Annotated in this window: 49 protein-coding genes (2 of these 49 cut by a window edge); 20 read left to right on the top strand and 29 right to left on the bottom strand. The window is 54.3% G+C overall.

Going from position 1 to position 57,671, the window contains the following annotated elements:
• On the top strand, positions 1–1,605 hold the 3' portion of the coding sequence (locus tag SBL51_RS15595) for a hypothetical protein (protein WP_317932000.1). The gene continues 186 nt to the left of window position 1, outside the view; 1,605 of the gene's 1,791 nt are visible here — the last part of the coding sequence; its start codon lies beyond the left edge, outside the window; it ends in the stop codon at positions 1,603–1,605.
• An 88-nt stretch (positions 1,606–1,693) separates the two neighbouring features.
• Here the strand turns inward: SBL51_RS15595 and SBL51_RS15600 are convergent, their stop codons facing one another.
• From SBL51_RS15600 to SBL51_RS15615, 4 genes are all read right to left on the bottom strand, one after another.
• Positions 1,694–3,832, bottom strand: coding sequence for an Ig-like domain-containing protein (locus SBL51_RS15600; protein ID WP_317932078.1), 2,139 nt, complete (start codon positions 3,830–3,832; stop codon positions 1,694–1,696).
• A 438-nt stretch (positions 3,833–4,270) separates the two neighbouring features.
• Positions 4,271–4,495 carry a tautomerase family protein gene (locus tag SBL51_RS15605; RefSeq protein WP_317932001.1) on the bottom strand — a complete coding sequence of 75 codons (225 nt, stop codon included), beginning with the start codon at positions 4,493–4,495 and terminating at the stop codon, positions 4,271–4,273.
• A gap of 96 nt (positions 4,496–4,591) precedes the next feature.
• Positions 4,592–4,819, bottom strand: a complete 228-nt coding sequence (locus SBL51_RS15610; protein WP_317932002.1) for a tautomerase family protein — start codon at positions 4,817–4,819, stop codon at positions 4,592–4,594.
• Between the two features lie 124 nt (positions 4,820–4,943).
• Entirely contained in the window at positions 4,944–5,168 is a 225-nt protein-coding gene (locus tag SBL51_RS15615) for a tautomerase family protein (RefSeq protein ID WP_317932003.1), read from the bottom strand.
• A gap of 202 nt (positions 5,169–5,370) precedes the next feature.
• Between SBL51_RS15615 and SBL51_RS15620 the strand changes: the two genes are divergently transcribed.
• From SBL51_RS15620 to SBL51_RS15635, 4 genes are all read left to right on the top strand, one after another.
• Positions 5,371–6,060 (top strand): helix-turn-helix domain-containing protein, encoded by a 690-nt coding sequence (locus SBL51_RS15620; protein ID WP_317932004.1) that lies wholly within the window; start codon positions 5,371–5,373, stop codon positions 6,058–6,060.
• Positions 6,061–6,644: 584 nt separating this feature from the next.
• On the top strand, positions 6,645–8,243 hold the full coding sequence (locus SBL51_RS15625) for a hypothetical protein (RefSeq protein ID WP_317932006.1): 1,599 nt from the start codon (positions 6,645–6,647) through the stop codon (positions 8,241–8,243).
• Positions 8,244–8,311: 68 nt separating this feature from the next.
• Complete coding sequence (locus tag SBL51_RS15630; protein ID WP_317932007.1) at positions 8,312–9,403, top strand: alpha/beta hydrolase; 1,092 nt, start codon at positions 8,312–8,314, stop codon at positions 9,401–9,403.
• A gap of 288 nt (positions 9,404–9,691) precedes the next feature.
• Positions 9,692–11,815: a molybdopterin-dependent oxidoreductase gene (locus SBL51_RS15635; RefSeq protein ID WP_317932008.1), complete on the top strand. Its 2,124-nt coding sequence runs from the start codon at positions 9,692–9,694 to the stop codon at positions 11,813–11,815.
• Positions 11,816–12,305: 490 nt separating this feature from the next.
• On the opposite strand, the gene SBL51_RS15640 is transcribed toward SBL51_RS15635, so the two are convergent.
• Complete coding sequence (locus SBL51_RS15640; RefSeq protein WP_317932010.1) at positions 12,306–12,431, bottom strand: hypothetical protein; 126 nt, start codon at positions 12,429–12,431, stop codon at positions 12,306–12,308.
• A gap of 745 nt (positions 12,432–13,176) precedes the next feature.
• Here SBL51_RS15640 and SBL51_RS15645 point away from each other — a divergent pair.
• The 3 genes from SBL51_RS15645 (at position 13,177) to SBL51_RS15655 (ending at position 15,859) form a co-directional block, all read left to right on the top strand.
• Positions 13,177–13,968 (top strand): response regulator transcription factor, encoded by a 792-nt coding sequence (locus SBL51_RS15645; RefSeq protein ID WP_317932013.1) that lies wholly within the window; start codon positions 13,177–13,179, stop codon positions 13,966–13,968.
• Positions 13,969–14,299: 331 nt separating this feature from the next.
• Positions 14,300–15,277 carry a hypothetical protein gene (locus SBL51_RS15650; protein WP_317932014.1) on the top strand — a complete coding sequence of 326 codons (978 nt, stop codon included), beginning with the start codon at positions 14,300–14,302 and terminating at the stop codon, positions 15,275–15,277.
• Between the two features lie 84 nt (positions 15,278–15,361).
• Positions 15,362–15,859 carry a hypothetical protein gene (locus SBL51_RS15655; protein ID WP_317932015.1) on the top strand — a complete coding sequence of 166 codons (498 nt, stop codon included), beginning with the start codon at positions 15,362–15,364 and terminating at the stop codon, positions 15,857–15,859.
• Between the two features lie 74 nt (positions 15,860–15,933).
• On the opposite strand, the gene SBL51_RS15660 is transcribed toward SBL51_RS15655, so the two are convergent.
• The 6 genes from SBL51_RS15660 to SBL51_RS15685 form a co-directional block, all read right to left on the bottom strand.
• Positions 15,934–16,731 (bottom strand): SDR family NAD(P)-dependent oxidoreductase, encoded by a 798-nt coding sequence (locus SBL51_RS15660; RefSeq protein ID WP_317932016.1) that lies wholly within the window; start codon positions 16,729–16,731, stop codon positions 15,934–15,936.
• Entirely contained in the window at positions 16,728–18,068 is a 1,341-nt protein-coding gene (locus tag SBL51_RS15665; protein WP_317932018.1) for an aromatic ring-hydroxylating dioxygenase subunit alpha, read from the bottom strand. Before SBL51_RS15665 ends, SBL51_RS15660 begins: the two co-directional genes overlap by 4 nt.
• Before the next feature lie 114 nt (positions 18,069–18,182).
• The gene (locus SBL51_RS15670; protein ID WP_317932019.1) at positions 18,183–20,414 is read right to left on the bottom strand and encodes a TonB-dependent receptor; all 2,232 of its coding nucleotides are present in this window, start codon (positions 20,412–20,414) and stop codon (positions 18,183–18,185) included.
• A gap of 185 nt (positions 20,415–20,599) precedes the next feature.
• Entirely contained in the window at positions 20,600–22,324 is a 1,725-nt protein-coding gene (locus SBL51_RS15675; protein WP_317932021.1) for an N-acyl-D-amino-acid deacylase family protein, read from the bottom strand.
• 179 nt (positions 22,325–22,503) lie between these two features.
• On the bottom strand, positions 22,504–23,478 hold the full coding sequence (locus tag SBL51_RS15680) for a TauD/TfdA family dioxygenase (protein WP_317932024.1): 975 nt from the start codon (positions 23,476–23,478) through the stop codon (positions 22,504–22,506).
• A 336-nt stretch (positions 23,479–23,814) separates the two neighbouring features.
• Complete coding sequence (locus SBL51_RS15685; RefSeq protein ID WP_317932026.1) at positions 23,815–24,948, bottom strand: helix-turn-helix transcriptional regulator; 1,134 nt, start codon at positions 24,946–24,948, stop codon at positions 23,815–23,817.
• Positions 24,949–25,466: 518 nt separating this feature from the next.
• Here SBL51_RS15685 and SBL51_RS15690 point away from each other — a divergent pair.
• The 3 genes from SBL51_RS15690 to SBL51_RS15700 all read left to right on the top strand — a co-directional run bounded on the left by SBL51_RS15690 (position 25,467) and on the right by SBL51_RS15700 (position 30,227).
• The gene (locus SBL51_RS15690; RefSeq protein WP_317932028.1) at positions 25,467–27,398 is read left to right on the top strand and encodes an NAD(P)/FAD-dependent oxidoreductase; all 1,932 of its coding nucleotides are present in this window, start codon (positions 25,467–25,469) and stop codon (positions 27,396–27,398) included.
• 86 nt (positions 27,399–27,484) lie between these two features.
• Positions 27,485–28,894, top strand: coding sequence for an aromatic ring-hydroxylating dioxygenase subunit alpha (locus SBL51_RS15695; protein WP_317932029.1), 1,410 nt, complete (start codon positions 27,485–27,487; stop codon positions 28,892–28,894).
• Between the two features lie 460 nt (positions 28,895–29,354).
• Positions 29,355–30,227, top strand: coding sequence for an SDR family oxidoreductase (locus tag SBL51_RS15700; RefSeq protein ID WP_317932030.1), 873 nt, complete (start codon positions 29,355–29,357; stop codon positions 30,225–30,227).
• Between the two features lie 244 nt (positions 30,228–30,471).
• Here SBL51_RS15700 and SBL51_RS15705 read toward each other — a convergent pair whose 3' ends face one another.
• The gene (locus SBL51_RS15705) at positions 30,472–32,187 is read right to left on the bottom strand and encodes a di-heme oxidoredictase family protein (RefSeq protein WP_317932031.1); all 1,716 of its coding nucleotides are present in this window, start codon (positions 32,185–32,187) and stop codon (positions 30,472–30,474) included.
• 946 nt (positions 32,188–33,133) lie between these two features.
• Between SBL51_RS15705 and SBL51_RS15710 the strand changes: the two genes are divergently transcribed.
• The gene (locus SBL51_RS15710; RefSeq protein WP_317932032.1) at positions 33,134–33,643 is read left to right on the top strand and encodes a hypothetical protein; all 510 of its coding nucleotides are present in this window, start codon (positions 33,134–33,136) and stop codon (positions 33,641–33,643) included.
• Between the two features lie 1,025 nt (positions 33,644–34,668).
• Here the strand turns inward: SBL51_RS15710 and SBL51_RS15715 are convergent.
• From SBL51_RS15715 to SBL51_RS15745, 7 genes are all read right to left on the bottom strand, one after another.
• A complete protein-coding gene (locus SBL51_RS15715) occupies positions 34,669–35,082 on the bottom strand; it encodes a hypothetical protein (RefSeq protein ID WP_317932033.1) in 414 nt (137 codons plus the stop codon).
• Positions 35,079–35,606 carry a hypothetical protein gene (locus tag SBL51_RS15720; RefSeq protein WP_317932034.1) on the bottom strand — a complete coding sequence of 176 codons (528 nt, stop codon included), beginning with the start codon at positions 35,604–35,606 and terminating at the stop codon, positions 35,079–35,081. The genes SBL51_RS15715 and SBL51_RS15720 overlap by 4 nt, the downstream gene beginning before the upstream one ends.
• Positions 35,607–35,625: 19 nt before the next feature.
• Positions 35,626–36,030: an outer membrane protein assembly factor BamE gene (gene bamE, locus SBL51_RS15725; protein ID WP_317932035.1), complete on the bottom strand. Its 405-nt coding sequence runs from the start codon at positions 36,028–36,030 to the stop codon at positions 35,626–35,628.
• Positions 36,031–36,779: 749 nt separating this feature from the next.
• Positions 36,780–37,556: a hypothetical protein gene (locus SBL51_RS15730; RefSeq protein WP_317932036.1), complete on the bottom strand. Its 777-nt coding sequence runs from the start codon at positions 37,554–37,556 to the stop codon at positions 36,780–36,782.
• An 85-nt stretch (positions 37,557–37,641) separates the two neighbouring features.
• Positions 37,642–38,418 (bottom strand): hypothetical protein, encoded by a 777-nt coding sequence (locus SBL51_RS15735; RefSeq protein WP_317932037.1) that lies wholly within the window; start codon positions 38,416–38,418, stop codon positions 37,642–37,644.
• Between the two features lie 700 nt (positions 38,419–39,118).
• Complete coding sequence (locus SBL51_RS15740; RefSeq protein WP_317932038.1) at positions 39,119–40,714, bottom strand: isocitrate lyase; 1,596 nt, start codon at positions 40,712–40,714, stop codon at positions 39,119–39,121.
• Between the two features lie 117 nt (positions 40,715–40,831).
• Positions 40,832–43,018, bottom strand: a complete 2,187-nt coding sequence (locus SBL51_RS15745; protein WP_317932039.1) for a malate synthase G — start codon at positions 43,016–43,018, stop codon at positions 40,832–40,834.
• Positions 43,019–43,161: 143 nt separating this feature from the next.
• Between SBL51_RS15745 and SBL51_RS15750 the strand changes: the two genes are divergently transcribed.
• From SBL51_RS15750 to SBL51_RS15760, 3 genes are all read left to right on the top strand, one after another.
• Positions 43,162–44,676, top strand: coding sequence for a DUF3612 domain-containing protein (locus tag SBL51_RS15750; protein WP_317932040.1), 1,515 nt, complete (start codon positions 43,162–43,164; stop codon positions 44,674–44,676).
• A 1,249-nt stretch (positions 44,677–45,925) separates the two neighbouring features.
• A complete protein-coding gene (locus SBL51_RS15755) occupies positions 45,926–46,678 on the top strand; it encodes a peptidase (RefSeq protein WP_317932041.1) in 753 nt (250 codons plus the stop codon).
• Between the two features lie 103 nt (positions 46,679–46,781).
• On the top strand, positions 46,782–47,201 hold the full coding sequence (locus tag SBL51_RS15760; protein ID WP_317932042.1) for a group II truncated hemoglobin: 420 nt from the start codon (positions 46,782–46,784) through the stop codon (positions 47,199–47,201).
• Between the two features lie 128 nt (positions 47,202–47,329).
• On the opposite strand, the gene SBL51_RS15765 is transcribed toward SBL51_RS15760, so the two are convergent.
• Entirely contained in the window at positions 47,330–47,551 is a 222-nt protein-coding gene (locus SBL51_RS15765) for a hypothetical protein (protein WP_317932043.1), read from the bottom strand.
• Between the two features lie 306 nt (positions 47,552–47,857).
• Between SBL51_RS15765 and SBL51_RS15770 the strand changes: the two genes are divergently transcribed.
• From SBL51_RS15770 to SBL51_RS15780, 3 genes are all read left to right on the top strand, one after another.
• Positions 47,858–48,163, top strand: coding sequence for a BolA family protein (locus SBL51_RS15770; protein ID WP_317932044.1), 306 nt, complete (start codon positions 47,858–47,860; stop codon positions 48,161–48,163).
• A 160-nt stretch (positions 48,164–48,323) separates the two neighbouring features.
• The gene (locus SBL51_RS15775) at positions 48,324–49,271 is read left to right on the top strand and encodes a rhodanese-related sulfurtransferase (protein WP_411860491.1); all 948 of its coding nucleotides are present in this window, start codon (positions 48,324–48,326) and stop codon (positions 49,269–49,271) included.
• Between the two features lie 255 nt (positions 49,272–49,526).
• Positions 49,527–49,847, top strand: coding sequence for a hypothetical protein (locus SBL51_RS15780; RefSeq protein ID WP_317932045.1), 321 nt, complete (start codon positions 49,527–49,529; stop codon positions 49,845–49,847).
• Positions 49,848–49,934: 87 nt separating this feature from the next.
• Here the strand turns inward: SBL51_RS15780 and SBL51_RS15785 are convergent, their stop codons facing one another.
• The 3 genes from SBL51_RS15785 to SBL51_RS15795 are packed head-to-tail and all read right to left on the bottom strand — an operon-like array spanning position 49,935 to position 51,439.
• Positions 49,935–50,519, bottom strand: coding sequence for a DUF4202 domain-containing protein (locus SBL51_RS15785; protein WP_317932046.1), 585 nt, complete (start codon positions 50,517–50,519; stop codon positions 49,935–49,937).
• The gene (cobB, locus tag SBL51_RS15790; RefSeq protein WP_317932047.1) at positions 50,516–51,241 is read right to left on the bottom strand and encodes a Sir2 family NAD+-dependent deacetylase; all 726 of its coding nucleotides are present in this window, start codon (positions 51,239–51,241) and stop codon (positions 50,516–50,518) included. The genes SBL51_RS15785 and cobB overlap by 4 nt, the downstream gene beginning before the upstream one ends.
• A 30-nt stretch (positions 51,242–51,271) precedes the next feature.
• Positions 51,272–51,439, bottom strand: a complete 168-nt coding sequence (locus SBL51_RS15795; RefSeq protein WP_317932048.1) for a hypothetical protein — start codon at positions 51,437–51,439, stop codon at positions 51,272–51,274.
• Positions 51,440–51,576: 137 nt separating this feature from the next.
• On the opposite strand from SBL51_RS15795, the gene SBL51_RS15800 reads away from it, so the two are divergent.
• Entirely contained in the window at positions 51,577–52,602 is a 1,026-nt protein-coding gene (locus tag SBL51_RS15800; protein WP_317932079.1) for a DUF484 family protein, read from the top strand.
• On the opposite strand, the gene SBL51_RS15805 is transcribed toward SBL51_RS15800, so the two are convergent.
• From SBL51_RS15805 to SBL51_RS15830, 6 genes are all read right to left on the bottom strand, one after another.
• Positions 52,577–53,353, bottom strand: coding sequence for a glutaminyl-peptide cyclotransferase (locus SBL51_RS15805; RefSeq protein ID WP_317932049.1), 777 nt, complete (start codon positions 53,351–53,353; stop codon positions 52,577–52,579). The genes SBL51_RS15800 and SBL51_RS15805 overlap by 26 nt on opposite strands.
• A 206-nt stretch (positions 53,354–53,559) precedes the next feature.
• Positions 53,560–53,889 (bottom strand): late competence development ComFB family protein, encoded by a 330-nt coding sequence (locus SBL51_RS15810; protein WP_317932050.1) that lies wholly within the window; start codon positions 53,887–53,889, stop codon positions 53,560–53,562.
• A 68-nt stretch (positions 53,890–53,957) separates the two neighbouring features.
• Positions 53,958–56,003 (bottom strand): bifunctional tRNA (5-methylaminomethyl-2-thiouridine)(34)-methyltransferase MnmD/FAD-dependent 5-carboxymethylaminomethyl-2-thiouridine(34) oxidoreductase MnmC, encoded by a 2,046-nt coding sequence (gene mnmC / locus SBL51_RS15815; protein ID WP_317932051.1) that lies wholly within the window; start codon positions 56,001–56,003, stop codon positions 53,958–53,960.
• Entirely contained in the window at positions 56,000–56,515 is a 516-nt protein-coding gene (fldB, locus tag SBL51_RS15820; protein ID WP_317932052.1) for a flavodoxin FldB, read from the bottom strand. Before fldB ends, mnmC begins: the two co-directional genes overlap by 4 nt.
• A gap of 20 nt (positions 56,516–56,535) precedes the next feature.
• The gene (trmL, locus tag SBL51_RS15825) at positions 56,536–57,000 is read right to left on the bottom strand and encodes a tRNA (uridine(34)/cytosine(34)/5-carboxymethylaminomethyluridine(34)-2'-O)-methyltransferase TrmL (protein ID WP_317932053.1); all 465 of its coding nucleotides are present in this window, start codon (positions 56,998–57,000) and stop codon (positions 56,536–56,538) included.
• Positions 57,001–57,079: 79 nt separating this feature from the next.
• Positions 57,080–57,610 carry a glycine cleavage system protein R gene (locus SBL51_RS15830; RefSeq protein WP_317932054.1) on the bottom strand — a complete coding sequence of 177 codons (531 nt, stop codon included), beginning with the start codon at positions 57,608–57,610 and terminating at the stop codon, positions 57,080–57,082.
• A 53-nt stretch (positions 57,611–57,663) separates the two neighbouring features.
• Here SBL51_RS15830 and SBL51_RS15835 point away from each other — a divergent pair, with 53 nt between their 5' ends.
• On the top strand, positions 57,664–57,671 hold the 5' end (the start) of the coding sequence (locus SBL51_RS15835; RefSeq protein WP_317932055.1) for a YheU family protein. It continues 214 nt past the right edge of the window; 8 of the gene's 222 nt are visible here — the first part of the coding sequence; it begins with the start codon at positions 57,664–57,666; its stop codon lies off the right edge, out of view.

Genomic DNA, 57,671 nt, shown 5'->3' on the forward strand with positions numbered 1-57,671 from the left:
TCGGCAGTTACCGACACCACACTGCTCAACACCAATTTAAAAAATAACGATGCCGCCTATATTCCCGCGCAGTGCTACACCAAAACCACCGCCGACAATGGCGAGGTGCATAACCCTTGTTTTGCCTGTCATACCAACTCCGATGTGCCCAACTACATTAATGATCTCGATTTCCAGATGGTGGCCGATTTTCGCCCCACTACGGTAACCAATAAATGGTCCAACCTGTTTAAAGATCGCACCGACGAAGTGGCGGCCATGAGCGATACCGCTATTCAGGCGTGGGTGCGCAAGTCCAACTATTTTGCCGACGATGGCGGGCTGCTGTTGGCCAACAAATTGGCCGAGGTGCCGGCCAACTGGGATTTTAATGGCGACGGCCAATGGGACGGCTATGTGCCGGACCTCTATTTTAATTTCGACGACCAGGGTTTTGATAAAACCCCTAATGGTGACGATAGCGGCTGGCGGGCTTTTGCCTATACCCCTTTTCTGGGCACCTTCTGGCCCACCAACGGCAGCACCGACGACGTTTTGATTCGCTTGCCGGCGGCCATGCGGGAAGATAACGACGGCCACTACAGCCGCACGGTGTATCAACTGAATCTGGCCATTGTTGAGGCTGTGGTTACCAAATCCGATGTGGTGATTGCGGTAACCGATGAGAGCCTCTACGACGTTGATCTCAATGCCAACGGTCGTATCGACCAGGCCGATAAAATCGTTTACGCCTGGCAGCCTTCGGCGGGGCGTTTTATGTCTTACGTGGGCCGCGCCAAAGCGCTGCAAGTGGCCGGTGAGTTGCATATGGCCGGTGGCCTCTACCCGGAGGGGACGGAATTTATTCACACGGTGCGCTATATCGATGTGAGCAACGAAGGTGAAATCAGCCTGGCGCCGCGTATGAAAGAGCTGCGCTACAGCCGCAAACACAGCTGGAATACCTACGGCCAGTTAAACAATGCCGCCCTTACCGAAATTCGCGAGGGCGATCAGTGGCCTGAGCGTTTGCGCAATATTAAAGGCAACCCGGAGATCGGTGTGGTTAATGGCCAGGGTTGGTTGTATCAGGGCTTTATTGAAGATCAACAGGGTGAGCTGCGGCCGCAAAGTTATGAAGAGAGCGTTAACTGTGTGGGTTGCCACTCCGGTATTGGCGTTACCGCCGACAGCAGCTTTGCCTTCCCGCGCAAGCTGGCCCACGATCAGTTCCAGGGTGGCTGGTTCCACTGGTCACAAAAGGGGTTAACCGGCATCCCCGAGCCCCAGTGGCGCGACGGCACCTGGGAGTACACGGAATACCTGCGTCAAAATCGCAGTGGCAATGAGTTCCGTAATAACAGTGAAGTGACCAGCCGCTTCTTTACCGGCAGCGGTGAACTCAATGCCGAAGCCATCGAACAGCTGCACAGCGATATCGCCACGCTGATTCTGCCGTCAGCGGAACGGGCCTGGCAGCTCAATAAAGCCTACAAGGTGATCGTCGATGAGCAGAGCTTTATCTATGGTCGCGATGCCCATATCGAGCCCCTGGACAATGTCTGGCAGGAAGCGCCCGCCGGGGAGGTCACCGGTGTGGTGGAGCCGGTGGTGCGCGCCTGGTAAGTTCCGCTTTACTGGCTGCCTTTACACAAAGCCGCTGAGCGATTGGTCAGCGGTTTTTTATTGATCGATTTTGGCGGCGTGGTTGCGGTTACTCGCTAAAGATAAAGCCAGTGTCCTGCAACCCGCCCGGTTCCTGCCCGCCCCAGAGAATAAAGCGGTTATCGGCCCAAGTGGCGGCGGCTTCACGGCGCGCGGCCGGCCCGCCCAAACTGGCCACCGCCCGCCACTCGTCGCTAATCGGGTCGTAAAAATAGCCGCCGCGGCTGTTATCCCCCCAGACAAACATCTCCGTGCCGGTCCAGGCTGTGTGCAGTACGCCCGCGCCCAAGTAGGGTTCGCAGCCGTTGGTACTCGCCCGCCATTGATTGGTGATTGGGTTGTAGAGCCGCAGGCTCGGTTGGTTGATGGGAAAGCCGTTGCTGTCGAGACTTGCGGCCTGGCCGCCATTGAAGAGAATCATCTCCGTGCCGCTCCAGACGGCGGCCAGCTCGCCACTGCCGGCCACAGCCACCGCGGGCAGTGGCTGCCATGTGTCGGTGGCTGGATTATAGCGGGCGCCGTCGATGAGCAGGGTGGTGCCTGGCCCCTGGCTGCCACCCCAGACAATCAATTCGCTGCCGCTCCAGGCGAAGGCCATGTTGTAACGGGGGCTGGGGGCGTTATCGGTGGTGATGGCGATCCAGCTGTCGCTGGCCGGATTGTAGCGGCCACCCGTGTTAAGGGGTTGGCCGCTGTTGTTCTCGCCACCCCAGATCAGCATCTCACTGCCGGTCCACACCGCCAGATGCCTGCGGCGGGCGCTGGGTGCGCCGAGGTTGGTGACCGGCTGCCAGCTGTCTGTGCCCAGGTCGTAGCGGGCACCGTTGTTACTGCGGCCGCCCCAAACGATCATCTCGCCATTGGCTAAAATCGCCGTGTGTTCGTTAAAGGCTGTAACGCCTTCGGTGTTGGTTGCCTGCCAGTTGTCGCTTTGCGGATTGTAGCGACCGCCGGTATCGGTCTCGACAAATTGGCCGATGCTCTGCAGCCAGCCATAACCGCCAAATACAATGAATTCACTGCCACTCCATAGCGCGCTGTGGCCGCGCCGTTCAAAGGGGGCATTGCTGGTGCTGGTCTGCGACCAGGCGCCAACCCCCACCGCTGCAGAGGTGGTAAAGCCCCAGGTAAAATCGTCGCCCAGGGGGTTGCCAGCCAGGTCACTAATGGCGGCGGCCAGCTTGGCGGTGTAGTCACTGCTGCTGGTCAGCTCCAGCTGCGGCGCCAGCTTGGCGGTGGTGCCGTCGTAGCTCACCTCGGCGGCCACCGTCAAGCCATCGCTATCGCGCAGCGTAAAGCGGTTAGTGTCGATCGACTCCGGGTCCATCGCCTCATTAAAGCGGGCGAAAATGGTACTGCCGACGGCCGCGCAGTCGGAGCCGGGTGCGGGGCTCACCTCACTCACCTCCGGTGGCGTGACATCGGGATTGGCGGCGGTGGTAAAGCGCCAACTAACCTCCTCCCCCAATGGATTACCGCCATAAGCATCCTCCACCAGACCGCTGATGGTTGCCTGGTATTCGGTGGCGTAGCTCAGCTCGAACTGTGGATCAAAACTCCAGCGAAAGGTGTTGCTGTCATAGCTGTGAAAGCCGTTAACGTCGGCGCCGGTAGCGACTTCGGTGAGGGTAAAGCGCTCGGCGCTTAGACTGGCGGAGGCCATGGCTTCGCTGAACTGCACGGCGAGGGTGCGGTAGATTGGGAAATCGCTGGCGCCGATAGCGGGAGTGCGGCTGGCAATCTCCGGTGGCAGCCGGTCTTCATTGCGGGTCACCACCACCGTGGCCGTGCCGCTGTTGCCAATGCTGTCTGAGATGGTGATTTTGATCTCGTTGCGGCCGATTTGCAGGTCGATAGCACCGTAGGCGATGCCCCAGGCAGAGCCCCACTGCAGGCCGAGAAAAGTATTCTGGCAAAAGGAGGCGACCCCTTGGGAGCCACTCTGGCCGGTGGAGATATTGCGCCAGGTCATACTCAAGCGGGACGGAAATACCGTTTTACAGTCGACCCCTTTGGGTGAGGTAAACGCCGTGCCGGAGATGGCCAGCGAGGGTTGGATGGTGGTGTAGCTGCCATCGCCAACAATGGGTTCGCGGATATCGACAAAAGCGAGCAGGTCGCCATCACCACCGTCGCCACCGCCACCGCCTCCGCCACCACCGCAGGCGCCGAGCACAAGGCATAACACTAGAAGCAATACCGCTCTCACCGTGCCCCCTTTTTTATTGCTAAATATTCGTGGTTGGGCTATTGCGGTTCGACGCCGGCGCTGTTACCACCAGGCCGTTGAAATTAATGCCACAGGCATAGGCGGCAGTCAACGTCTTAACCATTGCGTTTATGACTTTTGGGGCTTGGAACCAGCACTATTGGTAATAAAGCAATCGCTGATAATACTATTGGTGATTGAGCTGCGGATGAAAAATTCACAGAGTCGTGTTGCCTTACGCGTGAGCCGGGCAGGGACGATGAGTGAAACACTATTTTTAATTAGTTCGATAACCAATAAATATCGGCAGCAGTGTGTTCGGTTGCTCGCCTAAAAATTAACGGGCGGGTAGTAGGGTGACTGCCCGCCCGTTGACAAAGGGTGACTGCTTATTAACGGTCCCTGTCAAAGCTTAGGTTAGGCTGCATTGCCTTTTTGAATGGTGTGCACCATCTCTGCAGTCAGGGCATTACCGCCGATACCCCACTGGCCCTCGGGCACCTCTTCAATTTTCACCCAGGTCACACCGCGCATGGCTTCGCCCTCAATGGCCACCATAGTGTCGGTGAGCTTGGTGATCATCTCGGCTTTCTCTTTTTTGCTGAATACATTTTCGATAACGTGAACAGTAACTAATGGCATGGTTTTATCCTCTTATTGTCTGTTTTTGGGGCAGCTTGGTTGTGGCCTGCCCCAAATCTTATGGTGATGGTGGTTCGGCCTTTTGCGGTTGCTACGTTACGCCGCTGTCTGGCCTTTCTGGATGGCGTGCACCATCTCTGCGGTTAGGGCGTTGCCGCCAATACCCCACTGGCCTTCGGGCACCTCTTCAATTTTTACCCAGGTCACCCCACGCATGGCTTCGCCTTCAATGGCCACCATGGTGTCGGTGAGTTTAGTGATCATCTCCGCTTTCTCGGCTTTGCTGAAAACGTTTTCGATAACGTGAACGGTAACTAATGGCATTGTCTTGTCCTCTTATTGTTTGTTCTTTGGGGCGGCTTGGCTGTGGACTGCCCCAAAATTGGTTATGGTGGCTGTTGAGTTAGTTGGTTGAATTAATGGTTTATATTCTGGTCGGGTGAGGCGGTTAAGCTGCCTGGCCATCTTGAATGGCGTGCACCATCCGTGCGGTCAAGGCCGTGCCGCCAATGCCCCACTGGCCTTCGGGCACCTCTTCAATTTTTACCCAGGTCACCCCGCGCATGGCTTCGCCCTCAATGGCCACCATGGTGTCGGTCAGTTTGGTGATCATCTCCACCTTCTCTTCCTGGCTGAAAACATTTTCGATTACGTGAACGGTAATTAATGGCATGGTCTTATCCTCTTTAATTAATGGCTAAATCTGCTTGGGTTTGTTGATTCATTGGACTGCTGTTTTTGGCTCGGCAGTAGTCGCTGTCGATGTGGTCATAGTAGGGGGCGGGGAGTATTCACAATACTGCGGATGCTGTAGCATCCAACTACACATTCTGTAGTTACGCACTACTCAATCTGTATCGCCAATGGAGGCTGTTATGGAATACGGTCAATTTTGCCCCATCTCGAAGTCGCTGGAGCTGCTCGGTGAGCGCTGGACGCTGCTGATTTTGCGTGAGCTGCACATGGGGGCCACCCGCTTTAGTGAGCTGCAACGGGGCCTCTCGCTGATCTCACCCACTATTCTCACCAAGCGCCTGAACGAACTGTGCGATGCCGAGCTGGTGCTGCGCCGCAAAATTTCCGGCCAGCGCGGTTTTGAGTACCACCTGACGGTGGCCGGCAAAGAGACCCTGCCCATGATTCTGGCCATTGGCGAGTGGGGTATGCGCTGGGCACGGGGCAGCCTGCGTGAGACCGACCTCGATATCGAACTGCTTATGCTTTATCTGCAGCGCAGCATCAACACCGACTCCCTGCCCGGGGATGAGTCGGTCATTAAATTTGTGTTTACCGACCAAAAAGTATTGAAGGATTGGTGGCTGCTGGTGCACGGCTGCAATGTCGATATCTGCCTGGACGACCCGGGCAAAGAGGTGGACGTCTACCTCTCCACCGACCTGCGCACCATGGTCGAGTGCTGGATGGGCGACCGCTCCTATAAATCGGCGGTGAAAGAGAACCGCATGAAACTGGTCGGACCCAAAGCTTTAACACGGGATATTCAACTCTGGATTAAAGACTCCCTGTTTGCTGGCATCCGGCCGGCCAGTGAGATAAGTGTTTAAGCTTGTGGGTTTCGTGGTGGAGGGAAGTGGCTGCGTGCTGTAGCCTCACCAAGAATGGAGGATGGAAGGTTGTTTGGATGTTTTCTCCTAAATTAATGCTATTAGTTTTGTCTGAATTAATTACTTTTTTGGAAAGTTTACATTTCTATCCCGTTAGTTAACAAACCTTAACAAAAAGTCTTCTCAAAATTTTTCATTGTCCATTTTATTTGTAGTACTTTTACTTCCTGGTCAGTAAAGCTCGGTTGCGCTTATTAGTGCTCTGCGTTCCCGACCATTTCTAGAGTCTTTTTGGCCATAGGGAAATGGGGCTTGGTATATCTATTTGTCCCATAGGGAATTGCTGCAATGTCTAACCCACTCCAGCTACTTTCCTGTTTGGTTTAAACTCAGTCGAAAATAATTTCCCGGCCATCTATAGGGCTGAATGCAGAACCAACTATTGCACACCAGGGGGCCACTGTCTGAGTTCCGTGAAAGTGGCACTTACATAATATCTATATTGATATTCGCCTAAGCGATTTGTCTTAGCGCGGAAAAATTAAATATCGGTAGGATAGCAGTCTATTAAGGGATTATGGATTATGCAGGTTCGGAAAATTTTCGCTCATTTAGTGTTGTTTTTTTCGCCACTTTTTTCCTTTTATGTGGCAGGCGCAGTAGCTCCTGATGATGACAATATTTTCAGTGACCTCACCAAAGTCAAGCTGGTCTCTACTGCAACCGACCTGTCCTCAATATCCACTGATGCAATATTAATCGCAGATATTCTCCATTTTTGTGGCAGCGGCCGCTTGCCAGAATTAACCTTAAGTTGGCAGGAGGTAGGTAGTGTCTCGGCCACAAAGGTTGAAGCCATTGGTGCCTGCTTTAAGCAGTTGGCAGATCTTTTCGAATCGATTAGTGAAAACTATAAAGATAACGAAAACTTTAAAGCAAACTATGCGGTGCTAAAAAATCTGGCCGCCGAGTCAGATTCGAAAGCCGTTAGCGCCATGCCAATCGTTATCAAATCAATCGCTGGCGAAAGTGAACAGATTACCTCCCAGGTAGGGGTTTACACTATTGATTTATCGACACGATTTCAAGTCTCGCAGGGCGCGGAAGGTAACGCGCCCACCACCGACGGAAGTGTGGTCTATTCTGTAACGGGCTGTAACAGCAAAACAGAGGCTCTTGCAGAAGAGTCTGCAGCACCGGCCACCAAGGCGGATATTGGCCTGCTGGCTAATCGACTGGCAGAGATCAATCAATTTCAAGGGGTATTAACCTGCGAACTTAACGACAAAAGCGGCGAGCTCGCTGTTATGCCTATTGCCAAAGGGGCTGGAGAGGTGGTGTTGGTGGCGAGGGCGGAGTATCGAAGCAGTAAAGGGGCTGTGTTGGCAAAATCAAAACCATTGCCGATCACCATTGCGGTTAAAAGTAGTAGCAGTGTGTTCAACTGTGATGCCTGGAGTTGCCAATACGGAGCCAACTTTCTTCTGGGTGTAGAAGGGGCAACTATTGAGGATGTAAAAAGTGATTCGATTTTACGTTATGAGTTCTCCTCTTATTCCATTCTAAGTAAAAAGTGGTTTCATATATTTGGTCGTATCTATCAGACCTCCACCGTAGAGTATTTTGCGAAGTCGATGGAAGCGGTGGCCACGAGTGATAACGCTGGAACGCCTGTGGTAGCGGCCAATGATATTGATTGTAGTACACCTTCAGATGAGGAAGTCTGGCTGGCTGCCTGTGATAAGAAGGTGACCAGTGCCATAAGTGGTGAATTGGGTACGGCTTTTTTTCTTATGCGTTCCACGCAGGATCACGGTGTTAGCTGGTCGCACTCTTCCACGGATATTCAAAATGGAGATCTGTTGGCTGGGCCAACTTTTCAATTTAACGTAATGAAATCCGAGCGCCAGGAGAGTGAGTTTGAAGAGAGCTATTACACCGGTTTAAGGTTTGCCTACTCTCGCGTGCAATACTTCGACATATTGTATGGCAAGAATGAGGAGCTTTCTGGGCGCCGCTGGAAGTTAAAAGGCCAAGCACCTGTTTATAACAATAATTTTGTGGCCGGTGTTGAGATTGATGTGGCAGCCGATAACGAATACAAGAAAAAGTACGGCGATGGCTCGGACAGTATCAAGTTTTATGTCACTTATGTAGTGGACTTTGGAAATTTTATTAAGTGATAAGCCGTTGCCAGGTGGGGCGGCTGCACATAATCGTGTGGCTTAATTAAAATATGAAGGAGTAAATTGTGTATATTGTTACCAATAGAGCCATCAAAGAGAAAGGAAAAAGCCTGAAATCCGTTTTTCTGGATCACCCCAATCAAAAAGGCCCAAAAGAGTTACGCTTGGTCTCGGTGGTTAGAGAAGATGGTAGATGGAAGGTCGATGTTATTGATGATGAAATAGCCCGGACTGATGTTGAAGCTTTAAACCGGCAGTACAATTTAAACCTCGATTTAAATAAAAAATACTTCGGTAGTTTACGAGTGGCTTGTGAATTATTCGATATGGCCGTTAACGAAGGAAAATCGGTACTCTTTTTTCTGCATGGTTTTAACAACGATATTACCGATATCGTTAAAACAGCTCATGAGTTAGAAAAACTCTATAATGTGATCGTTATTCCCTTCTCCTGGCCAGCGAATGGAGGCGGTCCAATCTCCGGGACTCTTGCGTATCTGGAAGATAAAAGTGATGCCCGTGTCTCAGTTGATGCTTTCAATCGCTTTATTGGCCGGATTAAAGATTTCCATGCAATGCTCACCGAAGGGGTACGCCAGGAAACGTTAGCTGTGGCCAATGCCAGGCATCCCGATAGTCCGGAAATGGCCGGTGTACTCTATGCGCGACTCATTTCTGATGCCTGCGTGGTTAAGCTCTCACTCTTGTGTCACAGCATGGGCAATTACCTCTTTAAACGAACCTTAAGCACGTCCGAAACTAATGCCGATGATCTGATTTTCGATAATATCTGCCTGGTGGCGGCTGATACTAATCGTGAGAAACACGAAGATTGGGTGGAAAAGCTGGATGTTAATGGTTCGGTCTATATTGTTATTAACGAAAATGACTATGCTTTAAAGGCAAGCCGCATAAAGCCCGGTAAACAGCAAAAGGTCCGGCTTGGTCACTCTACAAAACGTTTGAATGCCGAAAATGCCACCTACATTGATGTCACCGACGCGAGCCATGTTGGCAATGAGCATGCTTATTTTAAAGGCGACTCGGTAGAAGAAAATAACGCCTTAAGGGAGTTGTTTCTCTACATGTTCAATGGTGGTTCGGTGGAACACATGCTGGAATACCGTTCGAGCAATAATACCCACGTTCTCAGGTAAGTTGCCAGGGTTTACCCGTTTGGATATGGGTAAGCCCCCGCTGTAAGCTGTTTTTCTCTTATTGCCAAGCCCAATTCAATTCTTTCCGCTACCGTGACCATTTTCTATAGCTACGAATGATCAGTAACAATGGCACAAATGATCATTGATCTCTGTGGATACTTGCCCTGCAATAGATGCCTGTCAGTCAGGCCTGCTCGGTGCGCGCAATGCAAAAGCCGCTGCATGAACAAGTAGCCACTCACAACCAGCCATGAATAATCAGACCAATAATGAAGGGGCGCCATCATGTCGGATTCCGTAACCAGCCACTACCGGGCCTGCCATCTGTGTGAGGCGATCTGCGGCCTGGAGATAACCACCCAGGGCCGCGAGATACTCGCCATTCGCGGCGATAAAGCCGACCCGTTCAGCCGCGGCCATATCTGCCCCAAGGCCACCGCCCTGCAAGACCTGCACACCGACAACGACCGCCTACGCCAGCCGGTAAAGCGGGTGGCCAATGGCTGGCAGACGGTAAGCTGGGAGGAGGCGATCGCATTAGCGGGGGAGTGGCTGGGCTCGATTCAGCGCCAACACGGCAACGACGCCGTGGCCCTTTACGCCGGCAACCCCAGTGTGCACAACTACGGCACCATGACCCACGGCGGGTTGATCCGCAAAGCGCTGAAAACCCGCAACTGCTACTCGGCCACCTCGCTCGATCAGCTACCCCATCAACTGCTCTCCCTTGCTCTCTATGGCCACCAGGCGTTAATCCCTGTTCCCGACATCGACCGCAGCCGCTTGATGGTGATTATTGGCGGCAACCCGCTCGCCTCCAACGGCAGCATGATGACCGTACCGGATGTGACCAAGCGCTTGAAGGCGATTCAGAGCCGCGGTGGCCGGCTGGTGGTGATCGACCCGCGCCGCACTGAAACCGCCGAGATTGCCGACCACCACCACTTTATTCGCCCGGGCAGTGATGGCTTTTTGCTGTTGGCCATTATTCACACCATCCTGGCCGAGGAGTGGCAGCGCCTGGGCCATTTGTCGGAGATCGTCGATGGTGTGGATGCGGTGCGCATTGCGGTGGCCCCCTTTACCCCAGCGCGGGCGGCTGCGGCCACCGGTATTGCCGAGGCCACCATTCGCAGCCTGGCCCAGGCCCTGGCGGAGACCGACGGCGCCGTCTGCTACGGCCGCATGGGGGTCTCCACCCAGGCCTTTGGCAGCCTCTGCCAATGGGCCATTCAGGTGATCAACATTCTGATTGGTGCCCTCGACAGCGAAGGCGGCGCCCTGTTCTGCTCGCCCGCCTTTGGCCATATCAGCCGCGGCGCCAGGGGGGCGGGCCACTTTAACCGCTGGCAGAGCCGGGTAAGCGGCCTGCCCGAGTACGACGGCGAGTTCCCAAGTGTGGTGCTGGCCGAGGAGATGCTCACGGAAGGCCCCGGCCAGGTGCGCGGCCTGTTGACCATTGCCGGCAACCCGGTGCTCTCCGCCCCCGATGGCCAGGGGTTGGATCGCGCCCTGGCCGGCCTGGAGTACATGGTGGCCATCGACTTCTACATCAACGAAACCACCCGCCACGCCCAGGTGATCCTGCCCCCCACCGGCCCGCTGGAGCACGACCACTACGATATCGCCTTCCACCGCCTGGCGGTGCGCAATACCGCCCGCTACAACCAGCCGGTATTCGAGCCCCCAGCCGGTAGCCGCCACGACTGGCAGATTCTCAATGAGCTCTCTATAGCCCTGGCCGGTGCCAAAGGCGAGCCACTGAAACCTCTGCCGGCCCCGGCCAAACTGCTCGACCAGGGGCTGCAGTATGGTCTTTACGGTGCTGCCAGCGATGCCCCCCAGGCGCTCTCCCTGGCGCGCCTGCAGGAGTATCCCCACGGCCTGGACCTGGGCCCGTTGCAGCCGGGGCTGGCCGAGCGGCTGTGCACCGACAATGGCCGCATACAGCTGGCGGTGGACTTTATTCTGGCCGATATCCCCCGGCTCAATAGCGCCACCACCACGTTGGCCGGCGACCAGCTGCTGCTCATTGGCCGGCGCCATGTGCGCAGCAACAACTCCTGGCTGCACAACGCTCATCGCCTGGTGAAGGGCAAACCCCGCTGGCAACTGCTGATGCATCCGGATGACCTTGCCCAGCGCCAGCTGGCCGACGGCAGCCAGGTGCGCATTGAATCGCGGGTGGGGGCGGTGCAGACCACCGTCGTCGCCAGCGATGAAGTGATGCCCGGCGTGGTGAGCCTGCCCCACGGCTGGGGCCATCAACGAGGCGGAGTGCAGTTGGCTGTGGCCAGCCAGCAGGGCGGCGTCAGCTGTAACGACCTCACCGACCCCAGCCTGTTCGATGCCGTCAGCGGCAACGCAGCGCTGAATGGTGTGCCGGTGCGGGTGATGGCGGTGGGCTAGGGACGCAGCAGTGACTTAAAATAGGGAGGATGGCTTCAAGGTAATTCCTGACCGGCTTTTTTGTGCTCAGCTTTTTTAATGGCGGTGTGGTTACCGAACGGCGGAAAAGATTAAACGGTTGCTGCGCTATTGGCCTTTCACAGCACCTCAAACTGAGGAGCTAGCCTGCTTTGGTGGGCATTATCGCAAGGTGTTGGCCTCCCCGATGCCAATAACCATCACAAGCTCAACAGAGGTGCTAAATTAGTGTTAACAGGCCCTAGTGTCATTGATCAATTTTACTGACGGTTAAGGGGTGATCATTAGTAAACTGGCAAAGTGCACCGCTCTCGGCTGCAAGTATTGGGGTGTTCCAAGTAACTTGTTAAAAATATTAGAACCCGTGTAATGGCGGTGTTTAGTCTAGAGGGTAAAAATCGCGTATTCGCAATACGAAAAAACCCGATAATGGTTATTACCGGGTTTAGATCCTCTGAATTCAACTGACCTTTTAAGCGGCTTTTTTCAGTTTCTTCTTCAGCGTTTTGATTTTGCTCTCATGCTTGGCAACCTTGCTCTTACGTGCTTTGAGCTCTTTTTTCAGACTTACTACTTTTTTTGAACTCTTTTTAGCCATATTCATTCTCATTAATCATTGTGAGTGAGTTTTAGTGAAGCGCTGATTCAGCTACTGAAATAGCCGAACAATCCCGGCCTTTACGCTAAAGCCGGCTTAGCACAACGAATTACAAAGTATATACAAGTGATAGTGGTCTGGCTATGGCGGCGGGTAAGTTGATTTCGTCACATGCTGCCTCGTTTAATTGAAATCAAGCAAAAACCCCTGTTTTAGGCACTTTAGGGCCAGAACAGTTGAAATCGTGCTCACTATTGGTCAATAAGGATGGGCCTTCCTTTTAGAGGTGTAAGCTGCGGGTAGCGTCTCCGTCCGATAACGCCTGCCAGGCCTACACCCAGCAGAGCCGCCGCCGCGAAAACACATGTATGGGTGAGTGTTATTAAGTAGGGTTCAGCCCCTCTTATGGCTATAAACGGAGCGACTCATGGTTTTGGGGCAAAAAATTCAATTTTTTTTGTGGCGGTGGGTTTGTTGATATTTTCCGGTCTGAAGTGGGTTAGCTGCGACCGACCTTGGCCCACCTATAAACTTGTAATTTCAAATTTATCCCCTAATATCGAGAGGTTGCTACCGGAAGCCCCCCCAACTCTCAATCATCCATCCGTTGTACTGTTGACGATTTAGATTTTCTGAGTTGTGTTTTAATCTGCACGTGGGGCTGTTTCAGGCGGTTAAAATAATAATTCTAAATCTTATCGGGTCTGCGGGTAGTGGCAGTGGGCATCGGTTATGGGTGTTATCCATGTCACTGCATCAACGGAAATTCCGCTACGAAGCTGCCGCTTTAAATCCATTTGAATGGGGGACGATTGCCACCCACACCGGCACCCTCCAAGACGCACTCGGTGAAATTGAAGAGCGCGTTAACTCACTGGTGAGCACTCAGTCTGTGGTAATTAAAAGCGTCCCCTGGCAACGCAATGTAGATGGTTTGCAGTTGCATGATATCGCGGGCTGTATGGGGGGGGCCTTAACCCATGACGAGTGGGAGCAGATGCTGCTGCGGGACATCAACCCGCGCTATTCGGCCTCGCTTAAATTTCTGGTGGAGGGGCGGGTACCTGCCTTTATCTACGAGACCAGCAGCTTCTTTAACCATTTTGATAAGAACGAAAAAGCCTTGGCGAGAAAGTGCTTTTCACAGGGGTTACACGGCTTCCTCTGCATGCAAACTTGCAGCAATTCGGAAAATGCCTATTTAATGATCGTCAGTGCCGAGGCTAGCCGCGGTGCCATTGAGCAGTTTGAGAAAACGCACGCTCCGAAGTTGCAGCTGGCCTATTCTCATTTTTGTGAAGGATTGCAAATTCGCAACCTGGTAGAGGCCAATAAAACGAAACCCATTCTTTCGCCCAGAGAGCGTGACTGCCTGGCCTGCTTATCGGCGGGTTTAACCACCAAACAGATTGGCCGGCAGCTCAATCTTTCGGATGCCACCGTTAATGAATATATTACTTCCGCCAAACGCAAGCTGGGCGCGAAAACACGTAGCCAGGCCTGTGCCCGGGCCGTGCAGATTGCTGGGCCTTTCTAACTAAGCCGCTGCACGCCAGGGAGCTGTTTTGGATCTGATTTAAGTGAGCCGGGGTTGCGCCTGGCAAATGAGTGTGATCGCCCTTCGTCAATTAATGACTCTACGGTTAAAACTCAGTGACACGGCAGTAGTTACTAATATTGAAATTCATAATAAAGCCAACCTTTATTGGCCGCTAACAGCTATAAAAAGCGACTTTTACGCTTCCAAACAGCCCCTTTCCCCTCAAATGTCAGGGATTTCTCTCCCTAAGCCATTTGCATAGCATGTGCTTACCGCCGTTGTGGCGGACACACTGCACCCACTGCATAAAAATAATAAGGAGAGCAATATGCAAAAACTTGCCTGTTTTTGTCTTGCCGCTGGATTGACTGTTGTTTCACACTCGACGTTTGCCCAAGAGATGCAGCCCGACCCAATCCTCACCGTTGGCGATTTCAATGGTGATGGCACTGTGGATTACCAGGATTACTCCAAATGCGTTACCGCCACCTGGAAAAATAAGTACATCGCCTTTTTTGACCTGAATGCAGACGGCACTTTTGACGGAGATGATTGTGACCAAGCCTGGGATGAGCGCGGCCAGGCAAGTACCGTTGTTGACCAGGAGATGGCCGAACTCTATGGCCGTCTTGGCCACCTGCAAAGCGTGGATCAAAGTTATTTGGAGTCAACTCTGTGGGGCCAGTTCGGCCCGGCATTGGCGGGCCACGGGCAACACTGGATTCGTCAGCTTATCTCGATGGGGGCCTATCAACCGGGCGGTACTGCCAACTATCAGCAGCCGCACGGCGCTAACCTGTGGACGGATCGCGACGAGGTGGCTGCGCTCTGGTGGGGCCAGGCCGCCACGCCACTGTTCAACGACCCCGATTCTCCCACCGGCCTCAGCACACTGGATTGGCCCGATGGCACCGCCTGGCAAGATGAGCGACCACAAGCCTTTGCCGATGAACCACCGAAGTTCACCTCCAGTGAACATGAAAACTGGCACACCCACGGGGGCATGTGTTTGGTGACCGACCCGGATACCGGCGAGTGGTATGCGCAACAGCTGCTCTCCTACAACGAGTGCCAGGCACTGCCCAATGCCGAACCGCAATTAGCGGGCTTTGATGGTTTGGAACCCATCTATATCAACCCTTATGTCAATGTTTGGATGATTCATATGTGGCTGTTTACACTTAATCCTCACGGGTTTTTCGGTAACACCAACCCCAATGTAGACCCGGGGGCACTGGATGAAGATGAGATCAACGGCGGCCGTCCGGTGCCTATGTGGTTCATGATGCACCATATGGGTCACTAAATTGGTGGCGGGTTTGTAGTTCGAGGGGCGCTCGGCAGTTGGCCTGGTGGTGAACTGTCGAGCGCCTGTTCAGAGGAGTTAAAGATGCACTACCGATCTTTTCTATTTGTGTTGTTAGCCTTTTTGATTGTAGCGCCCGCTGCCAGCGCTACTGAGGCTAACCCCGGACCATTCACAAATTATTCGGCGGTTGAAGCCAACATAATTTCGGTCTATCGGGCTTTTGTTGCTGCCTTACCCCAGGCTGAAAGCGTAGACGATGTACGCTCCTATCTCAGCGACGATTCACCACTATTAAAAAATCGTGGCGATGCCCGTGTAAAAGCTAGCGGCGATGCCCGCGCCCAGCAAGCCTTTACTCAATACCAGGCTCTGCTGGCGGGCTTTGCCGAGCAATCCCTGGCGGTTGAACAGCAGGATAACCGGGCTGAGCTCATTGCCCGAGGTCAGGCGCCGGTCACCAGTGCACAGGTTCGCAATTATCTGCAAACCGCTACGGCGGTCTACCGGGTGAGTTTTATTCGCGATAGCGAGCAGTGGAAGATCAGCAATACGCGCTATAACGTCTATTTCAGTGATTAAAATTTGATGACTGGGTGGGGAGAAGCCGTACGATAAAAGTCTGCCGCACGGGCTCTACTTATTAAACGATTCACCTAACCCACGATCGATGCGCCACCATCCACCACAATAGATTGGCCATTAATAAACGTCGCTGCCGGCGAGACTAAAAACAGTACGGTATTGGCGACATCTTCGGGTTGGCCAATACGGCCGGAGGGGGTGCGTTGGGCGAATTGATCGTACATATCGGCCAGGGCGCTGGTCCCCTCGGTCGCGACAATTCCGGGTAGCACCGCGTTGACCCGAATACTGCGGCCCGACAGATCGACCGCGGCCGAGCGGGTTAGGGCATTGACCGCCGCCTTGGATGAACAGTAGTGGGCAATGCCGGGGCTGGTCGGCCGCAAGGAGACGTTGGACGATATGTTGATGATAGCCCCACCGGCCGGCATCACTTTCGCCGCTGCACTCAGATAGCCAAAGGTGGCCATCAAATTGAGCTGTAAGGTTGCTTGAAACAGTTCCGTGTCGAGATCCGGAATGGCTTGCCCGCGGGGGTAGATGCCTGCGTTATTAACCAAAATATCCACCCGTTGATAAGGGCGCAACGCCACCTGTAATACCTCGTCAATACTTGCCGGGTCGCTCACATCTGCCACCACCGTGGCGATTTCACCACCGGCCTGGCGGATGATCGACTCGGTTGCAGCGAGTGCATCGGCGTCGCGGTCAACCGCGGTAACCACCGCGCCGGCTTGTGCCAATGTTTTCACAATCGCACGGCCAATGCCCGCGCCGGCACCGGTAACAATCGCGGACTTGCCGGTTAGGTTTAATAGATCAGCCGTGGCAGCCGTTGCCGAGCCGGTAGCAGCTTCCTGGCCGATCATGCGTCACATTCCTTTGGCCCACCAGAACCCATATATTTCGCTAATGAGCGTTGGAAGTTGATAATCGAGGCCTCCCAATAGGGATTGGGTCTTAACACCAGACCGTCGGTTTTCAACCCCTTTTGCACATTGGGCATATTGCCAAAATCCTGGGCTAACAGCAGACCCCAGCGCTCTTCTGTGAACTCAACCTCATGTTCAATTTCGGGCTTGGGCTCTTCGCCTTTCGGGTAACGCTCCAGGGCAAATACTTCGAACAGACAGCTGTCTGGGTCAGTGCCATCCGGGCGTGCCCGGAAGCCCAAACAGAAGGTCACATTGGGCAGGATGATGGTATTGGGGAAGACATTCCAGTTGATGCCCCCTTCAATTAATTTTTCACGATCAATCTCGGGCCAGCTAACACCGCGCTCTGCGTCAATTTGATGGGCGATCTCCATCAGCTTGGTGCTAACCTCGGTGGGACTGGCGCTCTCGGGTAATACATCAAAGAGTTTTTCGGCGGCGGCAATAAAGGAGTCGGTGGTATTGGCGTTGCATACCTCCTTCTGTTGTTTAACGGCACCGAGGGCGGCGGCGCGCAGGTCCATCCCCTCTTTGCTATTGACCGAGGTGCCGATGCCACCGCCGCCGGCTTGAGCCTGGCCAATATTACTGTGCAATCCAACGGCGCGACTCCAGATGCGGGCATTGCCGTAACGCGACAACATGGGGTGGGTGGTGGCGGCGTGGTAACCTTCGTTGAACGCCTCAACGGCTACCTTCCAGTTGCACGCTACCTTGGCGGCTTTGCGCCATTTATAGCGCATGCCACCAATATCGAATTGATCCAGATAGTAGGGCACTTTATCCAGAAATTCCTGCAGGGGCTCGCATTCGTTATTGAGGTTAACGAATATAAATCCGCCCCAGCGATCGACATTAACCGGCATCAGACGCACGTCGTCGGTATTAAAGCCCTCGCCAAAACTTTCCTGATCGTAAATTTTGGCGATCTCACCGTTTAGATGCCACTGCCAACCGTGGTACTTACAGTGAAAGCGTTGCGTCGAGCCACAGCCCTCGGTCAATTCCCGGCCGCGATGCAGACAGGCATTGCGGTAGGCGGAGATCTCATCCTTGCCCGAGCGTACAATGATGATTGACTGATCATGAATCTGGTAGGTGAAATAATTGCCCGGGTTGGGTATCTCTTCCTCGCGGCAGGCGACCTGCCAGACTTTCTTCCAAAGTCGATCTTTTTCCGCCCGCGCGTACTCCTCAGAGATATAGGGCTCAGCTGAGAGTGTTACGCTGACGCTATTGTGTTGTTCGCTAATCGGTGGTTTTGAGTTCACTGCTGTACCCTCGTTTATATATCCACTTTGGCAAATAAAAGTATTTAATGTTAATTGATCGCATTGGCGGTTAAGCCGTTATTGCACTGCTTACTTTAATTCGTTGTTGGAGAACTAAAGGTTGTAATCTATGCGCAAACCAAATGTTCTCGGAGGGCCGTAGGAGACACCACTGGCGAAGGGGGTCTCCAATAGACTTTGTAGCACTGCCTCATCACTTAAATTACGTCCCCACAAAGAGAGCCGCAAATTGGGCAGCTTTGCTGGCGTAAAGGCGAGCTCGGCATCCCAAAGGGTGTAAGAGTCTTGTGCGATGGCGCCAGAGAGTTCCAGGTTGTAACCGTCGTTATAGTAGGCCGACGTGTACAGGTTGAAAGATCCGATATTCGTTTCCCTCTGATAATTGGCATTGATAAACCCGGTAAATTCCGGCGATCGAATCAAGTCGTAACCACTTGCGTCAAAATCGACGAGCACGTTGCCACCCTGTTGCGGCCGCCACTCGTTGGCGGTAGCTCCAGGAAATTCGTCGTAGGTGGCATCGAGATAGGTGAAGCCCGCCGCCAGTGAAAGTGCTTTCAAAGGTTTCCAGGTGGCATTAAATTCCAGGCCGGAAATGGAGGCCTTGGCGGCGTTGTCGGTGACGTAATTGGGGGCTTCGTAGCGGGCAACCTGCAGGTCGGTGTAGTCGTAGTAGAACAGGGCAGTGCTTACATCCAAGCCTTTAGTAACCTTACCCTTGTAGCCCACCTCAAACGAAGAGAGCTGCTCTGGGTCCACCGGGTGTTCATCGGCCGCAGCCACGTTCAGGAAGCCACTCTTAAAGCCTTCACCGTAGCTGGCGTAGATATTGGAGGTGTCGTTCAGGGCATAGGTAATGGTGAAGCGCGGTGTAAACTGATTAAACGAGGCGGTATTAAAAGGCGAAGCGACAATCTCAGATGAGCGTGGATCTGGCCAGTTGGAGTAGACATCCTGCTCTTCATTACTGTAGCGACCACCGGCCACCAATTTTACGCGCTCGCCCAGGTCGTAGGAGAGTTCCAGGTAGGCGGCGTAAATGGTTTTATCGATATAGCCGTAGGTATACTGCACCGGCGTCATCAGCGCGTCTGCCTCGGAGAAGGCTGGCGCCGGCAGTGGGTTAAAGGCGACGCTAAAGGTATTGGGCAGGTACTCCTCGCGGCCATCCAGGTAGAACAGGCCACTGGTAAACTGCCAATTACCATCCAGGTCGGAGACAAAGTTGAGCTCCTGCACGACAAAATCCTGATCCAGATCCACTGTCACATCGGCCAGATGGAAGAAGGTGTAGTCGACATCGACATCCATATCGATGGTGGCGTCGGTGTAGGAGGTGGTGCTGCTCAGGGTACCCATTGGCAATTGAAAATTGGCCCGCAGACTCGCGCCCCGGGTTTTAAAATCGGTATCGACCGGGCGACTGGTGGCGGTCTCAAACTCATCCGGAGTGGGCACTGGGTAGCCGGCAGGCAGTGCGGCGGCGGCCAGGTAGCCGATCGAGCGATTATCGTAGGCGACGCCACTGTAGGGGCTGCTGTCCTTGCGCTCCGACTGAAAGGCGGAAAAGAGTAGCGAAATGTCGTCGGTTGGTGCCCACAGTAATTTACCGCGCAGCACGGTGGAGCGCAGGCCTTTATCCTCACCACCATAGACCAGGTCGTCGCGCAGGCCATCTCGATCCTGGCTGGAGGCGGCGATGCTGATTGCCACACTGTCGGAGACCGGCGTGGCAAAATAGCCGTTCAGGCTGGCGTCGTTGTAGTTGCCGTAACTGGCACTGAAGCGGCCAAACTGTTCATCCAGGCTGGGGGCAAAGGTATCAATAATAATCGCGCCGCCGGTCGCGTTCTGGCCATAGAGTGTGCCCTGTGGCCCCTTCAATACCTGCACCTGGGAGGCATCGGGCAGATCCATCAACTGGCCGGGTTGGGATGGCATATAGACGCCGTCTAAATAAAACGCCACATTGGAGCTGTCACCGGCACTGGAACCCTGGGACGATACCCCGCGAATGGCCGGCTGTAAAAAGCCGCCATTGAAGGTTAGTTCCAGGCCTGGTGTCACCCGTTCCAAATCTGCGGTTGAATTGATGCCAGAGCTGATCAAATCCTCCGCCGACAGGGCTGTAATCGAGATGGGTACGTCGACCAGACGTTCTTCCCGCCGTTGTGCGGTAACCACAATTTCCTCCATATCCAGCACGCCAGACAAATTTTGACTGTCTGTCTCTGCTGCTACGCTCTCCTGGCCGCTGGCCAGGGTGCTGTAGGCGGCAGCGATACTCGCCGCCAGCCATAGATTGAGTTTGGGTTTAACTGACATAATTCACCTCGGCGCTCTTCAATTATTATGTTTATGAATTTTTATCTAACTTCTTTCGTGGCCTGGTAAGCAAAAATTAGCAACGAATAGCTGTTATGGTTTCGGCTTTCATAAGTGGACTATCGTGTTCACTAAACACAAATTGCCACTCCAATTTAGCGAAGCCGGCGTTCAATTTATTGATCTCACCTCGCATTGGCACGGACCAGACGTCCGGGGAAATTCCCCGTCGCTTGGCCATCGCGATAGGTGATTTCACCGGCAACAATGGTGGCAACGTAACCGTCGGCCTTTTGTATCAAGCGCCGGCCACTGGCGGGTAGATCGAAAGCTACCCTGGGGGCGTGCAGGGATAACTGCTCAAGGTCGATAATGTTCAGGTCTGCCTTTAAGCCCACCTGTAAGCGACCGCGGTCATCCAGGCCGATGGCGTTGGCCGGGTCACTGGTTAATTTTTTAATCGCCTGCGGCAGGGGTACATTTTTCTTGGGGTCGGCATGGTCTACCCAATGGGTTAAGAAGTAGGTGGGGTAGGCCGCATCACACACCATGGAGTAGTGGGCACCACCGTCACCCAAACCCAACACCGTGTGGTCGCAGTGCAGCAACAGCTCGCCAACACCCTCAAAAAGGTCACCGTCGCGATTGGCCGAAGGTCGGTACAGTAGTGCGTGGCCGTTATCTTTTAACAGCTCGTCGTAGATCACTTCCATTGGATCTAAACCCAATGCCCGTGCGCGGCCGGCGATACTGTCGGCCATGGCTGGGTGATAGTTGGGTGGATCGCCAAGGGGGAATAACCAGTTGGTATCTTCCACCACGGTTTTAAAGTAGTCGTGTGGGTCGTCTGCCTGTTCCGACAACAACTGCTTGCGAAAATCCAGGTCGCGCATGGCCGCGACCTTTTCAGCTAGCGGCAAATGCTCAATTTTTCGAAAACTCGGGTGAAAGGCAAACGGGTGTAGCGAAATATTTAAGCCAATCAAAATGCCCACCGGGCGCGGAATAATCTGCCCTTGGATTTTATAGCCCTCGGCGGCCAAGTCGTTGAGGCTGGCCGCGACCTTGCGCCAGGCATCGGGTTGGTCGACGCTTTTCAGCAGGGAAAAGGTGATTGGACGTTGACAGTGGTCGGCAATTTCCCGCAGAAAGCCTACCTGCTCCTCCGCGGTTTGTTGAGCATCGCACAGCAGCTCGAAGACACCGGTGCCGGCATCGCCCAGGCCGTCGGCTAGAGCCATAATTTCGCGTTCATCGGCAGTTACCGATGGCGCCAGGCGACCATCGCGAAAACGATGGGCATGGTTGCGCGTGGTGGAGACACCAAAGGCTCCGGCTTGTATGGCCTCTTTGGTCAGCCTGCGCATGGTGGCCAAGTCCTCTTCGGTGGCCGGTTCACCATTGGCACCGCGCTCGCCCATCACATAAACCCGCAGAGGGTTATGCGGCAGCTGGGCAATAAAATCGATATCGGCCTGGCGCTGATCGAGCGCATCCAGGTATTCGGGAAAGGTCTCCCAGTTCCAGGGAATGCCTTCGGCCATGGTCTCCATGGGCACATCTTCTACCCCCTCCATTAATTTCATAATCAGCTCGCGTTGATGGGGCGCTGCCGGCGCAAAACCGACCCCGCAATTACCCATCACCACGGTGGTGACCCCATGGCCGGAGGAGGGATTAAGAGTATTTTCCCAGGTGATCTGCCCATCGTAGTGGGTATGGATATCGATGAAGCCGGGCGTTACCATCTTGCCCTTAGCGTCAATTTCTGTGTGGCCCTTGCTATGCACCTTGCCTATCGCAACAATTTTGCCGTTTTGCACAGCGATGTCCGCAGTAAATGGCTCGCCACCGGAGCCATCGATTACTGTGCCGTTACGCACAACCAAATCAACAACTTGCTCAATCACGTTTAACTCCAATTATTATTTTCATAGCGATGAATCAGCATTGAGTATTGGTTACCTTTTTGGCCCAAACCAGAGCCTGCGTTTGGGTTAATAGCCAATGCACTGCTATAGATTTTTATTCCGTACCAGGTGCAGATTCCATAACGTTTCTGCTTAGTTATAACAACCAATCTGAACTGCTAAATATCGATTTTCTCGAGAGGTTTCTTGCCCCACTCCAGCTTTTTTCCCAAACGATAATCGCCGGCGATGGTGGTGCGATACATCATTCGTTCTTCGTTGACCGGCACCCCGGTAGCACAGTGCAGAACCCGCCAGTTATCCCACAACACCATGTCGCCCTCCTGCCAGTGATGGAAGTAGGCGAAGTCTTCGTTGGTGCAGTAGGCGGCAACTTCCGATAATAAGGCGTCGCCTTCAGGGCCACCTATCTCGTAAATGCCGTGGGCAAAGCCGGGTGAGACGTTTAAGATTTTTCGGCCGGTCTCTGCTTGGGTAAAGACCATCGGGTGCATTACCAGCGGCCGGTCGTAAACGTTTTTGATGATGTCGTTAAAGGAGTTGGCGCCTCTAATAAACTTAACTTTTTTCACGCCAGCAAATTTAGAGTTTTCCAGATTGATGTCGGGCGAATAGACAACGTGCAGATTTTCAATCTCTTTTTGTAAATAGCTGGGCAGCTTGTCGTAGGCCAGTATCTGATCGAGAAAGCCGGTTATGCCGCCGTGTTCGGATAATTTGGCCGGGCGCAATATGCCACCGCGATTAATTTCATCGGTGTAGATCAGATCGGTATGCCAGGGAACCCAGCCACCCAAACGTTCACCATTCACCTCGTAGCAGGTGCCGTTGTCGGGAAAATATTTTATTTTGACCAGCTCTGGGTGGTCTTCCACCCAGGTTTGGGGATAGGGAAATCGCTCCAGTGGCCCGACACAGCGGCTAAGCTCCAGCTGCATCTCGTGAGAATTTTCACCCTGAAAAAGAATTACACCGCGGTCAATGAAGAGGTCTTTGAGTGCTTGCCGAACATTGCTTTGATCAAGCATGGCCAACGTTAAGCCTTTAACGATTGCGCCAAAAGGTAGAGAATCTTGAAGCTCTGTAACCTCGACAGAATCCAGCAGCGTGAGGGTATTGGTCGTACTTACCATAGATCAGCCCACCATCTTAGGAATAGGTGCAACACCTTGGCGAGTCAGGCGGCGTTCTATGAGTTGATGCCAATCTCGGCTGCCGGTGTTGCTGAATTATTGTTTTGGTTAGTTTGGCAAAGGGCGGCAGGCGCTACATCAGTCAAATGCACTAAACGGCCATATTTTTTTGCAAGAGTTGGAAAATCCTGGGCATCGGCTCTGCCAGTCGATCGCTTGCAAGGGGTGGGGTAGCGCCTTAATCGTCGGCCGCTCTGGCGGGGTTTTTGGTAAAATATCCAGCAAAACAATGGGTTATGATGTGGGGTTGAATCGGTGCTGGGCGGTCGGAACGGCTCAGTAAGAGCCCACCGTATGCATAATCAGGCTGATCAGTTGATGCTGTTTATGGGTGCCGGTTTTTGAAAAAATTGAGCTGAGTTGCGCTCTAACCGTACTTTTGGAGCGGCCCAAATACTCAGCCGATTCGGCCAGGCTGTCACCCATAATCAAGCGCTCAACCAATAGCGATTCGGCTGGTGTAAAGTCGAAATAGCCGGCAATCACCTCGGCTGATAAGTTGGGCTTTTCGTTTTTATCGCGAATCACCAGTGATACCAGGGGCCCGTCGCTGTCGCCAAATTCTGGCGGCATGGAAAATGTATTAATCATTACCAATAGATTGTTATCGCCATCCCGGGTGGCAGGTACCTCAAACTTGTAGCTCTCTTCCTCGCTGTCTATGTCGAGTAGACGAGCAATGGTTGTTTGCAACTGGGCGTTGGCCTCTTTATCGAGAAAGACCAATTTACCCTGTTTGATACCGATGCCATACTGGTTTTTGATTAACCGAGCAGCGGCTGAGTTCAGCATCATTACCTTGTTTTCATTATTTAATTGAACTATTTGCCCGTTACTTTTTAGCACTAAAAATCCAAAGCCGAGTGTGGTGGTGGTTTTATCGCTTAGGTAGATCTGGCGTTTCTGGTTGACCAGGCAACCGTAAATTGCCGCGGCTGCCTTCAGGTGCGGGTAGAGCTTTTGCAACGCCTTATGGTCGTCTTCACTAAATTCTGACGGGTGTGAATAGCGCACCAGGCGGAAGTAAAAGTGTGTGCCTGAATCTTCGTCTTTGATATTTATCGCCAAAATATCCGTTGTTTGCCAGCGATTGTGGAATTCCAGGTAGCCATTGAACTGGTGGTATCGCTCCGGTTGTTCTCGTATCCCCTTTAACGAACAGATTTCTCCGTCCGTCAGCTGCAGAAACGGCGAGCCATGGTAGGTCTCGACGATCTCGGCGGGGGTAGAGACCGTGCGCTCCTGGGAGATAATTAGGCCGGCGTCAGCCTCGGTGGGGGTTCTTAAAAAAAGGACACAGTTTTGGCAGTCGAAAAAGCGCTCCATCGCCCTGAGAAAGGACTCCCAGGGTGGTTGCTCAACCAGGGTTTGTGACAAGACCAGTAGTAGATCTTCGAAATTATTATTCATCTTTTTAATGCCAGAAGTTATCAATACATAGCCCCCGAAGCTGTTACTTGGTCCTAGTGCTCTTGCCAATATATGACGCATGGTTAGTTTTTGGTTATGGCTTCACTGCCAGAAACAACGCCGGTCAGGGCCTCTCAGCATGTTATATCGCGACCGCCCCCTTGGTTCCTTTGCGCTGTGAGTGGTTCGGCTATTTAGTCAGCGCGACTATTCTGATTGCCTTCAAACCCGATAAATACCGGCTAAGAATTCAGCATTAGCGCTGTTTATTGCATTAATTTATCTCTCCTTGATCGGCTCTTTTCGGGCGCTGCTTAGCCCGCCAACCGCTCCCCTCGGAAACCGTGTTGAATCTATTTTCTAACTTTACTATTTGAGGGAAATCAAGTATACATCCCCTTGTTAAAAATTGACTATGCGTCAGTTATTGGTTCGATTACATTAAAGCCGCCTGGTTCATTATCACAATAAAACATGTAGGACTCCCATACAGTCTTCCACAGCAGGAGATCAAACCAATGCAAATCGATATTAATAAGCAGCTGCGCGATGCTGCCAAAGATCCCGAGATGTTACGCAAAAGTATAGCCGGTGCTCACATTGTGCCGCTGCTGATGAGCTATGTTCACCTGACGGGGGATACCGCCTACTTTGAGCAGGTACGTCCCTATATCCATGGTGGTTGGGATTATCAGCAGGAGATTCCCACCGAGCTGCAAACTAAAATCCGCGCCGACCTGGTGGCCGCCATTGAGCGCCTGGCCGAGAGCGGCGGGGTAGAGCACCACAACCCCTCTGCCGGGGAGTTGAAAACCATGCTGGATGTCGCCTGTGGTGCCGATGTACCCGATATGTATCTGCCTATCTTTTACGAAGAGACCTGCCTTGGCGGCGTCGATTATCGCGCGGTGCAGTGGCACAACGCGGTATCCGATGAGCAGAAAAACGCATTTCCGGTGGTTATTGCCGGTGCGGGCTTCTCTGGCCTGGTGATGGGTGTGCGCCTGAAGCAGGCGGGTATCCCCTTTACCATTATCGAGAAAAACAGCGAGGTGGGCGGCACCTGGTATGAGAACACCTATCCGGGCATTGGTGTGGATACCCCCTGCCACTTCTACTCCTTCTCGTTGATGCCCAACCCGGAGTGGCCCGACTACTTCAGTAAAGGCTCGGAAATTCAGCACTACCTGGAACATATCGCCGACCACTTCGGGCTGCGCGAACACATCCGCTTTAATGAGGCGATTGAGCTTGCCAGTTACGATGAGAGCAGCTGTTGCTGGCAAATAAAAACCGTGGCTGCCGGTGGCACCGAGAGTAATTTATCCGCGCGTGCGTTTATCAGTGCCGTGGGCGCCCTCAACAAACCTTCGGTACCGAAGTTCCCTGGCATGGAGAGCTTTAAAGGGCCTATGTTCCACACTGCCCGTTGGGATCACAGCGTCGATCTGACCGGCAAAAAAGTGGTGATGATTGGCACTGGCGCCACCGGCATTCAGGTGGGGCCGGCCATTGTTGACCGGGTAAAATCGCTGACTATTGCCCAGCGTTCGAAACATTGGATCATCAAACACCCCATGTATCACGAGGGGGTTCCAGAGGCGGTAACCTGGGCCAGTAAGCATATTCCCTACTACCTCGACTGGTTCCGCTTTGGCCTGTTCTGGGCTGCCTCCGACGGTTTCTACGATACCCTGCGTATCGACCCCAACTGGACCGATCCGGTTCACTCGCTCAATGCCGAGAACGCACAGATGCGCGAGGATCTGATCAACTACGCCAAATCCCAGGTGGGCGATCAGACCGATATTCTGGAAAAAACCATTCCGGAATATCCGCCCTTTGGCAAACGCATGTTGCGCGATAACGACTGGTACAAAATGTTGTGCCGGCCCAATGTGGAGCTGATTAATAGCGGGGTCGACCGGATTGAAGAAGATGGTGTAGTCATTGCCGGCCGTAAATATGAAGCTGATGTTATTGTGCTGGCCACCGGTTTTGAAGCGCACCGCATGCTCGGCTCGCTGCAGGTGGTGGGCCGCAATGGCGTGAGTATTCGTGACTGCTGGGGCGAAGATAACCCACGCGCACACCTGGGTATTACCGTGCCTGGCTTCCCGAACTTTTTTGCGCTCTATGGACCCAACACCAACCTGGCTCATGGCGGCAGTGCCTTTTTCCACAGCGAGTGCCAGGTGCGCTATATCTCCGATGCCTTGCGGGTGATGTTGGAAAATGGCTATAAAGAGTTAGAGGTAAAACAGGAGCCCTACCTCGCCTACAACCAGAAGGTGGACGAAGAGCATAAGCAGTTAGTATGGTCTCACCCAGGTGTAACCAGTTGGTATAAGAATAAACAGGGCCGGGTAATTCTCAATTCGCCGTGGCGCTTGGCGGTTTACCGGCAATTCACAGCAGAGATTGACCTGTCTCAATACTCTACTCAATAAGCGGCAGCACTCTGCAGTGGTAACCCTTCGAATAGAGTTAACAATGAATGGTTGCCACGGTAGGTGCTTAAAAGGAGAAAGATAAAATGGCCAACGATAATAAAACCAAACTGGAGTCTGTTCCCTTTCGAATTGAAAACCCGGAATTGATTCCCGCCCGGCGCTACTACGACGAAGCGTTTTTCAAACTGGAACAGGAGCAGCTCTGGCCGCGCGTCTGGCAGATGGCCTGCCGCCTGGAAGAGATTCCTGAAGTGGGCGACTATGTGGCCTACGATATTCTGGATCGCTCGGTGATTGTGATTAACAGCAGCCAGGGTGTGAAGGCCTTTCTCAATGCCTGCCGGCACCGCGGTGTAAAACTGGCCAATGGCCCTGGCCAACTCTCCGAATCCGGGTTTACCTGTCCCTTTCACGGCTGGCAATTTAATGAGCAGGGTCGCTGCACTTTTGTCTACGGCCGCAATATCTTTTCTGAATCGCTGCTGGAACAGTCCGAGATCGATTTAGTGCCCGTACGCCTGGAGACCTGGGCCGGTTGTGCCTTTATCAATTTCGACAACGACGCCGTGCCGCTGCGCGACTGCCTGGGCCCCCTGGCGGATCGCATTGATGCCCGTCACGCCGAGAAGCTGCGTATGGATTGGTGGTGTGGCACCGTGTTGCCCACCAACTGGAAGCTGGCGATTGAGGCCTTCCAGGAGGGTTACCATGTGATGCAAACCCACCCACAGCTGCACGAGCTTACCTATAAAGCCAACCGCAACTATGGGCCGGATGCCGACGGCAAAGCAGTTAACGAAAATCTCAGCGCACGCGAGGTGGCCAACCTCAATGCCGATTTCCTGGCGCGTCTAAGTGCCGGCATGGACGGAATGGTCCATAAAACCGAGATGGAGGTGATTGAAAAGCTGCGTCATATGGAGCTGCCCGACGACCCCGATCTAGCCGCGCAGATGTTCTACGGCACAACCTACGCTGAAGTGGCAAAAGATGCACTGGCCCGCGGCGTGCCCATGTTTGATATTTTGCAGGTGGTGCAGGATCATCAATTCAGCCCGGTGGAATTTACCTTTCCCAACTTCTTTTTATTGCCCATGGTGGGCGCTATGTCCTCCTATCGCATTCGGCCATTAACGCCGGAGACCTGCCTGTTTGAGATATGGTCGCTGGTGATCCCTCCCGAAGGCGATGACCGCGAGCCCCCCGCTGAACCAACCATGCTGCCCTACAATTCGTCTCAATTCCCTGAAATTCCCCGTCAGGACTACTCCAACCTGCCAATTCAACAGCTGGGTTTGCATAACATGGAGTTTTTACGGATTGCCAAAGGCGGTGAAGGCCTGCCGGGAGAGGGGATGATCAGCAATTACCAACGCTTAATTGATGGTTATCTGGCCGGCTTGGCGGCGAGTGATCTGGTGGATGCTTATCAAACCGCCAGCGGCGCCTTCGATGCCCCGATTAAGGATATTCACTTTAAAGGGTGCGATTAACAGTGAATAGCTTCAACCAGGCTGAACTAAAAAAGTGCTTTAACAAGTTGTTTTTACAGGGCTGATTCCAACAGCGTTAATGCAACGCGGGCACAGCCTGCCGCAGCCGAACCCGAACCCGGAGGCAAAAAGTACGGGTTCGGTAATGCGGATAAACGCGGCGCTTAAGATCGGTGCTGCCCGCGAGATAACCTTACCGGTATCGCTATAGCCTGCCCGAAGCGTCTCAAGAAATCTCTCCTTCTTTGATAAAGCCAATTCCCTTGCGCTGACCCACAACGCGTAGAGTGCCCCCCGAATCCTAAATGGCGTGATATTGGTGTACCATGCTTTGCACACTCGCTGGTGCTTGCGATGGCTAATTGCCACTATTGCTTATTAGTTTTCACCGTATTGAACAAAAATAATAACGCTGTACAGCTATCTCGCGCAGAGAAGTTAGATCACCAAGAGAAAAACAATGACCGATATTAATAATAAAACCGCAGTTATTACCGGGGGCGGCACCGGCATCGGCCGGGGCCTGGCGTTGGCGCTGGCCCGTGAGGGTACCACCGTGGCTATTGCCGATATCATGATTGCTAACGCCCAGCAGGTGGCTGACGAAATCAACGGCAGTGGTGGCCGGGCGCTGGCGCTGCACTGTGACGTCTGCGACCGGGCCTCCATCCGCGCGATGAAGCAGGCGGTCAACACCGAATTGGGTGAGGTGCAACTGCTGTTTGCCAATGCCGGGGCCACCTCGTTTGACCCTTTGGTGGAGATGACCGATGACGACGTTGACTGGATTGTGCAGGTCAATTTAATGGGGGTGATGAACACTATCCGTGCCTTTTTGCCGGATATGATAGCCGCGGGCATTGGCCACATTACCGCCACCGCCTCCATGGCCGGGCTGTTGCCGGGCTGGGTGCCGCAGCATGTGGTTTACTCCGCCGCCAAGATGGGCATTATCGGCCTGATGATGAACCGGGCCATGGAGATAAACGCGCACGGCATTCACACCACCACCTACTGCCCGGGTGGAGTTAAAAGCGGCATGAAAGAGCGCAACGGCCTCTACCGGCCGCCACAATTTGGTGGCCCACAGCCACAGGCGGCGGTGCAGGTGCCGGAAAAATCCTTTAAAGATAATCCGTTGAAGTTCTACACCCCGGAAGGGGTCGCCCCCATGGTATTGGCCGCCGTGCGCAATAACCGCCCCTTTGTTTTCGATCACGCCGAACAGCGCCAGGCGTTTCGCGATACCTACTCCAGTGTGATTGAAGCCTGCTTTGACGATATCGAACGTTATGAGCAGGAACAGGGTAGGCCGCCGCTGGCGGAGGATTAGCACGCTACCTGTGGCAGGCCACAACCTGTTGTAGAGGGTGCATTAAACTGTGCAGCGGAGCGTGATTAAACGTTCAACGGCGTAGCAAGGTTTCTAGTAAAAAAAGGGTTGCTATAACAGGGTTGCGATAGCCGGATTGAGATAAAGTGCAGAGCCCGCAATAAACAGCAGGGAAGTCTGTGGCCAGCCACAGCCAGCGGCCCCAAAAAATATCGAGCCGCCAGCAGGGTTTGCTACGAGTTAACTACTGTATAACCGGTAGGCGCAGGCTGGATAAAAAGGCTCTGATGGCCTCTTGCTCGCTCTCTGCCAGAGCCAGGTAGCTATCGATCGAGCCGTTCGCTTCCGACGCTTCACCTTTATGCATCTTAATGGCGGCGTCCAGGCTAAGCGCGCGACCGTCGTGCATCCACGGGGCGGTATCGGCCACCCCCCACAGTGGCCGGGTTAAAAAGAGGGTATCGGCAACGGCATTGCCACCATCATCTTTCTGCGGCTCTTTGGTCGGCTCTGCCAAGTTGTTACCCAGTTGATGCCGTTTCAGATCGCTATAGAGCGGAACTTCAACCTGGTCGCCACTGTTGGGCAGGCGTGGTTGGGTTTCCGGTGGCCCCTTTTTAAAACTTAAGGTGTGGTTATAGCCTTTTAACTTCTGCTGTAACCAAAGTGAAAGCTTATCACTGGTGACCACCTCGCCCGGCGGCATCTTCTCGACCATGGTGTGCTTGACCACAAACTTTTCGATGGTGGGCGGCACGCCGTAGGGGGCGGTGATGAAGTAACCCCGGCTGACCATATCGCCCTCGATTTTCGGGGCGACCGAGTTGTAAGAGGTGGACATCATCTGGTTAATTTCACCGGTCATAGATTGGTCCATGCGCGGGTCACGGATGGTGGCTATATCGTGATTGAGGGTTAGGCTCGGCACATGGCAACTGCTGCAGCCCACCTGCTCAAAGAGTACCCGGCCGTGGCTCACCTGCGCCGCATCAAGCCCTTTGCTGGACTCTACCGGTGGTCGCAAAAAGGCGAGATAGGTAGCCACCGCGGTTACCTCCCCCTCTAAAATTTCATCGTAGAGACTATCGTTATCGTCCATATCTGGGTGATCGCGCAAAAATTCCGCTGGCTGAACACTGAAGTGAAAGTTCATGGCGTCGCGCACAAAATTGCGTAGGTTGCTGGCAATGCCACGCCACTGGAAGGGGCGCACGGTGAGGTCTTTGCTGATGCCCTCAAGCATTGATGTATCCAGTGTGCCGTCTGGCAGCACCTTAATTCTGCCAAAGCTGATGCCCTTAGTAATCAGTTCAACCTCGGTTCCGGGGTTGGCCTGAGCCTGCATCAATTTTTCCTGAAGATCCCAACTCATCTCCTCGGCCAGGCTCTGGGTATAACCGGCACCAAAGGCGTGGGGCGGGTTGCGAATAATACCCCGGGTTGCGTATTGTGGTTCGCAGCCTGGTTGCTCGGCGGAACAGGCAAAATCCGCCAAGCCAAAGGCGTTGGAGGCAAAGCCGGCACCACCACCGGTAAAGCCGGGTTGCTTGGCAAAGCGAATTTGGCTGTTATCGGCCAGATAATTTTTCTGGGGGGCAAAGCCCGCGGCCAAGTGGCATTCCAGGCAGGATTGCGAATCGAGGCCGTTAAAGCGGAGAAAGGGGTAGCCGGGGCGGCCGAACAGTTTGTAATTACTGGTGCGCGGCCCCAGTTGCGGGTGTTCACCGTAATGGTCTTCGGCGGTAAAACGGTTGGAGAAGATATGTTTACCCGCATAAAAAAGATCTTCAAAAGCGACATTACCCTGGTTGATATCATCCTGTGAGTAACGCACGTCATCGATTAAATTACGTTGATCAGCCAGCGGCTGATCGTTGCGGGATTTAACTCCGCCGCAGGCGGTAAGCGCCAGAAGGATCACTCCTAGTGCGCTGGTCAATAGCATCGTTTGGTATCGCATCCCTTCCTCCACAAAAAGCTATCGGGTGGTTATTGAATTTATTTAATGTGCTCAGTAGATAAAAATAAAATTACTGAGGTGAATTTATGCTGCTCGAAAAGTTCTGTATGGATGGTGTGACTACGTGCGGCTGTGAAAATTGGCAAACAGGTTGTATAAAAAGGTTATGGTTTTTAGCTGGGCAAATTAATACATTAGATGCTATTTATATGTCTTTAGTGGTTATCTATTCTTAACAAAAACTTACACCTAAAGAACATTGGGGTGTTAAATATTATAAAAATTAAAAAAGTTTCTAATTTGTTGTTATTAGCTTTCTGGAGATTAATTGTTGCAGATGGGTGAGGGTTGTTTTTGAGGGGGTGAAATAAATCGATATTGAAGAGTTTGTTGTTCTATTGTCTGCTGGTTGTTTTAAGTGACAGCTTATGTTGGCTCTGGCGTTACGGTTTAATTGGGTGGTTTGCGTGTACGTGGTTAAATTGACGGCTGATTGTTGGTTCTGTCTCTAATTTACGAGGTGATGGGGAAGTTAATAACAGCTAGTTAGATGCTTTTGGAGATTGAGACTTTGATAAAAATAGATCGCTGCGTATGGCGGTCTTATAAAGTAGGTAGGAGAGTGAAGCGAGTAGTAGTTAAGAGTTGCAATTCTGAATCGAAGGCCTGTTCACCTGTAAACCTTACCACTGTCTAAAAATAGGTGATCCCAAAAAAGGCGGCTCCCTTCACAAACACAAATAGAGTGACCTCTTAAAATCCCCCGCCAGTGCAGAGCGGGTAGTGGTTTAACCTGGGTTGTCAACGCCAGGCGGTTGAGTCCATCGGTGGTACGGGGTGGTTAAGGTGTGAGGTAATGCGGTGCGACGACCCTAGGTTTTTACCGGCTCTGGGCTGCAATTACGCGATACACCTCATTGCCTACCCATAACCACAGGAACAGATTATGCCGCTAAATAATATCTACGACTTTACCATGAGCGATGAAGAGTTTGATTCGGTGATCAACAATATCCAAACCGTCGTCGAACAACTGGCACCACACGTCGTCAGCCTCACCGCGCAAAGCCGCCTGGAGTTGCCCAAGCTGGGAGAGCGCACCGTCGCCTTTGTTGATAAAAGCTATGAATATGGCCGCAACCATGCGGAGCTGGTGCCGCAGTTTTTGGATTTTCAGGCGCTCGACCGGGATATGCGTGCGGTGCGTATGCTGGGTGAACTCACCCGTTTATTACGACCACTACTTGATAACGTCGACGACAGCCTGACACTCGCCGGCAGCGAAGCCTACCAGGCGGCGTTGGTCTTCTACCGCTCGGTAAAGGTGGCCGCGCAATCACAAGTGCCCAATGCCAAAAGCATCGCCGACGATCTCTCTGTCCGGTTTCCGGGAAGGGGGCGTGGTGCCAATACGGCCGTTGATACACCAGTGGCAACGTTGGAAGCAACTGAGTAAACTCCAGTAAAAGCTATTAAAAAGCAGAGCTGCAAGTGGTGTTGTTGGTTAAGCTGTTAAGCCTGCATAGCTAATAACCAGCAAGCCACTTGCAGTCAAAGCGGTTTGGGTTAAATTAATTTTCAATAAACCGAGAGTCACCTAGACGCATTTCGACAATCCGCTATACCACAAAACGCTTTAAACCTAACCGTGTTTAATTAACCCGCCTTTGATCAATTTATTAGGGACCAGTTAGCCCTCGCCGCCGTTAGGGCGCCAACCCTTCCCATAACCAATAAATCCTTCATAACCGCGGTGCTAGCTTTACCAAAGCAACACAACGAAATGCCCACCCATCCCATCTCTGGCTACCTCTACGCGAGAAAAGTCCCTGTTTGAGTGAGCGCATTTCCCAATCAACATAGAAAAGTGCTGGTTGAATCTAGAAAAATGCTACCTAAACTAGGAAAAATGCCAGTCGAACCAAGAAAAGTTCCACATCGAGATAGAACAATACTAGATTGACCTAGCAAATTGCCTGTGCTGGGTAGCAAATTGCCAGTGGCAGAGGCAAAAATGGCTATCGCAGTCACTTTGGTGCTAGGTAAGGAGGCAATTTTTCTACCTAAGGCGGCAAATTGCCTCTCGCTGGTAGAATTTTCTCGCTTGGGTAGGCATGTAATTGGGTTGGAGTGGCATTTTTGTGGGTGGGTAAGGCAATTATTGAATTGCAGCAGAAGTGATAGGAGAGTATGTGGCTGATATTGTTGTGGTATATGCCACCAATGATTGGACCAAATAACTTTTCGCTGGCTATCTGAAAGTCGATCCAGGTAAACAAAGGCTAAACAAAAGGCTTCGAAGTGAGCCTTTTTGAATTTGGCTTAAATGTCGGAGCAAATGCTCATCGTGACAGTATCTCTTCATTACTTTGATACGAATGATAAGAAAAACCGACTTTTCATCGCCTAATGGTATTTAATTCTCAAGAGCTGGGTAATTAGTTGTCGAAGATTGGCTGCACAATCCGAAACCAGCAACCACTACTCCACCGCATTAGCCGTCAAAAACATCGCTTTTTCCAAAGCCGTAAAAAAGTCCTGGTACACCGCCGGGTCTTCAATCGCTTTTAAGTTGTACTGGGCATTGGCCCGTACCAACATCTGGTTTTCCGATTTCTGTCTGACTGTTACCGTCATTTTCATATTGTAGCCATCCAGTTTCATGCCGGAGACGGTACCCAGTTCGGCGTCGGCATTGCTGATCACGAAACTTAGATCCTGCATGGTGGCGATAACGGTTCTGACCACCCTGTTTTGATCGTTGGTTTCAAAGGTTCTGGATTGCATGTTGCGCAGTTCCACCTGGTTGTCGCCGCCGAGGATGCGTTTATCCTGACCGGCGCAGGCGGTGAGGAGTAGTGGCAACAGGGCCAGGAGGAGGATTCTGACGTTCATATTTTATTAGCCTCCAGGAATACCGATTTGGACAGCTTATCGAAGAACTCTTCGTAGAGTTCCGGGGTTTGAATGGTCTCGGCACGGGATACTCGGCCGCGGTCATTCCAGACAATGCGTTGAAAGGTGACGCGGGCGAGGTAGCCCTCTCTAAGTTGAGAGCGGTTGGTAACCAGCGAGACGTTGATCTGCTGTTCTTTGTCGGTTGCTATGTCGACGCCTGTTACCACAGCCACAAAGATGGCCGCCGCAATCTGTTTACCGCTTTTGGCACTGACATTTTTTGAGGCGGTGATCAAGCCGACGTCTTTCTCGGTGGTGACTATGTTGTAGCCCATGTCCTGCAGTACGGCGATACCGGCAGAGAGCAGGGCAACTTCATCTTCGGTTTCGTAGAGGCGGGTCTGCTGCTGCCGGTCTTCCAGGGTGGAGGTGGATAACTCAAAGGTGGGCTTAGCGGCGCCCGCCCCGCTGGCAAACAGCAGGGCTAGCGCCATTAACGCCAGGCAGATTGGTTTACTCATCACACTTCCCTAACCCGCATTAAAATTTGGATGAGTGGTAGGCGAAGTCGCGAACCAGGTTGTTCTCATCAAATTTAATAATGATGGTCAGGGTGCGTTGTGTCGTGGAGCGGGCTTTGGCGCTGGTGTTACCACCGGCTAATACCAGAAAGACCCAGCTGTTGCTGGAGGAGGTGACGGTGTCGGTGGCGACCTTGTCGTACACCCACACTTCGCGGCGCTGTTCATCGGTGGAGACGATATTGGGCGAGCCCAACACTTCCGCCACCTGGGCGCCGGACATGCCGATTTTGATCTCCTTCTGTACCGTGCCGACGGTGAGCTGTTCGCCGTTGTCGATACCCACATCCTGGGCGTGCTGGGCCGCGCTGGTGCAGCCACCCAGTAAGAGGGCGGCCAGGGTTAGGGGCAGTAGGTTTTTCATTGCGTACTCCTGTTATTGCTCAATCACTTCGTTCCTTCGCGGTATTTCGGGCCGGCTTGTGGCCTTATCTTCGCTGGGTTAGCGCGGCCAATTAGCCGGTTGCACCCGTATGATGCCGGTGAGTTTGGGCACAATTGCACCTAAGTCCCCAATACTAACTTAATCCATTAATTAAGTGCCAGATTAAATTTCGACAGATATGTTATTAAAATCAACAGATTACTGTGTACGTCGTATTGTTTGTTGGTGTCATCTGTATGAAATGACAGGTTAAGAGGTAGAGGTATCTACGTGCTGGCTCTGTATTCACAGTGGCGTTTAGGCCGGCAATAACGCAAGTTCAGAATCGAGTTTCACCGAAAAAGTGTAGAGCAGTTTGTCGCGTTTAAGGAGCGCTTTTATAGTAAGCGCCACGAGAGTTGAGTTTCCTGACAAGGCGCGACGGAAATTCGCCGCTTGGTCAACTTGCACGATTGAAGAACTTTTAGGAACGCGTGAATAGCAATCTAAACTAAAAGCTGCAAGCGTTGGGTAATCGAACAATCAATCGGAAATAAAATCAGGCATTAATTTTATCCATTAAACACTCCACATCAAAATCCTTTCACCCATACATTCTTATCAATCAAAGAAAAAGCCCGGCTTTGCCGGGCTAAATACAAAGAACGACCTAACCAACTAAATCCTATTTCGGTAACCCTAAATTCTTGGTGTTATTGCGCGGGGCGATGGTTAGTGCTGCGAGTCGATTAAGAGCAGAAAACGTAGCAGCCTTGTGGTTGGGAGTGGGCGGCGATCCAAGCTGGGCTGGCGATATTCATGGCGTCGTAACCGCTGTCGGGGTCGGCGCTGCGGTGGCGTTTGATCAGAGATTTACCCGCGTCTAAATAGAAGCGAATTCCGAACATACCGCGGTAGCCCGCATCATCGTGGTGATCAAGCTCGGCGTAGAGGGAGAAGCCAATAAAATCCTGGTAACCGGGTTGCCACTCAAAGCCGATGGTTTCGCTGGGACTGCTATCGTGATGGTGATTGAGCTTGGCATAGAGAGCCAAATTTTCATTCGCGTACCAGCTGCCCTTGAGCTTCAGGTAGGGGTCTTCATCGGCGACGGAGTAGCCACTGGTGTCTATCTCTGATCGTTCATATCCGGCGATGGCGTGCGCGGTAAAGTTTGTGAAGAATTTTTCTGCTTCAACGCCCAGGCGATAGTTTTTGAAGTCATCAATGGCGTGCCAGGAGCCGATGACGCCAACCATGGCGTTCTCTGGGTTGCGCCAAAAAAGATGGCCGGCGGCCGCGGAGAGATTGCCGGCTTCGTGATTACCTGAGACCAGGTCGACCTGTATTCCCAGGCTATCGGTAACGGGGGCGGTGAGGGTAGCCTCCATTGCTGAGGTTTCACTGTGGCCTGTGTGCAGGGTTAACTTACCATTGATTGCGTCAACAGCGGGTTCAACCGCGCTGGCGCTAACGGCGGTAACTAAACCGGCGAGCGCCAGTACGGCCTGGGTGGATTTTTTCATTTCAGTTCCTTTAAGCGAGTTTCGTGTTAATTAAAACGCGGGCAGTTGTTGGGTGTTGGCTACAGCCCAGCCTTAGTCAATCTGTTTATCCGCAGATGCCTGGGTAGAAAGCTCTACTGGCTGCAGAGCCATCGCACATGGGGGAGGTGTTGTTGTTCCAGAAATCGTTGCCGCTGTCTGGATCGGCGCTGCGGTGGCGTTGGATAAGTGATTTACCGCCGTCAAAATAGAAGCGAATTCCTACCAGGCCTCGGTTACCTTCGCCTTCGGTATGGTCGAGTTCCGCAAACAGTGAATAGCCGATATTCGCGCTGTAACCCGCTTGCCATTCCGCGCCAATGCCGCCACCGGTGCGTTCGTGGTGTTGATTCAACTTGGTGTACAGCGCGAGATTATTCTGCGGATACCAGGTGGCTTTGAACTTGCCATAGGCGTCTTCGATGGTATCCGAGTGGCCTGCTTCTTCTGCTTTGCTACTTTCATAACCGGCGATGGCTCGCAGGGTTATATCGTTTAAGAACTTTTCCCCTTGTAAAGCGATACGCCGATTATCGATCAGCTCGAACGAGTGCCAGCTGGCAATCACGCCCAGCAGAGCGGAGCTTGGGTCACGCCAAAAAAGATGGCCGCTCACCGCCGAGACATTGCCCAATTCATGGTTGCCGGAGGCGATATCCACCTGCGCACCGATTGCATGGGTTACCGGTAGTGTGAGGTTAACATCGACCAGCGATACCTCATCGCTACCAACAATCAAGGAGGCTTTTGCGTTGATTGCATCAACCGCCGGCTCTGCGCCTACAGTAACTGAAGTCGACAGGGCGCCTGCAATTAACAAGGGAACAATCGATTTTTTGAGCATAGTTAAACCTTACTTACAACGAAGGGTAGTGGTTCTCTAATGGAAGATTGAGAACGAATTTGGGTGAGGAGTATAAATAGTGCTAGGTTAAAAATTGCACAAAATTGGCAGGTACAGCGTGGTCATAAACTTCTAAATCCGTTAGCCGTGGTGGCGGTCCATCTCTGCTTTATAGCAACAGTGTTGTTGATAATTAATCTGTGAATAGAATTAGACGACAGCCCAATAAATTGCAAAAAAAGTCACAAAAAAGTTGTTATTGCCTGAGCCGCTTCGGATAAGCGGACGATTTATGAGGTCGGGAAGCAGTGGTGATTAAAAAATACTCAGGCGTTGCGGTCGAATGAAATAACTTGGTGAGCAATCGAATGTTTTGCCGTGTGTCTATACGCAGTAAGCTGGCAGCGGTGTTTTGTGGTTGAGTTAATGTGCCTCTGTCGTTCATTTTTTGAGGGATAGTTCAAAAAGATTAAGTTGTGAAATAATCCGATTACTTAAAATCTTCCCTTGGAATTTGCCCTATCCAGATTTTCAAAAATAAAAAAACCCGGCATAGCCGGGCTGAAGAAGTAGTGAACTTTTTGTGGGTTAATAAAGAAGCTATTTTCTTTCCTCTTTATTATTACCGCTTAAAATCTGTGCAACGGTGTAGCGTTGTTTGATTTTAAGCGGCTCGCCGATGGTTATGGTTGTTCAACCATTAACCAAACTGATTCATAGTGTTGTCTTTACCAGAGGCCTTCAGTGCGGCGTCACCGGAGAAGTACTCTTTGTGATCGTCGCCCATGTCGGAGCCGGCCATGTTTTGGTGTTTCACGCAGGCGATGCCTTGGCGAATCTCTTTGCGCTGTACACCGGCAACGTAGCCCAGCATGCCTTGCTCACCGAAGTACTCTTTGGCCAGGTTGTCGGTAGACAGGGCCGCAGTGTGGTAGGTGGGCAGTGTGATCAGGTGGTGGAACACACCGGCGTTGGCCGCGGCATCTTTCTGGAAGCTTTGAATGCGACGGTCGGCTTCAATAGAGAGTTCGGTTTCGTCGTACTCGGCGCTCATCAGGTTGGCGCGGTCGTAAGCGGCAACATTTTTACCCTCTTCACTCCAGGCATCGAACACTTGTTGACGGAAGTTAAGCGTCCAGTTGAACGATGGGCTGTTGTTGTACACCAGCTTGGCGTTGGGCACTACCGCACGGATGCGATCAACCATGCCGGCGATCTGGCCGACGTGGGGTTTTTCGGTTTCGATCCAGAGCAGGTCGGCGCCGTTTTGCAGTGAGGTGATGCAGTCCAACACGACGCGATCTTCACCGGTGCCTTTGCGGAACTGGAACAGGTTGCTGGGCAGACGTTTTGGCTTCAGCAGTTTGCCGTTGGCTTTGATCACCACGTCGCCGTTTTGAATTTCATCGGCGCTGTTAACGTATTCGCCATCGAGGAAACTGTTGTACTGGTCGCCCAGGTCGCCCGGTGCGTTGGTTACGGCGATCTGTTTGGTGAGGCCGGCACCGAGGGAGTCGGTACGCGCAACGATGACACCGTCGTCAACACCCAGCTCCATAAACGCGTAGCGAACCGCGCGGATTTTGGCGAGGAAGTCGGCGTGGGGCACGGTTACTTTACCGTCCTGATGGCCACACTGTTTCTCGTCGGAAACCTGGTTTTCAATCTGAATACAACAGGCACCGGCTTCAATCATCTTCTTAGCCAACAGGTAGGTGGCCTCTTCGTTACCGAAACCGGCGTCGATATCGGCGATGATGGGCACCACGTGGGTTTGGAAGTTGTCGATTTGGTTCTGTATGTCTTTGGCTTTTATCTGGTCGCCGGCATCACGGGCGGCATCCAGGGCGCGGAACAGGCCACCCATCTCGCGGGCATCAGCCTGGCGCAGGAAGGTGTAGAGCTCTTCGATCAGACCGGGCACGGCGGTTTTCTCGTGCATGGATTGGTCGGGCAGCGGGCCAAAGTCGGAACGCAGGGCGGCGATCATCCAGCCAGAGAGGTAGAGGTAACGGCGCTTGGTATCACCAAAATGTTTTTTGATGGCGATCATTTTTTGTTGGCCGATAAAACCGTGCCAGCAGCCCAGTGATTGGGTGTAGTTGGCGTGGTCCTGGTCGTAGGCGGCCATATCTTCACGCATGATTTTGGCGGTGTATTTGGCGATGTCCAAACCGGTTTTGAAACGGTTTTGCAAACGCATGCGGGCGACGGATTCGGCGTTGATGGCGTTCCAGGTGGCGTTACCTTCGATGGCCTGACCCGCTTCGGCGATGGTGTTTTGGTAGTTCGGCATTGTTTGAATCTCCAAATTGCAAAATTGATAAGCGTTTTGTTTCTCGTTGTTCGGGTTTGCCGCCCCTTTTTTGGGGGGCGGCGGCTTGTTGTTTGCCCGTAGTCTGTTATTCAGTGCTCAAGCGCTTTTTTTCAGGCGGCGGTAGCGGTGCAACAGCGGTTCGGTGTAGCCGTTGGGCTGCTGGCGGCCTTCAAAAATCAGGGCGCGGGCGGCCTGGTAGGCGATGCTGTTCTCCACATTGGGCGCCATGGCGTCATAGCTCGGGTCGCCGGCGTTCTGCTCGTCGACCACCGCCGCCATGCGCGCCAGGACCGTTTGTACCTGCTCACTGGTGCAGATGCCGTGGGTCAACCAGTTGGCGATGTGCTGGCTGGAGATGCGCAGGGTGGCGCGATCTTCCATCAGGCCCAGGCCGTTGATGTCGGGCACCTTGGAGCAGCCGACGCCCTGGTCGATCCAGCGCACCACGTAACCGAGAATGCCCTGGCAGTTGTTTTCCAGCTCGCGCTCGATCTGCTCGGCGCTCAGGCTGCCGGGCTCTGCCAGCAGTGGCAGTTGCAGCAGGTCGGTCACCGGCGCCGGCTGTTCGTCGCACTTACCTTCCAGCAGAGCGAAGACATCGACTTTGTGGTAGTGCATGGCGTGCAGCGTGGCCGCGGTGGGTGAGGGCACCCAGGCGGTGGTGGCACCGGCGTTCACGTGGCCGATCTTCTGTTTCATCATCTCGGCCATGGCATCGGGCATGGCCCACATGCCTTTACCGATCTGGGCGCGGCCGGGGAAACCACACTGCACACCGATGGCAACGTTGCGCTGCTCGTAGGATTGCAGCCAGGTTTCGCCTTTCAGGCTGCCCTTGGGCATGAACGGGCCGGCCATCATGCTGGTGTGGATCTCGTCACCGGTACGATCCAGGAAGCCGGTATTAATAAAGAAGACGCGATCGCGGGCGGCCAGAATACAGGCCGTCAGGTTCAGGCTGGTGCGACGCTCTTCATCCATAATGCCGATCTTCAGGGTATTCTTCGGCAGACCGATCAGCTGCTCGACGCGGCTGAACAGTTCGCAGGTGAAGCGCACCTCTTCCGGGCCGTGCAGTTTCGGCTTAACGATGTAGATGCTGCCGGTGCGGCTGTTGCGGCACTGGCCTTTGCCGTCCAGATCGAGTTTGCCGATCAGGGCGGTAACCACGGCATCGACAATGCCTTCGGGCAGCTCGTTGCCGGCTGCGTCGGTGATCAGCTCACTGGTGGTGAGCAGGCCAACGTTGCGTACCAGCATTAACGAGCGGCCGGGTAGAGTCAGCTCTTCACCCATGGGGCTTAAGAACGACTTGTCGGCGTTCAGGCGGCGGGTGAGGGTCTCACCGTTTTTCTGGAAGGTGTCTTCCAGAGTGCCGAGCATCAGTCCCAGCCAGTTTTTGTAGACTTCAACCTTGTCTTCGGCATCGACGGCGGCGATGGAATCTTCGCAATCCATAATGGTGGTCAAGGCGGCTTCCATATGGATGTCGCTGATCACCGAACCGCGCTCGGTGCTCTGGCCACTGGTAACCAGCTCCAGCTCAACGTGCAGGCCGTTGTTGCGCAGCAGAACAGACTCCGGTGCGTTGGCATCGCCTTCGAAGCCAGCGAATTGCGCCGGGTTGGCCAAGCCGGTGGTTTTGCCGTCGGCAAAGTAGGCCACCAGGTGGCTGGAGAAGACGGAGTAGTGGTTCACGTCGGCGTGGCTGCCCTTGTTGAGCGGGAAGCTCTCGTCGAGGAACTGCTGGCAGTAGGCGACTACCGCCTGACCGCGGGCTGGGTTGTAGCCTTTACCGGCGGCCAACTCACCTTCGGTGGCGATGATGTCGGAGCCGTACAGGGCGTCGTAGAGGCTGCCCCAGCGGGCGTTGGCGGCGTTGAGCGCAAAGCGTGCGTTTTTCACCGGTACCACCAACTGCGGGCCGGCCATAGTGGCGATTTCGGCGTCGTTGTTTTCGGTGGTGATCGGCTCGGGCATCGCCTGGGGTTGCAGGTAGCCTATCTCCTGTAAAAAGGTTTTGTAGGCATCGGGCGTTATATTGCCCTGGTTTTCCTGGCACCATTGGTCGATACGGGCCTGCAGATCATCGCGCACGGCCAGCAGGCGGCGGTTTTCTGGGGTTAGGTCATCAATCAGCTGGACAAAACCGGCCCAAAACTCATCGGCATTGAGATTGGTTTGGGGCAGTACATAGGTCTCCAGAAACTCAAAAAGCTCTGGGTTTACCCGGGCAAGCAGTCCCTGGCTTGCGGCTTTGTCACTAACAACGGATAGGTCCATGGCTGCGTTCCTATGTGGAAGGTTGATGGTGTTTAACGAACGAAGGGCAGTGTAATGCTTATTGTGTTAAAATTTCACAAATAAAATTTCACATTGTGAATTTCACAATTGGATAGGAAATTACACAGGTAAAATTTCACAACATGAAAAACGTCAGCAACCTCCTGCGAAAGTCGCATTTTTTGGGCACCAAGATTCGAAACTTGCGTAAAAACAACCACTTAACCATGGAGGATCTCTCCTCCCGCTGCGTTAAGATCAACGCCGAAATGGCGCCATCCGTCTCTTATCTGTCGATGATTGAACGTGGCAAACGGGTACCCAGTGAAGGCATGCTGGAGGTGATTGCTGAAGTTTTTCAGAAAGATTTGAGCTGGTTTCTGGACGATTCGCCCGCCGACGAGGAGTTAACCCCGGTCAAAAATAACCGCGGTGGCATTTCCGGGATGGCGCTGGAGCCGAGCTTTCTCTTCTCCAAAGATATTCTGCAGATCGCACTGCCGGAGATGCTTGCCCAGACCGGCACCAGTGGCCGCCAGTTCGCACAGCTGCTGATTCGCGCCTACCAGGAGTACCACCGCAACCACTTTCCCGACCTGGAACGGGCCGCCGAGGAGGTGGGCCAGAAGCGGATGCCGCTGGATGAGCACGATCTGATCGCCATTGCCGGGCGCATGGGGCTGGAGATTCACTGGTTTGATGCGGTGCCGGAGGAGATCGCCGATGAGACCGGCGTGCGCTCACAAACCCTGGTGCGTTCCTACTTTGAACCGCCCAATAAGATCTGCTTGAACGAGCGCCTGAAGAGCCAGCCAGACCGTTTGAAATACGACTTGGCGGTGCATTTGGGGCACTGCACACTGCACGACAAAGATGGTGTGAAGAGTTTGCTGCTAACCGGCCGCAGCCAGGGCATTACCCTCAATCAGGGGGAGGTTGGCGTGGCCTACTCATCAGAGGTAAACCCGCTCGATATTCTGCAGGCCTGGCGGGATTTTGAGTGCAGCTTTTTTGCCGGTGCGCTGCTCTGCCCGAAGGTACCGTTCCGCCAACTGCTCGACCGCATGGCCTACAGCGTCGATGTGCACAAGATTATCGGCGTCACGCCGGCGGTGGCCATGCGGCGGATGACAGCGGTCTCCTCCTACCCACACTGGCACTACTTTGATGCCTATGCCCCGGGCACTCTTAAGGCGGTCTATCGCGGCAATGGCATCCCCCTGCCGTGGGGCAATATGCGGCTGGTGGCCGACGCCTGCCAACACTGGGCGGTGTTTCGCATGATCAATACCGATGCCGAGCACGACTGTGCCCAGATTTCGGTTATGGAAGGCGCCGGCGGGCCGCGCATCTACGCCTGCCAGTCGCGTAAGGTGCAGGACCTGGCCGATAACGACCATGTGCTGACCGTGGGTATCGACCTCAATCCGGCGCTGGATGCGCAGCATCAAAATGGCCACGAGTTGGCGGCGGTGCTGCGCGAGGCCTGTGTGCAGGGCGGCGGCGAGGCGGCCATTCCCAAATCGATCAGCCGCGATCTGCTGCGCACCGCTAAGATTCTTAATATTGGCTGGGTAGAGTCGGGCCTGGGGGGCGAGGCGCGACTGATCTGTTCGCGCGGGGCGGTCTGCCCGCGGACGCCTAAGTGTTATGGCTGATTACCTATGTTTATCAATCGATCTCCTGATCGATTGATAAACACGCCCTCGTCAATGCTGGCGCAAAAACGTCGTTTTGCTGGCATCGCCTCGGGCTCGCATTGGCCCGCTGGGCCAATGGCGGTTCTTTTTGTTTAGGTTTACGCATCGATATCCATATCGATGCGTAAACACGCCCTCGGCAATGGCGGCACAAAAACGTCGTTTTGCTTGCATTGCCTTGGGCTTGCATTGGCCCGTTGGGCCAATGGCGGCACATCCTTGTGCCGCGGGGAGCACTGTTTTGAGTGGGGTGGTTTTAGGGCTAGTGATGGGTTTATGTTTGCTTATCGATCTCCTGATCGATTGATAAACACGCCCTCGTCAATGGCGGCGCAAAAACGTCGTTTTGCTTGCATCGCCTCGGGCTCGCATTGGCCCGCTGGGCCAATGGCGGTTCTTTTTGTTTAGGTTTACGCATCGATATCCATATCGATGCGTAAACACGCCCTCGGCAATGGCGGCACAAAAGCGTCGTTTTGCTTGCATTGCCTCGGGCTCGCATTGGCCCGTTGGGCCAATGGCGGCACATCCTTGTGCCGCGGGGAGCACTGTTTTGAGTGGGGTGGTTTTAGGGTTAGTTGATGGGGTTATGTTTGCTTATCGATCTCCTGATCGATAGCTAAACACGCCTTCGTCAATGGCGGCGCAAAAACGTCGTTTTGCTGGCATCGCCTCGGGCTCGCATTGGCCCGTTGGGCCAATGGCGGCACATCCTTGTGCCGCGGGGAGCACTGTTTGGGCATGGGTGGCTTGGGGGTTAGTTGTTGGAAATGTTTTGCTAACCGATCTTCTGGTCGATTAGCAGATGTGCCAGGGAAATACTGGCCGAAATGCGCCAGCCGAGCGAAGCGAGTCAACCTCCCTGGGGTGGCCTTTTAGCGTGGAAAGCTGTACTTGGATAATTTGCTGGTATTGCCTTGTGCCGCGGGGAGCGCTGTTTTGTCTTGGGAGGCATAGGCACTGGTTGATAGGGCTCACTCGCGGGTGGAAAAGCCTGAGTTGAGCTAAGCTGGGTAACGCTTATGGCGGTGGATTTCATGCGGGTTTAAGCCCGCCCTGGTGGGTGGATTAAGATCCGGAGAGTCGGTGCTGACGCCCGCGTAGCCGGTGGTGTTGGGGTAGGGCGTTTGGTTGGCCAGACGCTTGTTTATCGACTTCGGTTGTGTTCCCATTGTCGGCCGTTTTTTAACCTCGAGAGTACTGTTTAGTGACCTATTGCTTAGGAATCAAAGTCAACCAGGGCATCGTGATGGTTTCCGATTCGCGCACCAGTGCGGGAGTGGATAACATCAGCAGCTACAGCAAGATGTGGCGTTATGGTGTGCCGGGCCAGCGTCAGTTTGTGATCTGCGCGGCGGGCAACCTGGCGACGACTCAGGCAGTGATCACACAGGTGGAGACCGATATCGCCAAAGTGGCACCGGTAAGCCTCAATACCGTCGCCACCCTGGCGGAGGCAGCGGCCTACCTGGGCAAGGTCAATGTTAAGGCACAAAAGAGCAATACCGGCGGCGGCCCGCTGTTTGAGTGCACCTTTCTGCTGGCCGGCGAGATTTTGGGCTCCAGCAACGGTCTTTATCTTATCTACTCCGAAGGTAACTACATTGCCGCGTCCAATCAGAAGCCCTTTTTGCAGGTAGGCGAAACCAAATATGGCAAGCCGATTCTGGACCGGGTGATTGTTCTGGAGACGCCGATCGAGAGCGCAGCCCTCTGTGCGTTGGTCTCTATGGATGCCACCATCCGCAGTAATTTAACCGTCGGCCCGCCCATTGAGTTGGCGATTCTGGAAACCGGCACCCTGCAGCCTGGCTACTACTACTCCTACTCCGACGACGACGAGTTTTTGCGTGATCTGCGGAGTTCATGGGATAGCTTGATGCAGCAGGCCTTCCAGCAGCTGCAACCACTGCCCTGGCAGCCCACTCGGGCACCGGCACCGCCGGTTAGCCAGAGCTGATCCGGAGTAGATCAAACACCCCGGGTGGCGTTTCTGTGTAATATTCGCAACAGGAGCGTCACTCCTGGCTGAAAATGAACAAGCAAAGCGGTAGATAACGATTATGAAAACACCCTATCAGTTGCTCGGCGAGGAAGGTATTAAAGAGCTCGCCAACGCCTTTTACGACGTTATGGATGAACTGCCCGAAGCGCAGACCATACGCAATATGCATGGCGAGAACCTGGATGAGATCAAGCAGAAGCTAACCGATTACCTCACCGGTTGGATGGGTGGGCCGCCGGTCTACCACTCTAAGCACGGCACCGTCTGCCTGACCGACCCCCACGCCGGCTACGCCATTGGGCCCAAAGAGCGGGATCAGTGGGTGGCCTGTTTTGAGAAGGCGCTGGAGCGGGTTAACGCCAGCGATGAGGTAAAAGCGATGTTGAAAGAGCCGGTGTTGCGCATCGCCTCGGCGGTACAAAACCGCGAGACTTCCCCCAGCGATAACACCGACCCGAACATTATTGCCATTGGCTAGCAGCACATAACAGCAGCCATCACCTGGGTCGGAACACAAAAAAGCCGCGTAACTACGCGGCTTTTTCTATTTGGCGGGCTTATTAGGCTAACGGCTGTTGGCCCCGCCACTGGGTGTTAGGGCAAGCTTCAGGCGTGTTCATCCTTGGCTGAGTGACGCTCAACAAAGGCTGCGTAATCTTCTGCCAGGCTGCGTCCACCTTCGCGGCGATCGACCGATTTACGACGCTTGCGATGGAACAGGTCCAGGGGGAGGTCTTTACATCGATCGGCTTCAAGGCGGCGGTCTTTGCCCCGACGGCGGTTAACGAAGACGATTTGGTCTGCTTCAAGGCCACTTCTTGCTGGCACTTCATTTCTCCTTCACATCACAATCACCAACACTTATCAAGGAGTATAGATGGTTTAAATTTGACTGCAGGGCGTTATCTAGCGCTTTTTTTTCTTAGCAGAGATTCCTAAATACCCAAAATGTATTAATTGGTAGATCGCTTATTCGAATGTGAAGTGGGTCACACGTTGGCTGGGTCCTTTGGGGTGCAGAGTTTTAGAGACCGCTTGGTTGGCACTATTTTTTCAAACCCTCCTGCAAACCAGCGTGGAGAGGTACAATCGTCTCCTCGACCATGGCAAAACTTAAGATGACTCAGGTGACCTATGACTCAGCCCATTGCAACCGCAATCCGCACCAAACTGACCGAGGCGCTCAGCCCCTCGGAGTTGTCAGTAATCAATGAGAGCCACATGCACAATGTGCCGCCAGGCTCAGAATCCCACTTTAAGGTGGTGGTGGTCAGTGATCAGTTCCAGGATAAGCGGCTGGTCCAGCGCCATCAGATGATTTATCAACCGCTGCAGGCGGAGCTGGCCAACGGCGTGCACGCCCTGGCGATTCACGCCTACACCGCCGATGAGTGGCAGAAGCAGGGCATTGCACCCGAGTCACCCAAATGCCTGGGGTAGAGAGCGCTTGAGCGAGACCGGTTTGGCGCCAGTGTGATGAGAGCGGAGCCTGGGGGCTCGAAATCTGCCGCCAGTTGAGTATAAAATGCACGCCTTTTTTCCATCGCACCCTGTTTACGGCAGGGCGGGGAAGTTGTTACACACGCGAAAAAGGTGATTTATGTCTGTAGTTGTTGCGGCCATGTACCGCTTTGTGGCGCTGCCGGATTTTGAAGCGCTGCGCCAGCCCCTGCTGGACTTCTGTAGTGCTCAGGGCATTAAGGGCACTCTGCTCCTGGCCCAGGAGGGGATCAATGGCACTGTCGCTGGCAGTCGCGAAGCGATTGATGCCCTGTTGGCTTATCTGCGCCAGGATCCACGCCTGGAAGCCATCGACCACAAGGAGGCGATCCACGAATCTTTGCCGTTTTATCGCATGAAGGTAAAACTGAAGAAGGAGATAGTCACCATGGGGGTGGAGGGGATCGATCCCAACCAGGTGGTGGGTACCTACGTCGCCCCCCAGGATTGGAACGCGCTCATCTCCGACCCGGAGGTGTTGCTGGTTGATACCCGCAACGACTACGAGGTGGGCATTGGCACCTTCAAAAATGCCATCAACCCGAAAACCACCACCTTTCGCGAGTTTCCCGACTACGTTAAGGCCAACCTCGACCCGGCCAAACACAAAAAGGTGGCCATGTTTTGCACCGGCGGTATCCGCTGCGAAAAATCGACCGCCTACCTGAAAGAGCAGGGCTTCGACGAGGTTTACCATCTGCACGGTGGCATTCTCAAGTACCTGGAAGAGGTGCCCGAAGCCGAGAGCCTGTGGCAGGGCGAGTGTTTTGTGTTCGACAACCGGGTGGCGGTGAACCACCAGTTGGAGAAGGGCCAGTACGACCAGTGCCACGGTTGTCGCCGGCCTATTACCGAGCAGGACAAACAGTCGCCTTACTATCAGCGTGGGGTCAGCTGCCCGCACTGTTACGACCAGTTAACCGATGAACAGAAGCTCCGTTTCGGCGAGCGCCAGAAGCAGATTGAACTGGCCGCCGGCCGCAATGAGGCCCACATCGGCGCGCCACCACCCGCCCGTCAGCTGCGTCGTTCCCGTCAAGAAGGGTAAATTCCGGTCTCCTGCGGCACCGAAGGTTGTCAGTTTCTGCTGTTGACCTTTTGGTGCCTAAATCCTCTTAATAGCTACGGCTTTCAGTGGTTTTGTGTCACCGTTCCTATTGAATGGGCGTTTTTTAGGCTTTCAAATTCTTAAAAGTTATAAGAGTTCACAAATCTCTAGGTAAATTTGTGTAAAGGGGTTCCTATGGTTGGGGACCAGGTTTAGAATTGCCGACTCAATGCACTGCTTAAGAGTTTATGGAGTATGTCAGGCATCGATTTTGATGACTGGGATGTGAACCTGGAAACCCTGTCTGCCACCCACGCTTGCGGATTTTCCCTGTCTGTCGAAGGTTCGGTTCGCAACCCATCTGCTGTTCACCCCGGGCCTTTCCCCAAAAATCTATCTTCCCTGGAGCAGGTGCGTCTGTTGCGTCACGGTGTGGAAGCGCTGGCGAAAGCGGCCAAGCAGGGCGCGCCCACCAAGCCAAGTGCTCCGAAAGTGGTAAACCGGCCGAGCTACAACAACAGCAACCGTCCGAAAAAATCCCTGTTAACCCTGAAGCGCAAAAGCTCCACTGACTAGCGCTTCAGTGGCTACCCGCCAAGCGTTGCTCCTCATTCCTGTTGTTCCTGATGCTTGCGCGGCTGCGGGTGTGTTTATGGCTGCGCTTTAAGCCAGGGCCTCTTGCACCAGCGCCAGGCTGGCCTCTGAAAGTGGCAGTTTGAGGGCGTGGGCGTGCCCCGCGGCAGACATCTTGTGCCAGGTCTTTTGAATAATATCGATCAGTTTGCTGTGTTCGTGCTGGTTGGCGAAGTCGTCCAGGTAGTACTGCAGGAAAACCAGGCAGATGACATCCTCCAGGGTTTGTACCAACTCATCGCTCTTTAATTGGCGCTTGGTCAGCAGCTGTTTGACCCGGGCCTGATCCTCCTCCGAATAACCTTCTGCGGCCATCAACTCGGCGGTTTTCTCTGCGTGCATCTTGCCCAGTTCTGTGCGCCACTGTTTGTAGCCGGGCTTGGTTTTGGGGTAGTCGCTGCGAGGAATCTGCCAGCGGCCAATGTGCTGGGCGCGGGCGGCGATGGTGAGCAGCTCCGGTGCCTCGGGAAAGTGGGCAGCCAGGCTGTCGCTCATCCGCTGGCTGTAGAGCAGCTCTTTGGGCCAGCTCTTGCCGTTGGCCTGTTCCTGGTTTGGGTCTTGGGTGTTGACTTGATCGATGGCCGCCAGAGTGGCGCTGAGTCGGGTAGTGGTCATTGGTGGGTCACCATAAGCAGGTTTTGGAAGTAAGCCGGCACCACCTGGGTGGCCGGGCCGTAGTGCTGTTCGTGAAAATGACTGGCGCCGACCGAGGCCTCCAGATTGAGCTCAACGGTGTGGGCGCCGTACTGGCGTGCCATCTGCTGGAAGCCGGCTGCTGGGTAGACATTGCCGGAGGTGCCAATAGAGACAAACAGGTCGCAATGTTCCAGAGCCGCTTGAATCTCGTCCATGTAGAGCGGGATTTCGCCAAACCAGACGATGTGTGGCCGCAGCCGGCCGGGCTGTGCGCAGCAGGGGCAGAGCTCGTCGCTTTCCAGAGGGGTGCGCCGTTCAAACACCTGGCCACTCACTGCGCAGTGCACTTTTAACAGTTCGCCGTGCATATGCAGCAGGTTGTGGCTGCCGGCCCGCTCGTGCAGGTCGTCGACGTTTTGGGTGACCAGGGTGAATTGCCCGGGAAAGTCGCGCTCGAATTCGGCCAGCTTGCGGTGGGCGAGGTTGGGCTCGGCACCGGTGACCAGCTGCTCCCGGCGCAGGTTGTAGAAGCGCTGCACCAGGGCGGGGTTGGCGGCAAAGGCCTCGGGGGTGGCCACCTCTTCCACGCGGTGATCCTCCCACAGGCCGTTGTTGTCGCGAAAGGTCTTTAAGCCCGATTCGGCACTGATGCCGGCACCGGTAAGCACAACCACCGATTGCGGTGGGAATGAGGCCTTCATTGGGAGTACTCCTTGTTGTCCTTGCCGGAATTAAAACAATTGCTGGGGCTTTGGGAAAGAGTCAATTTTTGCCCCAATGGCCGCCTGAAGAGACAGATTCCACTGCAGCAAGGGCTGGCGCGTGATGACCAGTGCCAATTGCGCTGCGCCTGAAAATTTCAGTTCAACTCTTTTTATTTCCGCCGATAACCCTTCCATAAGCGGCACTCAGAGCCGTTGGCGGTGGATTGGCCAGTAAGTTTACGCAGAAGCAACCAGCAAAAGAGTTGCAGAGCGATCAGCCAACCGCCGGAATAATCGTATACACAGTCAAATAGGATGCAATTATCGTGGAAATGAGTATTGCCAATGAAAATCGTCGTCTCCGTGAAATCATTCAACAACTGCTCGACCGTATTGATGAGAACCAGAAGGTTCTAAGCCACTTTCAAACCTTTGAGCTGATGCTCTTGGATGTTAACAATCTGCACTCACTGTTTAACCTGCTGCTGGATGAATCCTGCCGCCACTTTCGCCTGGCGAGCGCCAGTTTACTGCTGCTGGATGAAGACGCCAGCCTGGAGGCTCTGCTCGATAACAGCCAGGTAGGCAACTTCCACAACCGTTTGCAGTTGCGTCAAAACCCCGATTTTTACCACAAGCTCTACCCTTCGGAGCCGCGCGTAATGCTGCAGGAGGTGGATGTGTTAACCGCCACCCGGCTTTTTCCCGGGGCACCCAAGGTGGGCAGTGCCGCCTTCCTGCCGATTATTTTTCAACACCGGTTAATTGGCAGCTTGCACTTTGCCAGCAGTGAAGTAGGCCGCTTTACGGCCGATAAAAATACCGATCTGCTCGACCATTTTGCCGCCGTCACCAGTGTTTCTATTCAGCACTGCCTGGAGCGCGAGGCGCGCGAGCTGCAGGAAGAGATTGACCCACAATCACAACTGGGTAGCGAGCGCTATTTTCGCCGCGCCCTGGAGCGTGAACTGGAACGTACCGCCCGCAATAGTTGCTACCTGGCCTGTGTCACCGTCGATTTGACTGGCGCTGAGTTGATTGCCGGGGCGCTGTTGGTAGAGGTGGCGCAAGCGGTGCGTGGTTCGGTGCGCAAGGTGGATATCTGTGGCTTGATCAAACCGAACCAGTTGGCGGTGTTGATGCCGGATTCTGACTCCCGTCAGGCGCTGGCGGCCGCCGGCCGCATCAACAAAGCGCTGTTGGCGGTTGCGGGTGTGTCCGAGCTGGATATCCGTATTGGAGCCAATGCCTGGAAGTCGCGTAAATCGAAGGTGGTGATCAGCCCGGAGAAGTTGCAGGAGGCGGGCGTGGTACTGCTTGAAGGCGCGTTGACTAACGGGAAGAGGGTGGCGGAGTAACCGCCGGCAGGGTGACCAGGTAGCGTCTGTCCCAAAGTTTGCCGGTCACCCACATGGCTTGGCGCTGCTCGCTCCAGGCCAGGCCGTTGAGCACCTTCTCACGGGCGTTGGCGCCCGTCCGATGGCCTCGCGCCAACTCGCTGAAATCAACCACCGCCAACACCTGGCCGCTGGTTGGATCGATGGCAATAATCTGGTCGCTGAACCAGCGATTGGCCCAAATCACTCCATTCACATATTCCAACTCATTAATCGCCGTCCAGCGCTGGTCGCCGCCGGTAACGGTAATGCTCTTTACTTTCTCAAAGGGTTCCGGCTGGTAGAAGTGCAGGCGGTCGGTGCCATCGCTGACGATCAGATATTGGCCGTCGTTGGTCAGCCCCCAACCTTCGCCCAGGTAGTAGTGCTGGCCGACGGGATTCCAGTTGCGATCAAACACCCGCATCTCGCCCTTGCGCCAGGTGAGTAGATAGAAGTAATCCTGAAACAGGGTTAACCCCTCGGCAAAGAGATCTTTCGGCAGTTTTTTGCTGGCCAGCAGCGAGCCGTCGGCCGCCTTGTAGCGCGCCAGCAGTGATTTGCCGTAGCCGCCACTCGACTCATAGAGCCAGGGGCCATCGACCAGGAGCCCCTGAGTAAAGAGCTGAGGTGGGTGGGCTTGCAGCTCCAGAATCTGGTAGTCGAGAGTGGGGGGTGCCGGTGCTGCCAGCGAGAGGTTGGCCAACAGGGCAGCCAGCGTCACAACCAGCATAGGCCATCGCAAGATACGGTTGCGGCTAAGCGGTTGATGTGGGCGAGGCTGTTTCAAGCGGTTAGTCACTGGCCGTTATGGAGGCGGCCAGTGTAACCAAGGCGCGTGCGCCCGAGCAAGCCGTAGGTATTGCGCGCTGCTCTCGGGCTTAAGGGCGATTCTTTTAAAAAGGCGAGTCTCGGTTGCGGGCGTGGGTTGTCTGGCGCTCAGCCATTGCTATCACTGACTGCCAATGGCTCGGGTCGAGCCCGCTCCGAAACGTATTTCACTGCATCGCTGACGACACTGACCACCTTGTCTTGGATCTCCTGCTGCTCCTGGGGAGAGAGGAAGAAGGTCATATCAACATCGTAGCGGATGTAACGCGGCGGCAGATGGTTGAGTGCCACGCAGGCGACATCGGCCAGAAATTCACCATCGCTGCGGGCGCGTTCACTCTGTTTGGCTACCTCGGCAATGACCAGCTTTTCGTAGAAGTTGTGGATGCTGTCGAGTGTGGTGCCAGGGTGGTTGTGCGGGTGAGTTTGCAGCAGCATAGGGGACTCTCGTTTGGCTAAATTCTGGTTATCTCTACAGTTTAGTTGTAAACACCGGGCTTGCACGCTTAGCGGCGGTTGCGGGTGAGGTCGCGAATGATAAAACGGGCTGGGTGTAACGCCTGGGCCAGTGGCTGGCTAACCGGGCTGGGCTCCCCCAGCAGGTGTGCGGCCAACAGCTGTGCCGCCAGGGGGGTGTAGGCCAGGCCGCGGGAGCCGTGGCCAACATTGACGAACAGGCCAGGGTGGTAGGCGCCGGGCTCGTGGATGGGGGTGAGGGCATTTTTGCGCAGGGCGGCAAAGTGTTGATCCATGGTCTCGACCATGGCCACCGGGCCCACCAGCGGCAGGTAGTCGGGGGTGGTGCAGCGCAGGGCCGCCCGGCCGGCGACAACCTTTAGCCGCCACTCACTGACCAGCGCCGGGACTATCTCCGCCAATTGCGCCAGGTTGCGCTGATGCTCCGCCGGGCGTAGGTCCGTGCCTTCATCGCCGGGGCAGAAGGTGGCTCCCAGGCAGTGCTGCCCAGCCAGAGCCGGCGCCACATAGCCCTCGCCACAAATCACGGTTTGCAGGGCTTGGCTGTTGGCGGTGGCCGCCACCTGGGTGATCTGGCCGCGCACGGGTTTCACCGGCAGGTGGGCGGTTTGGCTGAACTGCCGGCAGTCGTTGGCGTTGGCGATAACCACGGAGTCGAATTGGCCCAGGCTCTGGCCTGAGTCATTAAGCAGTTGCCAGCCGTTGTTATCGGCGGCCAGGGTTTGCACCCGGCAGTGGCTGCGCAGCTGAATATTCGGGTGCTGACTCAGGCGCTTGCACACTTGCGTTGGTTGCAGCCAGCCGGCATCGGCAAAGTAGAGTCCGGGGTGCTGTAGCTCGGTGCCGGCAATCGCGCTGGCCTGCTCGGCGGTTAACCAGCGTACCAGGCTCTGTTCGCCCAGAGTGGCAACCAACTGCTGCTGTAGCTGGGCGGCGGGTTCGGATTGAGCCAACTGCAGTACGCCGCAGCGATCGCCCAGCCCCTCTGTTGTGGCAGCAAGCTGGCGATAGTGGCGCAGGGCGTAGAGCAGCGCCTGCAGGTTGAAGTCGGCCTGGTTACTGGCCTGGGCACCGAGTTTGGCGTAGAGCACCCCCTGAGGATTGCCGGAGGCGGCCTGGGCAACCTCGGCCGACTGATCAAACAGGGCTACCGCCAAGCCGCGTTCGGCCAGGGCCCGGGCGCTATGGCAGCCGGCCAGGCCGGCACCAATCACGGCCACCTTGCCAGAGCGCAAGGGTGGGTTGGTGTTGACTGCCCAGGCTTTATGCGGGCTGCGCTGGGGCTGGTTAGCCGCCTGTCCGGCTTCGGTGCTAGCGCGGGTTTCGCCAAAGCGGGCGGTAAGCATCTCCCGCTTGCGGCCATAGCCGGGCACCTTGGCGATGGTGAAGCCAACCTGTTGCAGCCCGCGTTTAACGGGGCCGGCGCAGGTAAAGGTGGCGAGTGTGGTGCCTGGGTGGCTCAGTTGTGCTATGCGCTCAAACAGGGGTGGCTGCCACATCTCCGGGTTTTTGGCCGGGGCGAAGCCATCCAGAAACCAGGCGTCCACCGAGTGGTGGGCAAAACCCTGAGGAAAGGCGGGGTGGCGGCAGGCCTGCAGTGCCGCCAGGCCGGCGGAGGCATCGTCGAGAATAAGGGTTAGGCGCACGGGCCCGAAATCGAGCCGGTGAAAACCGGGAGCGAGTACCTGTGGGTAGGCCTGTTGCAGTGCCTGGGCCTGGTTTTGAAGTTGTGGCCAGAGCGCCAGCGCCTGCTGCAGGTCGGCCGGGAGCAAGGGAAAGCGCTCGACGCTGATAAAGTGCAAGCGGGCTTCGGGGTGGGCCACCTGCTGCCACAGCTGCCAGGCGGCCAAAAAGTTCAAGCCGCTGCCAAAGCCGGTTTCGGCAATGACAAACTGCTCGCCAGCTTCGAGATTCTGCCAACGCTCGGCCAGTTGGTTGTGCTCGAGAAAGACAAAACGCGTCTCCGCCAGACCATCGTGACGGGAGAAGTAGACGTCGTCGTACTGGTCGGAGAGGGGTTGGCCGTCGGCACTCCAGTGGACCTTGGCTGTGGTGATGACTGGCGGTTCGCTCACAAACCCAACTTCGGCTTGAGTTGCTCGCACCACTGTTGGATACGCTGCTCGGTGAGGTCGAACTCGTTCTCTTCATCGAGCGCCAGGCCAACGAAATGGTGGCCATCCTCGGTGAGTGCCTTCGACTGTTCGAACTCGTAACCTGCGGCGGGCCACTCGCCAATCAGGTTTGCGCCCAGGGCTTTTAATTTGGCGTGCAGATAGCCGAGGGCATCGAGAAACCACTCCGGGTAGCCCACCTGGTCGCCGAGGCCAAACAGGGCCACGGTTTTGCCGGCGAAGTCGACCTCATCGATCTCATTCCAGATCTCTTCCCAATCTTCCTGCAGTTCGCCGTAGTCCCAGGTGGGGATGCCCATAATGAGATAGGGGTAGAAGCTGGCAGTGACTATGGGTTCGTCGGCGATGTTAAACAGGTCGACGTTCTCCTCACCCAGGGCGGCGACGATCTTCTCGGCGGCCATCTCGGTGTAGCAGGTGGAGCTGCCGTAAAAAAGTGCAATTTGGGCCATTGATTGAGGGGTCTCCTGGATTAAACCGCGCCGGCAAAGTTGTTCTGCCGCCAGGCCTCGTAGACGATAACCGCCGCCGCGTTGGAGAGGTTCATACTGCGGCTGCCGGCCTGCATGGGGATTCTGAGTTTCTGCTCAGGGGCGAGCCCGGCCAACAGCTCATTGGGTAGGCCGCGGGATTCGGGGCCGAGCACCAGGTAGTCGGAGTGCTGAAAGGCCTCCTCGTGGTAATAGCGTTGGCCCTTGGTGGTGATGGCAAACAGCCGCTCGGGTGTTTCGCTCTCTAAAAAAGCCTGCCAACCATCATGTACCACCAGATCTTTCCACTCGCCGTAATCGAGCCCCGCCCGCCGCAGCCGCTTGTCATCCAGCTCAAAGCCGAGCGGTGCAATCAGCTGCAGGTTGCAGCCGCTGTTGGCGCACAGGCGGATGATGTTGCCGGTGTTGGGCGGAATTTCAGGCTCGTAGAGCACAATGTTGATCATAACTACAGGAAAACGGTGAAAAACGGCGGCCGATTATAAAGGAGCCGCCGCAAAAGTGCAGGCTAAAAAGGGTGTGGTTTTAGGCCTCCTGGCGATCTTCCAGGGCGATATCGAGGCCCAGCTCTTCGGCAATCAGATCGAGGGCTTCGTCGAGCTCGGCCAGGTTGATGTTGTCGGGCATTTGCGCTTTGCCGCGGGCGGTAAACATGGGTTCGCCGGACCAGGGCATACTGGAGCACTCACTGGAGAGCTCCAGCAGGTTGATTCCGCGTCGGGCGAGCGCGCCAGAGACCTCTTTGATGATGCCGGAGCGATCGGGGCCGACGATGGTGAGCTCGAAGGTGGCCTCAAACTGGCTGGTGGTTTGCGGGCTGGACAGCTGGGTGGCAACACTGAACCCTTTGTCGCCGAGCTGGGTAAGCGCCTGCTGCAGGGGCGCGAGGTTCTGTTCGGTAATGGCGATGGCAACAATACCGGCAAATTTGCCGTGCAGGTGGGCCAGTTGGCTCTCCAGCCAGTTGCCGTTGTGGTTGGCGATAACCTCCGCCAGCTGTTCGACAACACCGGGCCGGTCATCGGCGATTACAGTAAGGATTAAATGTGCGATCATAGCGGCGCTCTTTATAGTGGTGTTTTTTTAGCGGTAATTCAGGGTGCAGATGTATGATTAT

Origin of the sequence: Halioxenophilus sp. WMMB6 (assembly GCF_033283405.1) — a bacterium.
GTDB lineage: Bacteria > Pseudomonadota > Gammaproteobacteria > Pseudomonadales > Cellvibrionaceae > Halioxenophilus.

Coding starts and splice junctions, on each gene's coding strand:
- SBL51_RS15605 (WP_317932001.1), bottom strand. CDS start 4,495: ATGCCATTAGTTACTGTTCACGTTATCGAAAATGTATTCAGCAAAAAA.
- SBL51_RS15610 (WP_317932002.1), bottom strand. CDS start 4,819: ATGCCATTAGTTACCGTTCACGTTATCGAAAACGTTTTCAGCAAAGCC.
- SBL51_RS15615 (WP_317932003.1), bottom strand. CDS start 5,168: ATGCCATTAATTACCGTTCACGTAATCGAAAATGTTTTCAGCCAGGAA.
- SBL51_RS15620 (WP_317932004.1), top strand. CDS start 5,371: ATGGAATACGGTCAATTTTGCCCCATCTCGAAGTCGCTGGAGCTGCTC.
- SBL51_RS15625 (WP_317932006.1), top strand. CDS start 6,645: ATGCAGGTTCGGAAAATTTTCGCTCATTTAGTGTTGTTTTTTTCGCCA.
- SBL51_RS15635 (WP_317932008.1), top strand. CDS start 9,692: ATGTCGGATTCCGTAACCAGCCACTACCGGGCCTGCCATCTGTGTGAG.
- SBL51_RS15640 (WP_317932010.1), bottom strand. CDS start 12,431: ATGGCTAAAAAGAGTTCAAAAAAAGTAGTAAGTCTGAAAAAAGAGCTC.
- SBL51_RS15645 (WP_317932013.1), top strand. CDS start 13,177: ATGTCACTGCATCAACGGAAATTCCGCTACGAAGCTGCCGCTTTAAAT.
- SBL51_RS15650 (WP_317932014.1), top strand. CDS start 14,300: ATGCAAAAACTTGCCTGTTTTTGTCTTGCCGCTGGATTGACTGTTGTT.
- SBL51_RS15655 (WP_317932015.1), top strand. CDS start 15,362: ATGCACTACCGATCTTTTCTATTTGTGTTGTTAGCCTTTTTGATTGTA.
- SBL51_RS15660 (WP_317932016.1), bottom strand. CDS start 16,731: ATGATCGGCCAGGAAGCTGCTACCGGCTCGGCAACGGCTGCCACGGCT.
- SBL51_RS15670 (WP_317932019.1), bottom strand. CDS start 20,414: ATGTCAGTTAAACCCAAACTCAATCTATGGCTGGCGGCGAGTATCGCT.
- SBL51_RS15680 (WP_317932024.1), bottom strand. CDS start 23,478: ATGGTAAGTACGACCAATACCCTCACGCTGCTGGATTCTGTCGAGGTT.
- SBL51_RS15685 (WP_317932026.1), bottom strand. CDS start 24,948: ATGAATAATAATTTCGAAGATCTACTACTGGTCTTGTCACAAACCCTG.
- SBL51_RS15690 (WP_317932028.1), top strand. CDS start 25,467: ATGCAAATCGATATTAATAAGCAGCTGCGCGATGCTGCCAAAGATCCC.
- SBL51_RS15695 (WP_317932029.1), top strand. CDS start 27,485: ATGGCCAACGATAATAAAACCAAACTGGAGTCTGTTCCCTTTCGAATT.
- SBL51_RS15700 (WP_317932030.1), top strand. CDS start 29,355: ATGACCGATATTAATAATAAAACCGCAGTTATTACCGGGGGCGGCACC.
- SBL51_RS15705 (WP_317932031.1), bottom strand. CDS start 32,187: ATGCGATACCAAACGATGCTATTGACCAGCGCACTAGGAGTGATCCTT.
- SBL51_RS15710 (WP_317932032.1), top strand. CDS start 33,134: ATGCCGCTAAATAATATCTACGACTTTACCATGAGCGATGAAGAGTTT.
- SBL51_RS15715 (WP_317932033.1), bottom strand. CDS start 35,082: ATGAACGTCAGAATCCTCCTCCTGGCCCTGTTGCCACTACTCCTCACC.
- SBL51_RS15720 (WP_317932034.1), bottom strand. CDS start 35,606: ATGAGTAAACCAATCTGCCTGGCGTTAATGGCGCTAGCCCTGCTGTTT.
- bamE (WP_317932035.1), bottom strand. CDS start 36,030: ATGAAAAACCTACTGCCCCTAACCCTGGCCGCCCTCTTACTGGGTGGC.
- SBL51_RS15730 (WP_317932036.1), bottom strand. CDS start 37,556: ATGAAAAAATCCACCCAGGCCGTACTGGCGCTCGCCGGTTTAGTTACC.
- SBL51_RS15735 (WP_317932037.1), bottom strand. CDS start 38,418: ATGCTCAAAAAATCGATTGTTCCCTTGTTAATTGCAGGCGCCCTGTCG.
- SBL51_RS15740 (WP_317932038.1), bottom strand. CDS start 40,714: ATGCCGAACTACCAAAACACCATCGCCGAAGCGGGTCAGGCCATCGAA.
- SBL51_RS15745 (WP_317932039.1), bottom strand. CDS start 43,018: ATGGACCTATCCGTTGTTAGTGACAAAGCCGCAAGCCAGGGACTGCTT.
- SBL51_RS15750 (WP_317932040.1), top strand. CDS start 43,162: ATGAAAAACGTCAGCAACCTCCTGCGAAAGTCGCATTTTTTGGGCACC.
- SBL51_RS15760 (WP_317932042.1), top strand. CDS start 46,782: ATGAAAACACCCTATCAGTTGCTCGGCGAGGAAGGTATTAAAGAGCTC.
- SBL51_RS15770 (WP_317932044.1), top strand. CDS start 47,858: ATGACTCAGCCCATTGCAACCGCAATCCGCACCAAACTGACCGAGGCG.
- SBL51_RS15775 (WP_411860491.1), top strand. CDS start 48,324: ATGTCTGTAGTTGTTGCGGCCATGTACCGCTTTGTGGCGCTGCCGGAT.
- SBL51_RS15780 (WP_317932045.1), top strand. CDS start 49,527: ATGTCAGGCATCGATTTTGATGACTGGGATGTGAACCTGGAAACCCTG.
- SBL51_RS15785 (WP_317932046.1), bottom strand. CDS start 50,519: ATGACCACTACCCGACTCAGCGCCACTCTGGCGGCCATCGATCAAGTC.
- cobB (WP_317932047.1), bottom strand. CDS start 51,241: ATGAAGGCCTCATTCCCACCGCAATCGGTGGTTGTGCTTACCGGTGCC.
- SBL51_RS15795 (WP_317932048.1), bottom strand. CDS start 51,439: ATGGAAGGGTTATCGGCGGAAATAAAAAGAGTTGAACTGAAATTTTCA.
- SBL51_RS15800 (WP_317932079.1), top strand. CDS start 51,577: ATGAGTATTGCCAATGAAAATCGTCGTCTCCGTGAAATCATTCAACAA.
- SBL51_RS15805 (WP_317932049.1), bottom strand. CDS start 53,353: ATGCTGGTTGTGACGCTGGCTGCCCTGTTGGCCAACCTCTCGCTGGCA.
- SBL51_RS15810 (WP_317932050.1), bottom strand. CDS start 53,889: ATGCTGCTGCAAACTCACCCGCACAACCACCCTGGCACCACACTCGAC.
- fldB (WP_317932052.1), bottom strand. CDS start 56,515: ATGGCCCAAATTGCACTTTTTTACGGCAGCTCCACCTGCTACACCGAG.
- trmL (WP_317932053.1), bottom strand. CDS start 57,000: ATGATCAACATTGTGCTCTACGAGCCTGAAATTCCGCCCAACACCGGC.
- SBL51_RS15830 (WP_317932054.1), bottom strand. CDS start 57,610: ATGATCGCACATTTAATCCTTACTGTAATCGCCGATGACCGGCCCGGT.